Source organism: Mycolicibacter icosiumassiliensis, assembly GCF_900078685.2.
Lineage (GTDB): Bacteria > Actinomycetota > Actinomycetes > Mycobacteriales > Mycobacteriaceae > Mycobacterium > Mycobacterium icosiumassiliensis.
The window spans coordinates 2,850,588-2,896,809 of the sequence record NZ_LT546166.1; the positions used below are offsets into that span (position 1 = coordinate 2,850,588).

43 protein-coding genes and 4 pseudogenes (1 of these 47 running past the window's edge) are annotated in these 46,222 nt (G+C 66.9%); 29 read left to right on the top strand and 18 right to left on the bottom strand.

Annotated elements, in window-relative coordinates; translation table 11 throughout:
* Positions 1-113, top strand: the 3' portion of a protein-coding gene (locus tag BN4346_RS37610) for a carboxylesterase/lipase family protein (protein WP_067973536.1). 1,393 nt of this gene lie to the left of the window's left edge; the window shows 113 of its 1,506 coding nt (coding positions 1,394-1,506); its start codon lies off the left edge, out of view; its stop codon occupies positions 111-113.
* Between the two features lie 15 nt (positions 114-128).
* Here BN4346_RS37610 and BN4346_RS37615 read toward each other — a convergent pair whose 3' ends face one another.
* The gene (locus tag BN4346_RS37615; protein ID WP_067973539.1) at positions 129-659 is read right to left on the bottom strand and encodes an RDD family protein; all 531 of its coding nucleotides are present in this window, start codon (positions 657-659) and stop codon (positions 129-131) included.
* A gap of 92 nt (positions 660-751) precedes the next feature.
* On the opposite strand from BN4346_RS37615, the pseudogene BN4346_RS49070 reads away from it, so the two are divergent.
* The 4 genes and pseudogenes from BN4346_RS49070 to BN4346_RS37630 all read left to right on the top strand — a co-directional run.
* A pseudogene (locus BN4346_RS49070) lies at positions 752-1,072 on the top strand (DUF2784 domain-containing protein); the annotation flags it as partial.
* Between the two features lie 54 nt (positions 1,073-1,126).
* Positions 1,127-1,696: an isochorismatase family protein gene (locus BN4346_RS49075; RefSeq protein ID WP_067973642.1), complete on the top strand. Its 570-nt coding sequence runs from the start codon at positions 1,127-1,129 to the stop codon at positions 1,694-1,696.
* Positions 1,696-2,496, top strand: a complete 801-nt coding sequence (locus tag BN4346_RS37625; protein WP_067973542.1) for a nuclear transport factor 2 family protein — start codon at positions 1,696-1,698, stop codon at positions 2,494-2,496. The genes BN4346_RS49075 and BN4346_RS37625 overlap by 1 nt, the downstream gene beginning before the upstream one ends.
* Before the next feature lie 32 nt (positions 2,497-2,528).
* Positions 2,529-2,846 (top strand): annotated as a pseudogene (locus BN4346_RS37630) (TOBE domain-containing protein); the annotation flags it as partial.
* A gap of 123 nt (positions 2,847-2,969) precedes the next feature.
* Here the strand turns inward: BN4346_RS37630 and BN4346_RS37635 are convergent.
* Positions 2,970-3,320 (bottom strand): DoxX family protein, encoded by a 351-nt coding sequence (locus BN4346_RS37635; protein ID WP_067973546.1) that lies wholly within the window; start codon positions 3,318-3,320, stop codon positions 2,970-2,972.
* Between the two features lie 72 nt (positions 3,321-3,392).
* Here BN4346_RS37635 and BN4346_RS37640 point away from each other — a divergent pair, with 72 nt between their 5' ends.
* Genes BN4346_RS37640 through BN4346_RS37670 form a run of 7 tightly spaced genes read left to right on the top strand, consistent with a single transcriptional unit; the run spans position 3,393 to position 11,146 of the window.
* Positions 3,393-4,292: a sigma-70 family RNA polymerase sigma factor gene (locus BN4346_RS37640; protein ID WP_067973548.1), complete on the top strand. Its 900-nt coding sequence runs from the start codon at positions 3,393-3,395 to the stop codon at positions 4,290-4,292.
* 56 nt (positions 4,293-4,348) lie between these two features.
* Positions 4,349-5,077 (top strand): ATP-binding cassette domain-containing protein, encoded by a 729-nt coding sequence (locus BN4346_RS37645; RefSeq protein ID WP_067973552.1) that lies wholly within the window; start codon positions 4,349-4,351, stop codon positions 5,075-5,077.
* 2 nt (positions 5,078-5,079) lie between these two features.
* Positions 5,080-6,993, top strand: a complete 1,914-nt coding sequence (locus tag BN4346_RS37650) for a YhgE/Pip domain-containing protein (RefSeq protein ID WP_067973555.1) — start codon at positions 5,080-5,082, stop codon at positions 6,991-6,993.
* A 14-nt stretch (positions 6,994-7,007) separates the two neighbouring features.
* Entirely contained in the window at positions 7,008-8,345 is a 1,338-nt protein-coding gene (locus BN4346_RS37655; protein WP_067973644.1) for an ABC transporter substrate-binding protein, read from the top strand.
* The gene (locus BN4346_RS37660; RefSeq protein ID WP_067973558.1) at positions 8,342-9,226 is read left to right on the top strand and encodes a carbohydrate ABC transporter permease; all 885 of its coding nucleotides are present in this window, start codon (positions 8,342-8,344) and stop codon (positions 9,224-9,226) included. Before BN4346_RS37655 ends, BN4346_RS37660 begins: the two co-directional genes overlap by 4 nt.
* The gene (locus BN4346_RS37665) at positions 9,223-10,062 is read left to right on the top strand and encodes a carbohydrate ABC transporter permease (RefSeq protein ID WP_067973561.1); all 840 of its coding nucleotides are present in this window, start codon (positions 9,223-9,225) and stop codon (positions 10,060-10,062) included. Before BN4346_RS37660 ends, BN4346_RS37665 begins: the two co-directional genes overlap by 4 nt.
* A gap of 13 nt (positions 10,063-10,075) precedes the next feature.
* Positions 10,076-11,146, top strand: a complete 1,071-nt coding sequence (locus BN4346_RS37670) for an ABC transporter ATP-binding protein (RefSeq protein ID WP_067973647.1) — start codon at positions 10,076-10,078, stop codon at positions 11,144-11,146.
* A gap of 112 nt (positions 11,147-11,258) precedes the next feature.
* Here the strand turns inward: BN4346_RS37670 and BN4346_RS49080 are convergent.
* Positions 11,259-11,381: pseudogene (locus BN4346_RS49080) on the bottom strand (nitronate monooxygenase); the annotation flags it as partial.
* Between the two features lie 18 nt (positions 11,382-11,399).
* On the bottom strand, positions 11,400-12,527 hold the full coding sequence (locus tag BN4346_RS37680; protein ID WP_067973565.1) for a PrsW family intramembrane metalloprotease: 1,128 nt from the start codon (positions 12,525-12,527) through the stop codon (positions 11,400-11,402).
* Positions 12,528-12,699: 172 nt separating this feature from the next.
* Between BN4346_RS37680 and rpsA the strand changes: the two genes are divergently transcribed.
* Both rpsA and coaE read left to right on the top strand, forming a co-directional pair.
* Positions 12,700-14,139: a 30S ribosomal protein S1 gene (gene rpsA / locus BN4346_RS37685; RefSeq protein WP_067973651.1), complete on the top strand. Its 1,440-nt coding sequence runs from the start codon at positions 12,700-12,702 to the stop codon at positions 14,137-14,139.
* Between the two features lie 30 nt (positions 14,140-14,169).
* The gene (gene coaE, locus BN4346_RS37690; protein ID WP_067973568.1) at positions 14,170-15,351 is read left to right on the top strand and encodes a dephospho-CoA kinase; all 1,182 of its coding nucleotides are present in this window, start codon (positions 14,170-14,172) and stop codon (positions 15,349-15,351) included.
* 17 nt (positions 15,352-15,368) lie between these two features.
* Here coaE and BN4346_RS37695 read toward each other — a convergent pair whose 3' ends face one another.
* Positions 15,369-15,809 carry a hypothetical protein gene (locus tag BN4346_RS37695; protein ID WP_067973571.1) on the bottom strand — a complete coding sequence of 147 codons (441 nt, stop codon included), beginning with the start codon at positions 15,807-15,809 and terminating at the stop codon, positions 15,369-15,371.
* 93 nt (positions 15,810-15,902) lie between these two features.
* Between BN4346_RS37695 and BN4346_RS37700 the strand changes: the two genes are divergently transcribed.
* The 3 genes from BN4346_RS37700 to BN4346_RS37710 all read left to right on the top strand — a co-directional run bounded on the left by BN4346_RS37700 (position 15,903) and on the right by BN4346_RS37710 (position 19,898).
* Positions 15,903-16,541 (top strand): TetR family transcriptional regulator, encoded by a 639-nt coding sequence (locus BN4346_RS37700; protein ID WP_067973573.1) that lies wholly within the window; start codon positions 15,903-15,905, stop codon positions 16,539-16,541.
* Positions 16,542-16,614: 73 nt separating this feature from the next.
* Positions 16,615-17,004 carry an MmpS family transport accessory protein gene (locus BN4346_RS37705; RefSeq protein ID WP_067973576.1) on the top strand — a complete coding sequence of 130 codons (390 nt, stop codon included), beginning with the start codon at positions 16,615-16,617 and terminating at the stop codon, positions 17,002-17,004.
* Entirely contained in the window at positions 17,001-19,898 is a 2,898-nt protein-coding gene (locus BN4346_RS37710) for an MMPL/RND family transporter (RefSeq protein ID WP_078058682.1), read from the top strand. The genes BN4346_RS37705 and BN4346_RS37710 overlap by 4 nt, the downstream gene beginning before the upstream one ends.
* Here the strand turns inward: BN4346_RS37710 and BN4346_RS37715 are convergent.
* Positions 19,870-20,409 carry a DUF402 domain-containing protein gene (locus BN4346_RS37715; protein WP_407695087.1) on the bottom strand — a complete coding sequence of 180 codons (540 nt, stop codon included), beginning with the start codon at positions 20,407-20,409 and terminating at the stop codon, positions 19,870-19,872. The genes BN4346_RS37710 and BN4346_RS37715 overlap by 29 nt on opposite strands.
* A gap of 46 nt (positions 20,410-20,455) precedes the next feature.
* Between BN4346_RS37715 and uvrB the strand changes: the two genes are divergently transcribed.
* Positions 20,456-22,627, top strand: a complete 2,172-nt coding sequence (gene uvrB / locus BN4346_RS37720) for an excinuclease ABC subunit UvrB (protein WP_067973578.1) — start codon at positions 20,456-20,458, stop codon at positions 22,625-22,627.
* An 83-nt stretch (positions 22,628-22,710) separates the two neighbouring features.
* A pseudogene (locus tag BN4346_RS37725) lies at positions 22,711-23,769 on the top strand (MFS transporter); the annotation flags it as partial.
* A gap of 198 nt (positions 23,770-23,967) precedes the next feature.
* Here BN4346_RS37725 and arsB read toward each other — a convergent pair.
* Both arsB and BN4346_RS37735 read right to left on the bottom strand, forming a co-directional pair.
* On the bottom strand, positions 23,968-25,035 hold the full coding sequence (gene arsB / locus BN4346_RS37730; RefSeq protein WP_078058693.1) for an ACR3 family arsenite efflux transporter: 1,068 nt from the start codon (positions 25,033-25,035) through the stop codon (positions 23,968-23,970).
* Positions 25,035-25,430, bottom strand: coding sequence for an ArsI/CadI family heavy metal resistance metalloenzyme (locus BN4346_RS37735; RefSeq protein WP_067973583.1), 396 nt, complete (start codon positions 25,428-25,430; stop codon positions 25,035-25,037). The genes arsB and BN4346_RS37735 overlap by 1 nt, the downstream gene beginning before the upstream one ends.
* A 101-nt stretch (positions 25,431-25,531) precedes the next feature.
* Between BN4346_RS37735 and BN4346_RS37740 the strand changes: the two genes are divergently transcribed.
* Complete coding sequence (locus BN4346_RS37740; RefSeq protein WP_067973658.1) at positions 25,532-25,891, top strand: Rv2640c family ArsR-like transcriptional regulator; 360 nt, start codon at positions 25,532-25,534, stop codon at positions 25,889-25,891.
* Here the strand turns inward: BN4346_RS37740 and BN4346_RS37745 are convergent.
* Positions 25,888-27,522 carry a glycosyltransferase family 39 protein gene (locus tag BN4346_RS37745; RefSeq protein ID WP_235653647.1) on the bottom strand — a complete coding sequence of 545 codons (1,635 nt, stop codon included), beginning with the start codon at positions 27,520-27,522 and terminating at the stop codon, positions 25,888-25,890. The two genes, BN4346_RS37740 and BN4346_RS37745, sit on opposite strands and share 4 nt — an antisense overlap.
* 184 nt (positions 27,523-27,706) lie before the next feature.
* Between BN4346_RS37745 and BN4346_RS37750 the strand changes: the two genes are divergently transcribed.
* Positions 27,707-28,153, top strand: coding sequence for a universal stress protein (locus BN4346_RS37750; protein ID WP_046285560.1), 447 nt, complete (start codon positions 27,707-27,709; stop codon positions 28,151-28,153).
* A gap of 22 nt (positions 28,154-28,175) precedes the next feature.
* Here BN4346_RS37750 and BN4346_RS37755 read toward each other — a convergent pair whose 3' ends face one another.
* Positions 28,176-28,862: an MBL fold metallo-hydrolase gene (locus BN4346_RS37755; protein WP_067973587.1), complete on the bottom strand. Its 687-nt coding sequence runs from the start codon at positions 28,860-28,862 to the stop codon at positions 28,176-28,178.
* Positions 28,863-28,919: 57 nt separating this feature from the next.
* Here BN4346_RS37755 and uvrA point away from each other — a divergent pair, with 57 nt between their 5' ends.
* Complete coding sequence (gene uvrA, locus BN4346_RS37760; RefSeq protein ID WP_067973591.1) at positions 28,920-31,826, top strand: excinuclease ABC subunit UvrA; 2,907 nt, start codon at positions 28,920-28,922, stop codon at positions 31,824-31,826.
* Here the strand turns inward: uvrA and BN4346_RS37765 are convergent.
* Positions 31,823-32,227, bottom strand: a complete 405-nt coding sequence (locus BN4346_RS37765) for a type II toxin-antitoxin system VapC family toxin (RefSeq protein WP_235653648.1) — start codon at positions 32,225-32,227, stop codon at positions 31,823-31,825. The two genes, uvrA and BN4346_RS37765, sit on opposite strands and share 4 nt — an antisense overlap.
* A gap of 69 nt (positions 32,228-32,296) precedes the next feature.
* On the opposite strand from BN4346_RS37765, the gene BN4346_RS37770 reads away from it, so the two are divergent.
* Complete coding sequence (locus BN4346_RS37770) at positions 32,297-33,679, top strand: IS110 family RNA-guided transposase (RefSeq protein ID WP_235653649.1); 1,383 nt, start codon at positions 32,297-32,299, stop codon at positions 33,677-33,679.
* A gap of 222 nt (positions 33,680-33,901) precedes the next feature.
* Here the strand turns inward: BN4346_RS37770 and BN4346_RS37775 are convergent, their stop codons facing one another.
* From BN4346_RS37775 to lysX, 6 genes are read right to left on the bottom strand one after another with little or no spacing between them, the layout of a single operon-like run.
* Positions 33,902-34,144 carry a ribbon-helix-helix protein, CopG family gene (locus BN4346_RS37775; RefSeq protein WP_067973597.1) on the bottom strand — a complete coding sequence of 81 codons (243 nt, stop codon included), beginning with the start codon at positions 34,142-34,144 and terminating at the stop codon, positions 33,902-33,904.
* A gap of 25 nt (positions 34,145-34,169) precedes the next feature.
* The gene (locus BN4346_RS37780; protein ID WP_067973599.1) at positions 34,170-35,342 is read right to left on the bottom strand and encodes a winged helix DNA-binding domain-containing protein; all 1,173 of its coding nucleotides are present in this window, start codon (positions 35,340-35,342) and stop codon (positions 34,170-34,172) included.
* Between the two features lie 3 nt (positions 35,343-35,345).
* Positions 35,346-35,582 (bottom strand): hypothetical protein, encoded by a 237-nt coding sequence (locus BN4346_RS37785; RefSeq protein WP_067973664.1) that lies wholly within the window; start codon positions 35,580-35,582, stop codon positions 35,346-35,348.
* A gap of 10 nt (positions 35,583-35,592) precedes the next feature.
* Positions 35,593-36,009 (bottom strand): DUF6653 family protein, encoded by a 417-nt coding sequence (locus tag BN4346_RS37790; protein ID WP_235653650.1) that lies wholly within the window; start codon positions 36,007-36,009, stop codon positions 35,593-35,595.
* 8 nt (positions 36,010-36,017) lie between these two features.
* Positions 36,018-37,367 carry an alpha/beta hydrolase gene (locus BN4346_RS37795; RefSeq protein WP_078058694.1) on the bottom strand — a complete coding sequence of 450 codons (1,350 nt, stop codon included), beginning with the start codon at positions 37,365-37,367 and terminating at the stop codon, positions 36,018-36,020.
* Positions 37,368-37,426: 59 nt separating this feature from the next.
* Positions 37,427-40,774: a bifunctional lysylphosphatidylglycerol synthetase/lysine--tRNA ligase LysX gene (gene lysX, locus BN4346_RS37800; RefSeq protein WP_067973605.1), complete on the bottom strand. Its 3,348-nt coding sequence runs from the start codon at positions 40,772-40,774 to the stop codon at positions 37,427-37,429.
* A 344-nt stretch (positions 40,775-41,118) separates the two neighbouring features.
* Here lysX and infC point away from each other — a divergent pair, with 344 nt between their 5' ends.
* The 4 genes from infC to BN4346_RS37820 are packed head-to-tail and all read left to right on the top strand — an operon-like array spanning position 41,119 to position 43,231.
* Positions 41,119-41,787 carry a translation initiation factor IF-3 gene (infC, locus tag BN4346_RS37805; RefSeq protein WP_235653751.1) on the top strand — a complete coding sequence of 223 codons (669 nt, stop codon included), beginning with the start codon at positions 41,119-41,121 and terminating at the stop codon, positions 41,785-41,787.
* Between the two features lie 6 nt (positions 41,788-41,793).
* The gene (rpmI, locus tag BN4346_RS37810) at positions 41,794-41,988 is read left to right on the top strand and encodes a 50S ribosomal protein L35 (RefSeq protein ID WP_067973610.1); all 195 of its coding nucleotides are present in this window, start codon (positions 41,794-41,796) and stop codon (positions 41,986-41,988) included.
* Between the two features lie 56 nt (positions 41,989-42,044).
* Positions 42,045-42,434, top strand: coding sequence for a 50S ribosomal protein L20 (gene rplT / locus BN4346_RS37815; RefSeq protein WP_067973613.1), 390 nt, complete (start codon positions 42,045-42,047; stop codon positions 42,432-42,434).
* A gap of 14 nt (positions 42,435-42,448) precedes the next feature.
* Entirely contained in the window at positions 42,449-43,231 is a 783-nt protein-coding gene (locus BN4346_RS37820; protein ID WP_067973617.1) for a TrmH family RNA methyltransferase, read from the top strand.
* On the opposite strand, the gene BN4346_RS37825 is transcribed toward BN4346_RS37820, so the two are convergent.
* A complete protein-coding gene (locus BN4346_RS37825) occupies positions 43,228-44,346 on the bottom strand; it encodes an oxygenase MpaB family protein (protein ID WP_078058686.1) in 1,119 nt (372 codons plus the stop codon). The two genes, BN4346_RS37820 and BN4346_RS37825, sit on opposite strands and share 4 nt — an antisense overlap.
* A 155-nt stretch (positions 44,347-44,501) precedes the next feature.
* Here BN4346_RS37825 and BN4346_RS37830 point away from each other — a divergent pair, with 155 nt between their 5' ends.
* On the top strand, positions 44,502-45,407 hold the full coding sequence (locus tag BN4346_RS37830; RefSeq protein WP_067973622.1) for an adenylate/guanylate cyclase domain-containing protein: 906 nt from the start codon (positions 44,502-44,504) through the stop codon (positions 45,405-45,407).
* A 141-nt stretch (positions 45,408-45,548) separates the two neighbouring features.
* On the top strand, positions 45,549-46,222 hold a 674-nt coding region (locus BN4346_RS48470), incomplete at its 3' end, for a PGRS repeat-containing protein (RefSeq protein WP_407695088.1).

Sequence of the window (46,222 nt, forward strand, 5' to 3'; positions counted from 1 at the left end):
CCTACACCGCCGACGAGCGCGCCGTCATGGTGTTCGACAGCAAGACCCGGCTGGAGTACGACCCGGCCTCCGAGCGACGCAAGGCCTGGCAGGGCTTTTCGCTAGCGCACTGACTTCCGGCGAGGGAATCAGGCCCGGGTCACCCGGGTGCCGCCGGCCAGCTCGTCGTGCTTGCCCTGCTTGGTGGGGCTGCCGCTGATCGTCACGGCGATCACGACGTAGGCCACGAAGGCCAGCAGCGCACCGAGGTAGGGCACCACGGCCAGCAAGGTGAACGAATTACGGATCGCCGACTGCGACGCCGTCGGCTTCGACACTCCGTCCGGCCCGTGCACCGACAGGCCCAATAGCCGCTTGCCCGGGGTGGCCCCCTGGGTCACCTCGAACAGCACGAAGTAGCCGAAGGTCAGCACTCCGGAGAACAGGCCGGTCACCAGGAACGGGTAATCGTCGGAGAACAAGAACACCGACAGGAAGAACGCCACGATGCCGATCAGCACGCCGTCGATGACGCGGGCCCAAAAGCGCCGGCCCAGCCCACCCGGTTGCTGTCCCCATCCGGGCTGCGGCCCCCAGCCCTGCGGCGGCGGATAGCCGCCGGGCTGACCGTATCCGGGGCCATATCCAGGTCCGTTCGGGCCGAAATTGCCGGTTGTCATCAGATTCGCTCCTGACCACGTTGGATGTTCGCCAATGTACCGTGACGATCAGGGGCGGAAGCGGTTTCTGCGGAGGGCGAAACGGCGCACTGATGTACCAGATCGCGGTAGCGCTCATCGTCGCATCGCACCTTGCGTTCGTCGGCTACGTCGTGGTCGGCGGCTTTCTCGCTGTGCGGTGGCCACGCACCCTCTGGCTGCATGGCGCGGCGACATTCTGGGCGGTGCTGATCGTCTCCGACCCAGCGCGTCTGGACTGCCCGCTGACCTGGCTGGAGCGCCGGGCGCGCGCCGCCGCCGGAATGGCCGCGCTGCCGCCGGACGGATTCATCGCCCACTATCTGGCCGGCGTGCTGTACCCGCCCGCTTGGACCACCGCAGTCGAGGCCGGGGTGCTGGTGGCGGTCCTGGGCTCCTGGGCGCTGTGTGGGCGAGAAGCGCTGCGGCGCCGACGATACTGTGGACGCATGCGGGCGCTGGTCATCGTCGATGTGCAGAACGATTTCTGCGATGGGGGAGCGATTCCGGTGACCGGTGCTGTCACCGTCGCACAAGGGATCAGCCGTTACGTGGACAGCCCGACCGCCAAGACCCGCTACGCGCACGTGGTGGCCACTGCGGACTGGCACATCGACCCCGGCGCGCACTTCTCCGAGCATCCGGACTACCAGGATTCCTGGCCTCCGCACTGCGTCGCGGGAAGTCCCGGGGCGCAATTTCATCCGGCACTGAGTACCGAACGGATCGAAGCGGTCTTCAAAAAGGGCGCCTACGGCGCGGGATATAGCGGCTTCGAGGGGGTCGATGACGCGGGCACCTCGCTGGGTGACTGGCTGAATCAACATGACGTGCGCAATGTCGACGTGGTCGGTGTCGCCACCGACCACTGCGTGTGCGCCACCGCTAAAGACGCTGCCTGCAAAGGATTTTCAACTACCGTGCTGTCGCCCCTTACCGCGGGCGTGTCCGCCGAGTCGACGGCCACCGCGCTCGCGGCGATGCGCAGCGCCGGTGTCACTGTGACGGAGGAGATTTGATGACCGACGCCAAGGCCGCGGAGCTCCTGGCCATAGTCGAGCAGTCACCGGCCGCGGCGGCCGCGCACGATCGAGCCGGCTGGGCCGGGCTGTTCAGTGCCGACGGCAGGGTTGAGGACCCGGTGGGTTCGCGCCCGCACGTCGGCCCCGATCAGATCGGCCGGTTCTACGACACGTTCATCGGTCCGCGCGACATCACCTTCCACCGCGATCTGGACATTGTGCACGGGACGACGGTCGTGCGGGATCTGCAGCTCGAGGTCGCGATGGGACCGTCAGTGATCATGCATATTCCGGCGATCGTGCGCTATGACCTGCGCGGGTCGGCCGGTGGCTGGGAGCTGCGGCGCCTGCGTGCCTACTGGGAGCTGCCGGCCATGGTGGGCCAATTCCTCGGCAACGGTGTCGCCTCGCTACCGGCCGGGATCGGGTTGTCCCGATCGCTGCTGCGCAATCAGCGACTGGCCGGTGCTGCCGGATTCGTCGCCGGGTTCCGCAGGCCGGGCAGCAAGGGCAAGAAGCCGGTGCACACATTCCTGGAAGCCATCGCAGCGGGCAACACTGCCACTGCCAGAAACCTGCTATCACCCAGTGCCACGGTCACTTACGGTGATGACATCGCCGTGGACCTCACTGAGCTCGGTGCACAGCTGGACGGCGCGCGCCTGACGAAGATGTTGGCCGCCGGCAACACCGTCGCGGTGTCCACCACCTCGGCGAGTCGGCGCGCTGTCCTCTTCTTCGACGTGGTCGGCCGTGGCGCGCCGATCACGGCAATCCGGTATTTCCCAGGAGCGTGATCGGGCGCGCCCGCGGCGATAAACTCACGTACGTGCCGAGCTTTCGAATTGCCGAAGTCGCCGAGCTCCTCGGGGTCAGCGACGACACCGTTCGCCGATGGATCGACTCGGGTCGGCTGTCGCTGACGACGGGCAGTGGCCCTCGCATGGTCGACGGTGCCGAGCTGGCACGGTTCGCCCAGGATCGCGCTTCCGTCGAACCGGTGTCACGCAATCCGGTGGTTGGCCAGTCGGCACGCAACCGACTGGTCGGGCTGGTCACCAAAGTCACCCGCGACACGGTGATGGCGCAGGTCGAGGTTCAGGCCGGCCCGTTCCGGTTGGTGTCGCTGGTCAGCAGGGAGGCCGCCGACGAACTGCAGCTGCAGCCCGGCAGCCTGGTGGTCGCCTCGGTCAAGGCCACCAACGTCGTCGTCGAACTGCCACGACCGTCGCCATCAGCCACACCGACCCCGCCGCCGAATTCGGATAGGTCAGGCCAGCATCACCAACGATGCGGTCGACAGCACCAGGTAGGCGGCCGGGAATCCGATGTTGGACAGCACCCCGGCCCGCACGTGGGTCACGACCGCCCCGATGAAGTACACGACCAGTCCGGCCGCGGCGGCGACACCGAGCAGCGGGACTCCTGCCAGACCGGCGAGCAGGCCGGCGCCCCCGGCCAATTTCAGCCCACCCAGCAGCGGCAACCAGGACCGCGGCACGCCCACCCGGGCGGAATTTGCCAGGACGAACTGTGCCGGAATGAAGTCGGGAATCGCGATGGCGATGGTGGTGACCGCGGTTACCGCGACGGTCACCAGATAGATCGTCTGTACGCTCATGATGTTGCTCTTCCTGTCGTCGATGGATATGGCTCTGTCCCTGTGACGACTCCCGAACGGGAAAGGTGACCCATGGGCAACACCGACGTTTTGGCCCAACGGTTCGAGAACCACCGCCGGCAGCTGCATTCAGTGGCGTTTCATCTGCTCGGCTCGACGGCAGACGCCGACGATGCCGTCCAATCAGCCTGGCTGAAGGCCAGCGGTGCCGATTTCGCCGCGGTGGACAATCTGCCCGGATGGCTTACCACCATCACCGCACGCGTAGCCATCGACCAGCTGCGGGCACGCGCGCGGCGCAGCGAACAAGCACTGTCGGATTCACCCGAGTTGGACGGCAGCCCGGCCTTGGCCGTACCGGCCGCTGACGAGGAGGTGCTGCGCTCCGAGGCGGTCAGCCGCGCGCTGCTGGTGGTGCTGGACCGGTTGTCGCCGGCACAGCGCGTTGCCTTCGTCCTGCACGACGTGTTCGACGTGCCGTTCGAGCAGGTCGGCGGGGTACTGGATCGCTCGCCGGACGCCGCCAAGAAGCTGGCCAGCCGCGCCCGGGCCCGACTGCAGGCCGGTCCGGCCCAGCAACCGCGACGTCGCGCCGAACATCTCGAGATCGTGAACGCGTTCCTGGCCGCCTCGCGCGGCGGCGACATCCCCACCTTGCTGGAGTTGTTGGCGCCCGACGTCGTGCGACGGGTCGATCCCGTGCTGATACCTGCCGGCGTGCCCACCGAGATCCGCGGCGCGAACGATGTCGCCACCGAGACGCGGCGTTTCACCCGGCGCGCACGGGCCGGTGCGGTGCTGCTCATCGACGGCATCCCGGGCATCGCGATCGCGCCCGCAGGTCGCCTGCTGGCCCTGTTGCGCATCGGAATCGGCGACGACGGGCGCATCCACACCATCGATATCGCGGGCGACGCCGAGCGGTTGCGCACCGCGACGCTGCAACTCCCGGGGACCGTCGAGCCTCGCTGAACCGTGGGGTTCTGCTTTGATGGGTCACGCGAACCGATCTGTGAGGGGGACGTCCGGTGCCAGACGAAACGACGGCCGACGAGGCCAAGCCGCCCGTCGCGGTGACAGCGCGCGGCATCACGATGACCGGGCCGTGGGGGCGCGTCTTCGGACCGCTCGATCTGGACATCCCGGCCGGCGGCACCACCGTGCTGGTCGGCCCGCCCGGATCGGGCCGCACCGCCCTGATGATGAACCTGGCGGGCCGGATGAAGCCGTCGTCGGGCACACTCACCGTGCTCGGGCGCAGCAAGGCCCGCGACATCTTCGACGTCGCTGCCCTGGCCGGAATCGAACAGATCGATGCGATTTACGAGTCGGTGACGGTCGCAGACCTGATCACTGAACAGATCCGCTGGGACGCCCCGTGGTACCAGTTGATTCGCCGCGCCGGTGACGCCGAACGCGACGCGATCTGCGGGCCGGTCTTCGGCGACCTGCCGGTACCCCAACTGCACGACTACGTCGAGCACCTCGACGAAATGACCGGATTGTTGCTGCGTATCGCGCTGGCCAACACCGCACGTCCACCGCTGCTGGTGGTCGGCAGCATCGACGAAATTAAGAACAGCCGCGATCGCGCCATCCTGCTGACGCGGCTGGTTGCGCTGGGGGAGCAGCAGACCGTGATCACGTCGTCTGCCAACCCGATTCCCGACGGGTTCGGACTCGCCGGGCAGATCACCGTCGACCGTTTGGAGCGTGCCGAGCTCGTTCCCGGCCGACACGAGAAGGGGAACCGCTGACCATGCTCGCCGGAATGTCGCTGGGAACCGACCTCAAACGCTACTCGCGGGGCACCATGCCGCGCCTGGCCCTGATCACCATCATCGTGCTGCCGCTGCTATACGGCGCAATGTATCTGTGGGCGTTCTGGAATCCGTTCGCCGCCATCGACAAGATCCCGGTCGCCCTGGTCAACGAGGACACCGGCGCCGTGGTCTCGGGTGAACAGTTACATGCCGGTGACGAGGTCACCCGCGCGCTGGTCGACTCCAAGCAGCTCGATCTGCACCAGGTATCGGAAAGCGAAGCCACTAAAGGGGTTTCCGACGGAACGTACTATTTCTCGATCACCCTGCCGTCCGACTTCAGCACGGCAGTGGTGTCCCCGGCGGGCCCGAACCCGCAGAAAGCGCAGATTCAGTTCCGGTTCAACGACGCGAACAACTACCTGGCCTCGGTGATGGGGCAGAATGCCGCCCGCGAGGTGCTCAACGAGGTGAGCGCCAAGGTCGGCCAACAGGTGATCGGTACCGCGCTGACCCAGGTAACCGATGAGGTCAAGAAGGCGGCGGACGGAGCAAGCCAGCTCTCGGACGGCTCAAAAACGTTGGCCGACAATATGGGTACGGCCCGTGATGGGTCGGCGGCGCTCGCCGACGGAATCCGCCAGCTGTCCCACGGTGTGCAACAGGCCACCGATCCGCTGCTCAAGGTGACCGATGACCTCGCCACCATGGGCTTCGACCCGAATGCCGCCGGCGCGGCCGCCGCCAGCCTCGGCGGGAACCTCAAGACGGTCAGTGACCGGATCGCGTCGCTCAACGTCAACTATCAGCAGGCCGCCGGGATCGTCAACCAGGTGGTAGACGCATTGCGCGGCAACCCCGACCCGGCGGTGCGCGGGCTCGGTGACACCCTCGCCGGCGCCCAGCGCCTGCTCGACGTCGAGGGACTGGACCCGGCCACCGACGAGGGCCTGGCGAAACTGCGCGCCGACACCCAACAGCTGGAGAACGATCTGGCCAACCCGGGCAGCGGGCTGCGCACGTTTATGACCCACGCCCTCGACGGCGGTCTGCGATCCGATGTGGTCGCGCTGCGCGACGGCGCCACCGCACTGGTAGCCGGGGCGAACCAGCTCAGCGACGGCCTGGTCCAACTGACCGACGGCAGCAATCAGCTCAAGGACGGCGCCGCCCAGCTGGCGTCGGGCCTGGGTGAGGCCGACCAGCGGGCCTCGACCATCACCGACCAACAACGTGTCGAGGTGTCGGCAATCCTGGCCAGCCCGGTCGGGGTGGATATGGACTTCACCCATCACGCCGCCACCTTCGGCACCGGGTTTGCGCCGTTCTTTCTGCCGCTGGCATTGTTCATCGGCTCGTTGATCGTGTGGATGTTGTTGACCCCGCTGCAGACTCGCGCCATCGTCAACGGCCTGGGCGCACTGCGAGTGGTCCTCGCGTCGTACTGGCCGGCCTTACTGCTGGGGGTGTGCCAGGTCTTGCTGATGTACACGGTGGTGCACTTCGGGGTGGGGCTTCAGGCGCGACACGCCTTAGGCATGGTCGCGTTCTTGGCGTTGATCGCCGCCTCATTCCTGGCGATGATCCAAGCGTTCAACGCCGTGCTCGGGGTGGCCGTTGGCCGGGTGTTCACCCTGGCGTTCCTGATGTTCCAGCTGGTGTCCTCCGGCGGGGTGTATCCGGTGGAGACGACCGCGAAACCGTTCCAGATATTGCATCCCTACGACCCGATGACCTACGCCGTCAACGGGTTACGCCAGCTGACTGTCGGCGGCGTCGACGAGCGACTGTGGACGTCGGTGGCGGTTCTGGCCGGGATCCTGGTGGTGTCGCTCATTGCCAGCTCCTGGGCTGCGCGGCGAGACCGTCAGTACACCCTCGAACGCCTCTACCCGCCGATCGAAGTCTGACGGTTTCGCAGGTGCTGGCCTCCGGTGCACAATCGCTCACGCGACGAAGCGTGCTGCGCGGCGCCGGAGTGATCGGGGCAGCCGCACTGTTGCCCACGACGTCGGCCTGCGGCAGCGACGACGACGCACTGACCTTCTTCTTCGCGGCCAACCCCGAAGAGGCTGACGCTCGAATGCGGATCGTCAACGCGTTTCAGCGCGAACACCCCGACATTCGGGTACGCACGATTCTGGCCGGCGGCGACCCGACCCAGCAGATGTCGACGTTCTGCGCCGGCGGGAAATGCCCGGATGTGCTGATGGCGTGGGAGTTCAACTACGCCGGGCTTGCCGACCGCGGCGTGCTGGCAGACCTGAACACCCTGCTGGATCGGGATCGGCAGTTCGCGGCGACGTTGCGCACCGATAGCATCCCCGCGCTCTATGAGACGTTCGGCTTCAACGGGGGCCAGTACGCGTTCCCGGAGCAGTGGTCGGGTGCGTTCCTGTTCTACAACACCAGGATCTTCGCCGAGGCCGGTGTGGCGCCACCGCCGGGCCGCTGGGATACGCCCTGGACGTTCGACGAATTCCTCGACACCGCTGCCGCGCTGACCCGACGGTCCGGCAACGGCCGAGTCACCCAGTGGGGCTTCGTCGACACCTGGTCGCCGCCGTATTCCGCCGCACTGTTCGGCATGAATAACGGGGTGCCCTGGGCGGTGCCGCGAGTCAACCCGACCCACCTGAACTTCGACAACGACGACTTTCTCGCCGGCATCCAGTTCTACGCCGACCTGGCCAACGTGCATCGCGTGGCGCCCGCCGCAGCGGACACCCAGTCGATCTCCACGATGGGCCTGTTCACCGCGGGCAACGCGGCGATGGCCCTGGGCGGGCACTGGCGTTACCAGACCTTCGTCCAAGCCGACGAGCTGGATTTCGACGTGGCGGTGCTGCCGACTGGACCGGCTGCCGCGGCCAAGGGCATGGCGGCTCAATCCGCCATCGGCAGCACCGGTCTGGCTATCGCCGCCGACAGTCGCCACCGGGAACAGGCCTGGGAATTCCTCAAATTCGCGGCGGGGCCGGTGGGGCAGTCGCTGATCGGGGAGTCCGGGCTGTTCGTACCGGTGCTGCGCTCGGCGATCGCCGCACCCGGATTCACCCTCGCCCACACCGGGATCCGCAACCTTGCGGTGCTGACCGGCGGTCCGGCGCATTCCGAAGGACTGCCGATCTCCCCGGACTGGCAGAAAGTCCACGCCCTGATGGACCGCGCCATCGGCCCGGTACTGCGCGGCAAACGGCCCGCGGCGACGCTGAAGACCGGGCTGTCACCGCAGATCGACGAAGTGTTGGCCACCGCATGAATCCCACCCGCAGACGAGCACGCGCAGGACGCTGGTTCATCGCCCCGAACCTGGCGGCCGTCGCGGTGTTCATGGCGTTCCCGCTGGCCTTCTCGCTCTACATGAGCTTCCAGCGCTGGGACCTATTCACGGCGCCGACGTTCGTCGGCGCCACGAACTACCACGACCTGTTCACCGGTGATCCGTTGTTCGGCATCGCGGTCCGCAACACGACGGTGTTCACCCTGGGCACCGTGGTACCGACGGTGTTGATCAGCCTGGCGGTCGCCGGATTGTTGAACCGGAAGATCAAGGGCATCGGGCTGTTTCGGGCGATCGCGTTTCTTCCGCTGGCCGTCTCCTCGGTGGTGATCGCGGTGGTGTGGCAGTTCGTGTTCAACACCGACAGCGGACTGCTCAACATCATGCTCAGCTGGTTCGGCGTCGCACCGGTCCCGTGGCTCACCGAACCGCACTGGGCGATGGCCTCGTTGTGTCTGGTCAGTATCTGGAAGAGCGTGCCGTTTGCGACGGTGATCCTGCTGGCTGCCATGCAGGGCGTGCCCGACTCCCTGCACGAGGCGGCGCGCATCGACGGCGCCGGCGAGGTGCGGCGCTTCGTGTCGATCACGGTGCCGATGATCCGCGGCGCCGTGTGGTTCGTGGTGGTGATCTCGGTGATCAACGCGTTCCAGGCATTCGATCTGGTCTATGTGCTCACCGGCAGCAGCGGCGGCCCCGAGACCGGCACTTATGTCTTGGCCATCATGTTGTTTCAGCAGGCCTTTGCGTTCTTGGACTTCGGGTATGCGTCCGCGCTGGCCTGGGTGATGTTTGCCGTGCTGCTGATCCTGACCGTCGTCCAACTGCGTTTGTCGCGCAGGAATGCGGTGGATCAGTGACCGGCCCACCGGCACGGCACCGGATCGCGGGGTTGCTGGGCGTCTACGCGGGGTTGGCAGCCGTCGCCGCCGGCGCGTTGTTCCCGATCTTGTGGGCGCTGTCGGGCTCGTTGAAGCGCCAAGCCGAGATCAGCCAGCCGATATTGTTGCCGGCCCATCCGCAGTGGTCGAACTACGCCGAGGTATTCGCCCGAATGCCGTTCTGGCGGATGCTGTTCAACACCGTGCTCTACGCCGGCTGCGTGACGGCCGGACAGGTGTTCTTCTGTTCGCTGGCCGGTTATGCCTTCGCCCGGCTGCCGTTCACCGGCCGTGACACCGTGTTCGTGCTGTATCTGGCCACCCTGATGGTGCCGTTGACGGTCACGGTGATTCCGCAGTTCATCTTGATGCGGGTGTTCGGCTGGACCGACACCATGTGGGCGATGATCATTCCCGGCTTGTTCGGCAGCGCGTTCGGCACCTATCTGATGCGACAGTTCTTCGCCACCCTGCCCATCGATCTGGAGGAGGCCGCGATCTTGGACGGGTGCTCACCGTGGGCCATCTATTGGCGGATTCTGTTGCCGCACGCCAAACCTGCGGTGATGGTGCTGGCGGTGCTGACCTGGATCAACGTCTGGAATGACTTTCTGTGGCCGCTGCTGATGATTCAGCGCAAGGGCATCGCCACCCTGACCCTCGGATTGGTCTGGATGCAGGGGGAGTACGTCGCCGAGTGGCCGGTGTTAATGGCCGCGTCCATGCTGATGTTGGCCCCGCTGGTGGTCATCTACGCGATCGCCCAACGGGCCTTCGTCAGCGGGATCGCGGCCACGGGCTTCGGTGGACGGTAGTCAGGAGAACGCAGTGGCCTCAGTGACCTTCGACTCGGTGACCCGGCACTATCCGGGCGCCGACCGCCCGGCCCTGGACGCGTTGGACCTGGCGGTCGAAGACGGTGAGTTCATGGTGCTGGTCGGGCCGTCGGGTTGCGGCAAGACGACGACGCTGCGGATGCTGGCCGGCTTGGAACCTGTTGACGCCGGTCAGATCTACATCGGCGATCACGATGTCACCGCAACCGATCCCGGCCATCGCGATATCGCCATGGTGTTTCAGAACTACGCCCTGTATCCGCACATGACCGTGGCGCAGAACATGGGTTTCGCCCTCAAGGTGGCCAAGACGCCTAAGGCCGAGATCCGCGCCAGGGTGGCCGAAGCCGCCCAGCTGCTGGGCTTGGCTGAACTCTTGGGACGCAAGCCCAAAGACCTCTCCGGTGGTGAACGCCAACGAGTCGCGATGGGCCGGGCGATCGTACGCCGCCCGCAGGTCTTTTTGATGGACGAGCCACTGTCGAACCTGGACGCCATGCTTCGGGTGCAGACCCGTAACCAGATCGCCGAACTGCAGCGGCGGTTGGGTATCACCACGGTTTATGTCACCCACGATCAGGTGGAGGCCATGACGATGGGCGATCGGGTGGCGGTATTGCGCGACGGGGTGCTGCAGCAGTGCGCCCCGCCGCGCGAGCTCTACCGCACGCCGGCCAACGTGTTCGTCGCCGGGTTCATCGGGTCTCCGGCGATGAACCTGTTCACGGTTCCCGTCGTTGACGGCGCGGTGTCGCTGGGCGGCTACCCGCTCACCCTGCCGCGCGCGATCGCTTCCAGCGCCGCCGAGCTGGTGATAGGGGTGCGCCCCGAGCATCTGGTGCTCGGCGATGACGGCTTCGAGTTCGGTGTCGGCCTCGTCGAGGAGCTCGGAGCCGACACCTACTTGTATGGCGGGATCGCCCAATCCGGCGGCACAATCCGCCAACCTGTCACCGTTCGTGTTGCCGCCGACAATTCCGTGCAGCGCGGTGACCGAGTTCGGCTGCGCCCAGATCCGGAACATGTGCACTTCTTCCGCGCGGACGGCGCGCGGATCGGCTGACAGCGGTCCTGCGAGTGTCGGCATGCGAGTGTCGGCAGATTCGCGTACAATCGAATGTATGTTCGATACAGTCCTTCCGTCGCTGGAGGGGATCCGCGCGCGTGATGAGGCGACCGAGTCCACCGGCATGGGTGACGGCCGCGGCGAGCCGGCCGCCGGATGCCTGCGCCATGGGCGCCAGCACGATCGGATGGTCGATACCGAAGTAGTCGGTGAGGCGGTTGCGCAGCGACACCGCGAGCCCTCCTGGAGATCAGCGCCGCACCGGCAGCGGCGAGTGATACCCCGCCATCGTGTAGAGCACCGGCGCAGCCGTGCGGGCGGCCACCACGCCGTAGGCGTCCTCCTGTTGTACCGCGAACACCTCGGGGTCACCGAAGCCGCGGTCGATCCGGTCCCGGATGAATGCCAGCTGAACCACTTGGACGGCGAACTTCTTGACCGCCTTGCCGGCGGGCCGGCCACCGATGCGGGTGGCCTCGCGGATCGCCAGCTTGCGGCTGCGGATCGACCCCAGCCAGGTCGCCTCGTTGGCGCTGATCAGGCCGCCGGCCACCATGCCGGGCAGCTTGGACGCGACCAGTTGCTGTTCGTGCCGCCGGCTCAACATGCCCAGCAGCACCATCAGCAGGAACACCGGAACCAACCAGAAGAAGTAGGTCACCAGAAAGAGCTGGCCGCCGCCCATCGCCAGGGAGGCGTTCCATGAGGCGTGCATCGTCACGGCGGCCAGATAGCCCAGCAGGATCACGAAAGCCTTCGACCAGAAGCCGTGACGGCGCAGCGCGAAGAACACCCCGATTCCGGTCATCGTGGTGAACAGCGGGTGGGCAAACGGGCCGAAGATCAGCCGGGCGATGGCCACCGCGGCCATCTTGGCCGGTGAGTCGGCCGGCGCGATGTAGACGATGTCCTCCATCCAGGCGAAACCCACCGCCACAACACCCGCATAGACCATGCAGTCGGTCAGCGAGTTCAGTGCCAGCCGCCGGCGTCCGGTCAGCATGATCAGCAGGAACAGGCCCTTGGCCGCTTCCTCGATGAACGGCGCCTGGATAGCCGCCATGTCGAAGGTCTTCGACACCAGCGGTCGCACGTTGGCGACAGAAGACCCGAAGGTCTCCAGGCCGACCGCCAGCACCACGGCCACCGATGTTCCCCACAAGAACGCCAGTTGCAGCAGCCGGCGCGGTTCGGGCTCCCAGCGGTCCAGCCACCGGTAGCACAACAGCACCACCAGCATCGACATGCTCGCCAGCACCAGTGCGGTCAGGGTTCCGCCCGGGTTGGCAGCGGTGAACAGCAGCAACAGGAACACGGTGAGGATGGCGAGCAGGACGATCACGATGAGCGGCGCTCCGACTCTCCGCCGGTTCCGCATCTGAGGCATAGCGAGGGAGCGTAGCCACCGGTTTGTCCAGCGTGCAACGCGTCGAGTAGCCTCAACAGGTAGTCCTCGTCTAGTCCTAGACCAGATCGCGGGCCACCGCATGCCCAGCATGCGTGACAACACCTGTCCCTACTACGCCACAATGTCCGGAGCAACCCAACACATGCCAAGTCCCACCGTCACCTCGCCGCAAGTAGCCGTCAACGACATCGGCTCGGCCGAGGATTTTCTCGCCGCCATCGACAAAACGATCAAGTACTTCAACGATGGCGACATCGTCGAGGGGACGATCGTCAAGGTTGACCGGGACGAGGTCCTGCTCGACATCGGTTACAAGACCGAAGGGGTCATCCCCTCCCGCGAACTGTCCATCAAGCACGACGTCGACCCCCACGAGGTGGTGTCCGTCGGTGATGAGGTCGAGGCCCTGGTCCTGACCAAAGAGGACAAAGAGGGTCGTCTGATCCTGTCCAAGAAACGCGCCCAGTACGAGCGCGCCTGGGGCACCATCGAAGAGCTCAAGGACAAGGACGAGGCCGTCAAGGGCACCGTCATCGAGGTCGTCAAGGGCGGCCTGATCCTCGACATCGGCCTGCGCGGCTTCCTGCCGGCCTCGCTGGTGGAGATGCGCCGGGTCCGCGACCTGCAGCCCTACATCGGCAAAGAGATCGAAGCCAAGATCATCGAGCTGGACAAGAACCGCAACAACGTGGTGCTGTCGCGTCGTGCCTGGCTGGAGCAGACCCAGTCCGAGGTGCGCAGCGAGTTCCTCAACCAGCTGCAGAAGGGCGCCGTCCGCAAGGGTGTGGTGTCCTCGATCGTCAACTTCGGTGCCTTCGTGGACCTGGGCGGCGTCGACGGCCTGGTGCACGTCTCCGAGCTGTCCTGGAAGCACATCGACCACCCGTCCGAGGTCGTTCAGGTGGGCGACGAGGTCACCGTCGAGGTGCTCGACGTCGACATGGACCGCGAGCGGGTTTCGCTGTCGCTCAAGGCCACTCAGGAAGACCCGTGGCGGCACTTCGCCCGCACCCACGCGATCGGTCAGATCGTTCCGGGCAAGGTCACCAAGCTGGTGCCGTTCGGTGCGTTCGTCCGCGTCGAGGAGGGCATCGAGGGTCTGGTGCACATCTCCGAGCTGGCTGAGCACCACGTCGAGGTCCCGGACCAGGTGGTCGCGGTCGGCGACGACGCCATGGTCAAGGTCATCGACATCGACCTGGACCGCCGCCGGATCTCGCTGAGCCTCAAGCAGGCCAACGAGGACTACACCGAGGAGTTCGACCCCTCGAAGTACGGCATGGCCGACAGCTACGACGAGCAGGGCAACTACATCTTCCCCGAGGGCTTCGACGCCGAGACCAACGAGTGGATCGACGGTTTCGACAAGCAGCGCACCGAGTGGGAGGCCCGCTACGCCGAGGCCGAGCGCCGGCACAAGATGCACACCGCGCAGATGGAGAAGTTCGCCGCTGCCGAGCACGCCGAGCCGCGCTCGGGTGCCAACGGCTCGCACCGTGACGAGGCTCCGGCCGGCGGTTCGCTGGCCAGCGACGAGCAGCTCGCCGCACTGCGGGAGAAGCTCGCCGGTAACAGCGCTTGACTCGCGCCCAAGCGGGTTGAAGGGGCGCAGATGCTGCGTATCGGTCTGACCGGCGGTATCGGCGCCGGTAAGTCGACGGTGTCGGCTACCTTCAGCCGCCACGGTGGCGTCATCGTTGACGGTGACGTCATCGCCCGTGAAGTTGTGGAGCCCGGTACCGAAGGCCTCGCCGAATTGGTCGAGGCCTTCGGGCCGGGCATCCTGCTTCCGGATGGGGCTTTGGACCGTCCGGCGCTGGCCGCGATCGCGTTCAGCGACGACGACAAGCGGGCGACGCTCAACGGGATCGTGCACCCGCTGGTGGCACACCGCCGCTCCGAGTTGATCGCCGAGGCCGGTGACGAAGCGGTGATTGTCGAGGACATCCCGTTGCTGGTCGAGTCGCAGATGGCCCCGCTTTTCCCGCTGGTGGTCGTGGTTCATGCGGACGTAGAGACACGAGTAGCTCGACTCCTCCAATACCGCGGCATGTCGGAGGATGACGCGCGGGCCCGGATCGCCGCGCAGGCCACCGAGCCGCAGCGGCGCGACGTCGCCGACGTCTGGCTGGACAACTCCGGCAACCCGGATGAGCTGGCGGAGCAGGCCCTGGAGCTGTGGCATCAGCGCATCCTGCCGTTCGCGCACAATCTCGCCACCCGCCAGACGGTGCCGTCCCCGACGCAGCTGATGCCCGCCGACCCGACCTGGCCGGATCAGGCGCAGCGCATCCTGGCCCGGCTGCGCACCACGTGCGGGCACCGGGCGACCCGCATTGATCACATCGGGTCCACCGCCGTTGCCGGGCTGGACGCCAAAGACGTCATCGACGTGCAGGTCACGGTCGAATCCCTGGCGGTCGCCGACGAACTCGCCGAGGCCCTGTTGGCCGCCGGCTACCCGCGGCGCGAAGAGATCACCGCCGACACACCGCACACCGACGACCCGGCCTTGTGGCAGAAGCGGTTTCACGCCTCCGCCGACCCGGGACGGGCCACCAACGTCCACATTCGGGTCGCAGGCCGGCCCAATCAGCAGTTCGCCCTGCTGTTCCCGGCCTGGCTGTCCGCGGACCCCGAGGCGCGGGCCGAGTACCTGGCGGTCAAACGCGACGCCGAACGCGCGGGTATCGAGGGCGGCATCGAGGCCTACGCCGCCGTCAAGGAACCCTGGTTCGACACCGCCTACCGGCAGGCCTGGGCATGGGCCGACCGCACCGGGTGGCGTCCCTAAGAAGGCCTAGGAACTGATCAGGCCATGCTGCTGATCAGCGCACCGCACAGCATCGCGCCGGTGTGGGGGTCATTGGTGTTGCCCCAGGTGTTGATGAAGCGCTCGCTTTTGACCGTGGTGACATCGTCGACCTTGATCTCGCAGTGCACCGTCGCGGTGGTCGGGAAGCGCAGCCGGATCACCATGCCGGCCTTGCTGGGGTCGGACATCACGGCGTTGGCCTCGAACGGAGAGCCGAACGCATCGAGGTCCGCGCTGGCCGTCTCGTAGTCGTTGCGCATGAAGGTAACCACGTTGCCGCTGGACCAGGCGTCGACCTTCGCGGTGTAGGTCACGTTGTGCAGCTCGGTGGTGTTGTCGTTGTCATCGGCGGCCGCCGGCGCGGGCATCAGCTGACCGCACCCAAGCACGGCTGCGGTGGTGGCAACGGCGACACCGATTCGCAGGTTGGCGTTCATATCAGCGGAGTTTAGCGCGGGCACCGCAATGGTCCCCAGGCATCGCATGCGTCACAGTTGCCGCAGTCAAGCGACCGGAATCACAAAAATTGCATGGCACGCAAAGTTTGCATTGTGTGCAATGATTTGCGGGTGGATGCGCCGCAGGTCAGCTCGCTGAGGGAACGCCGGCGGCGCGAAACCGAAGCGGCCATCCACCGGGCGGCGGTCGAGTTGATCGCCGAGCAGGGCTACGACGCGGTGACGGTGCCGATGATCAGCGAGCGGGCCGGCGTCTGTGTGCGCACCTTCTTCAACTATTTCCCGAACAAGGAAACGTCGGTGGTGCTGCCGTTCCCGCCGTTCGACCCGGAGCTCAGCGCCGTGGTGCGAAGCGGGCCGGGCTCGGACGGTCTGATGGCCGACGTGGTCGAACTGGTGATCAACCACATCGAGGTCCATACCGAGAACTCGGTCGGCCTCACCACGCTGCTGCCGATGATCTGCGAGATCCCGGAGCTGCTGCGGCTGCACACCGCCGAATTGGCCGAGTTGGAAACGCAGCTAGTCGAGCTGGTCGCCCAGCGACTGCAGCTGCCCGGCGACGATCGGCGCGTCGAAGTCATCGCCAGTGCGGTGATGGCGACGGCGAGCACTGCCATCCAGCGGTGGTCGCGCGGCCCGGAGGCGGGTTCGTTGTCGGACGAGGTCCGGCGCTGCGTGAGCCTGCTGGAACCCCTGCAATACCTGTAGCGCCCCCTCGGGCCTACCGCGAAAGCGAAAGGGAAAGAACATTTTTGACTTCGTGAAGCGCGCCTGGATTCCCATGGTCGTAGTTCTGGTGGCGACGCTGGCAGGATTTGCGGGTTTTCGCATCCACGCGGTGATGGCGCCCAAAGCCGCGTCGACCGCCTTCATCGACGAGTCCAGACCGGTCATCCCCAAAGACGTCATCTACGAGGTGTTCGGGCCCGAGGACACGGCCGGACAGGTGAACTACCTCGACGAGAACTCGCAGCCGCAGCGTGCCGATTTCACGAACTTGCCGTGGTCGTTCACCATCTCCACCAAGCTGACCTCGATCTTCGCCAACGTGGTCGCCCAGGGCGACAGCAGCTCGATCGGCTGCCGCATCATCGTCAACGGCGAGGTGCGCGACGAGCAGACCGTCGACACCCATAACGCTCAGGTCTTCTGTCTGGTGAAGTCGGCATGAGCGACACCGACACCGTCACGCATTCCCGTGTTGCCCGGTTCATTCACCGCGTGCCGCTCCTCGTCGTAGTGGCGTGGCTGGCGCTCACCGTCGTCGTCAACGTCGTGGTGCCGCAGCTCGAAGAAGTCGGCAAAGCGCACTCGGTGTCACTGGCCGCCAAGGACGCCCAGTCCTACCGGGCGATCAAGAAGCAGGGCGCCAACTTCGAGCAGTTCGACTCCGACAGCATGGTGATGGTCCTGCTGGAAGGCGATGAACCACTCGGCGACCAGGCCCGCACCTACTACCACGGCTTGGTGGACAAGCTGCGGGCCGATACCGAGCACGTCGAGTACGTGCAGGACTTCTGGGGCGACCGGATCACCGCCGGTGGCGCCCAGAGCATGGACGACAAAGCCGCCTATGTGCAGCTCAATCTGGTCGGCGACCAGGGCACCACCACCGGCAAGGAATCGGTGCAGTCGGTGCGCGACATCGTCGACGGCAGTGCGCCGCCGCCCGGGCTGCATGTCTATGTGACCGGTCAGGCCGCGCTGACGATGGACATGAACGACGCCGGCGACGAGAGCATGCTCAAGATGACGGCGATCACCTTCGTGGTGATCACGGTCATGCTGCTGCTGATCTACCGGTCGATAACGACGGTGCTGCTGATCTTGTTCACCGTCTTCGTCGAACTGGGTGCGGCGCGCGGGATCGTGGCCGTGCTGGGCCACTTCGAGATCATGGGGCTGTCCACGTTCGCGGTGAGCCTGTTGACCTCGCTGGCGATCGCGGCCGGTACCGACTACGCGATCTTCTTCATCGGCCGCTACCAGGAGGCCAGGGCCGCGGGCCAAGACCGCGTCACGGCGTACTTCACCACCTATCACAGTGTTTCGCACGTGGTGCTGGGTTCGGGGCTGACGATTGCCGGCGCCACGTTCTGCCTGAAGTTCACCCGGCTGCCGTACTTCGCATCCATGGGTGTGCCGTGTGCGGTCGGGATGCTGGTGGTGGTCGCCGCGGCGATGACGATCACCCCCGCGGTTCTGCTGCTGGGCACTCGATTCGGCCTGCTGGAGTCCAAGCGGAAACTCTCGGCCAGGCGTTGGCGCCGGATCGGGACCGCGATCGTGCGGTGGCCCGGGCCGATCTTCGTGGTGACCATGATCGTCGCCCTGATCGGGATCGGCGTGCTGCCGTCGTACACCGTGAACTACAACGACCAGTACTACATCCCCGACAGCCTGCCGTCGATTCAGGGCTATGAGGCGTCGTATCGACATTTCTCCAAGGCCCGGATGAACCCCGACATCGTGCTCGTCGAGACCGATCAGGATCTGCGGACGCCGGGCAACATGCTGGTGCTCGACCGGATCGCGAAGAACATCTTCCGGCTGGACGGAATCGACAAGGTACAGAGCATCACTCGGCCGTTGGGGGCACCGATCGACCACAGCTCGGTTCCGTTTCAGCTGAGCATGCAGTCGGTGCCGATCACCGAGAATCTGGACTACCTCAAGGGCCGGATGGCCGACATGCTGCACATGACCGACCAGCTCGGTTCGATGATCGAGATCATGGAGCGCATGCACGCCCTGATGTCGGAGCAGGCCGGCGTCACGCACGACATGGTGACCGACACCACCGAGATGAAGCAGGTCACCGATGAAATGCGGGACCACATGGCGGATTTCGACGACTTCTGGCGTCCGATGCGCAACTACTTCTACTGGGAGCCGCACTGCTCGGGCGTCCCGATGTGCTGGTCACTGCGATCAATCTTCGACGGACTCGACGGGATCGACAACCTCAGCGACAAGATGACCGCGATGCTGGGCGACCTGGAGCACATGGACACCCTGATGCCGCAGATGGTGGCGCAGCTGCCGCCGATGATCGCCATTTCCAAGGACATCCGCGAAACGATGCTGACGATGTACAGCACGTTCAACGGGATGATCAACCAGATGGCGCGGATGACCGACACCGCGACCGTCATGGGCCAGGCGTTCGACGCGGCGAAGAACGACGACTTCTTCTATCTGCCGCCGGAGGCCTTCGACAACGCCGACTTCCAGAAGGGTCTCAAGCTGATGGTCTCCCCGGACGGTAAGTCCGCGCAGATCATCGTCACCCACGAGGGCGACCCGGCGGGCAACGAGGCGCTCGCCAAGACGGAGCAGGAGCTGACCGCGGCCAAGGCGGCGATCAAGGGCAGCCCGCTGCAAGGGGCCCGGGTCTACATCGGGGGAACCGCGCCGACCTATCACGACATCGGCGAATTCTTGAGATACGACATGATGCTGGCCGTGCTGGCCTCGCTGTGCCTGATCCTGATCATCATGCTGGTGCTGACCCGCAGCCTGGTGGCGGCTGCGGTGATCGTCGGAACGATCGCGGTCTCGCTGGGATCCTCGTTCGGGTTGTCGGTGCTGATCTGGCAGCACATCCTCGGCCTGCAGCTGCACTGGTTCGTGCTGCCGTTCACCGTGATCATCCTGTTGGCGGTGGGGTCGGACTACAACCTGCTACTGGTCTCCCGCTTCAAGGAAGAACTCGGTGCCGGGATGAACACGGCGATCATCCGGGGCGTCGGGGGTTCGGGCAGCGTGGCCACCCAGGCGGGGCTGGTGTTCGCGTTCACCATGGGCGCGATGATCAGCAGTGACCTGATCTCGATCGGTCAGTCCGGGACCGCAATCTGCCTGGGTCTGCTGTTCGACACCTTCATCATCCGGGCGTTCATGACGCCGTCGATCGCGGCGCTGCTGGGCCGCTGGTTCTGGTGGCCGATCAAGGTGCTGCCCACCTCGCCGCTCACCCGCAAGCGGGCGACGCTGACCGACGGCCGGGCCGAACCTGAGGCCGAGGACCCGGCGACTACCGGGATCCCGGTGGCGACCCCCTGAGCCCGTCGCTGACCGGCCAGGACACCGGCATGCCCTGGCCGGCCAGCCACCGGTGCAGGTCGTAGCCGTTGCGGGCCAGCCCATCCACTGCGGTCACCGCGTGCAGCACCGCCCGCTCGGCGTCGTCGCGACTCAGCAGGCCCTCGGCGACGGCGGCCATCAGCTCGTCGACGTCGGCGAGCTCGACGCCGGATGCGGTGCGCACCACCAGATCCAGATAGTGGTCGCGGGAGTGCCAGCGCTCCGGTCCCGCCGTGTACTCGCCGACATCGAGGTAAAAGTCCTGGTCGCGTTCGTAGCCCGGGCTGAAGTGGAAGACGGTCGCGCGCAGACCCAGCGACGGCAGCAGCCAGGACTCCAGGTAGTGGAATTGGGGCCGTCCCGGGGTGGGGCGGGCCAGGTAGAGACCCCACGGGTGCACCGTGTAGACGTCGACGGCCCGCAGCACCCCTTTGGGGTCGGTGTTGGTGTAGCCGCGCAGGTCAAAGGTCTCCTCCTTGGGTGGATGCACCGCTGACCGCCTCTCCCTGTCGGCCCCCCGGCCTACTCTGGTTTCCGTGGCTTTCGCAACCGAACACCCCATCGTCGCGCATTCGGAGTACCGACCCGCCGGAGACGCCGTCGAGGGCATCGTCCGCGCCGGCGGCCGGTTCGACGTCGTCAGCGAATATCAGCCGGCCGGTGACCAGCCGACCGCCATTGCCGACCTAGAACGCCGCATCACCTCCGGGGAGAAGGACGTGGTGCTGCTGGGCGCCACCGGCACCGGCAAATCGGCCACCGCGGCCTGGCTGATCGAACGGCTGCAGCGGCCCACCCTGGTGATGGCGCCGAACAAGACGCTGGCCGCGCAGCTGGCCAACGAGCTGCGAGAGATGCTGCCGCACAACGCCGTCGAGTACTTCGTGTCGTACTACGACTATTACCAGCCGGAAGCCTATATCGCGCAGACCGACACCTACATCGAGAAGGACAGCTCGATCAACGACGACGTGGAGCGGCTGCGCCATTCGGCGACCTCCAGCCTGCTGTCCCGGCGCGACGTGGTGGTGGTCGCCTCGGTGTCCTGCATCTACGGCTTGGGCACCCCGCAGTCCTACCTGGACCGCTCCGTCGAGCTGCAGGTCGGCGCGGAGGTGCCACGCGACGCCCTGCTGCGCCTGCTGGTCGACGTGCAGTACACCCGCAACGACATGGCGTTCACCCGCGGCTCGTTCCGGGTGCGCGGCGACACCGTCGAGATCATCCCGTCCTACGAGGAGTTGGCGGTCCGCATCGAATACTTCGGCGACGAGATCGAGGCGCTGTACTACCTGCATCCACTCACCGGAGACGTGGTGCGCAAGGTCGACTCGCTGCGCATCTTCCCGGCCACCCACTACGTCGCCGGCCCGGAGCGGATGACGCAGGCCATCTCCACCATCGAGGAGGAGCTGGCTGCCCGGCTCGAAGAGCTGGAGAACCACGGCAAACTGCTGGAGGCCCAGCGGCTGCGGATGCGCACCAACTACGACATCGAGATGATGCGTCAGGTCGGCTTCTGCTCGGGCATCGAGAACTATTCGCGCCACATCGACGGTCGCGGCGCCGGCACGGCGCCGGCCACGCTGATCGACTACTTCCCGGAGGACTTCCTGCTCATCATCGACGAGTCGCACGTCACCGTGCCGCAGATCGGTGCCATGTATGAGGGCGACATGTCGCGCAAACGCAACCTGGTGGAGTTCGGGTTCCGGCTCCCGTCGGCCTGCGACAACCGGCCGCTGACCTGGGAGGAGTTCGCCGACCGGATCGGCCAGACGGTCTACATGTCGGCCACCCCGGGACCCTATGAACTCAGCCAGGCCGGCGGCGAGTTCGTCGAGCAGGTGATCCGCCCGACCGGCCTGGTCGATCCCAAAGTCGTGGTCAAGCCGACCAAGGGCCAGATCGACGACCTGATCGCCGAGATCCGGCAGCGCACCGCGGCCGACGAGCGGGTGCTGGTGACCACGCTGACCAAGAAGATGGCCGAAGACCTCACCGATTACCTGCTGGAGATGGGAATCCGGGTGCGCTACCTGCACTCCGAGGTCGACACGCTGCGCCGGGTGGAACTGCTGCGCCAGCTGCGGCTCGGCGACTACGACGTGCTGATCGGCATCAACCTGCTGCGGGAGGGTCTGGACCTGCCGGAGGTGTCACTGGTGTCGATCCTCGACGCCGACAAGGAGGGCTTCCTGCGCTCCACCCGCAGCCTGATCCAGACCATCGGCCGCGCCGCCCGCAACGTCTCCGGCGAAGTGCACATGTACGCCGACAAGATCACCGACTCCATGCGGGAGGCCATCGACGAAACTGAACGCCGCCGGGCCAAGCAGGTGGCCTACAACGAGGCGAACGGCATCGACCCCCAGCCGCTGCGCAAGAAGATCGCCGACATCCTCGACCAGGTGTACCGGGAGGTGGAGGACACCGAATCCATCGAGGTCGCCGGATCGGGGCGCAACGCCTCACGCGGGCGGCGAGCCCAGGGCGAGCCCGGTCGAGCAGTCAGCGCCGGGGTCTTTGAAGGCCGCGACACCAGCAACATGCCGCGGGCCGAACTGGCCGATCTGGTCAAGGACCTCACCGAGCAGATGATGAACGCGGCGCGTGATCTGCAATTCGAGCTGGCGGCCCGGATCCGTGACGAGATCGCCGACCTCAAGAAGGAATTGCGCGGTATGGACGCGGCCGGGATCAAGTGACGCGCCGACCAGCCGGTCCATTTTCGCGTGTGATGGTGATCCGTGATTGACTGCAAGCGGTGGTGGAACTGACTGAAGCGGTGATGCATGACTCCGCTGTTAACGCTGGCAGCTGGCGTGAGCTGCTCGGTAGGCGCTATCTGGGCACCGCGGCCGTGCTGGCCGGTGGTGTGGCGCTCTACGCCACCAATGAGTTCCTGACGATCAGCCTGCTGCCCAACACCATCAAAGACATCGGCGGCGAGCGGTTTTACGCCTGGGTGACCACCCTGTACCTGGTCGGGTCGGTGATCGCCGCGGCTGCGGCCAACGCGGTGCTGGTCCGAGTGGGTTCCCGCTTGGCCTACCTGATGGGTCTGCTGTCGTTCGGCCTGGGCACGGTGCTCTGTGCGCTGGCACCCCAGATGGAAGTCCTGTTGATCGGTCGCACCCTGCAGGGCATCGGCGGCGGCCTGTTGGCCGGCCTGGGGTGGGCGCTGATCAACGCCGTCCTGCCCAGCTGGTTGTGGACCCGGGCGTCGGGGCTGGTGTCGGCCATGTGGGGGGTGGGGACCCTGGTCGGCCCGGCGGCCGGTGGCCTGTTCGCGCAGTTCGGCGTCTGGCGGTGGGCGTTCGGCGTGATGGCGCTGCTGACCGTGGCGATGGGCGTGGCGGTCAGCGTCGTGCTGCCGGCCGGGAGCACCGGGCACCGCGGCGAACCCGTGAAGTTCCCGGTGCGGTCGCTGCTGTTGCTGGGCGGCGCCGCGCTGGCGGTCAGTGTCGCGCAGTTGCCGCGCAGCCTGATCGGTGCGACCGGGCTACTGCTGTTCGGCGGGACCCTGCTGGCCGTGTTTCTGGTCGTGGACCGGCGCTCGTCGGCGGCGGTGCTGCCCTCCAGCGCATTCCACCCGGGCCGGGAGAAGTGGATCTACCTGACGTTGGGTCTGCTGATGGCCACCACCAAGGCCAACCTGTACATCCCGCTGCTCGGGCAGCGGCTGGCCCACCTGCCGCCGGTGATGGCCGGCTTCCTGGGTGCCGCGCTGTCGACCGGTTGGACGTTCAGCGAGATCGCCAGTGCCTCGGTGAGCAAGGTGCGGGTGGTCATCGGTCTGGTGATCAGCGCGCCGCTGGTGATGTCGGCGGGTTTGGCGGTGGTCGCGTTCGCCCGGATGAGCCATTACAACCCGACCGCGGTCGGCGCGATCTGGGCGCTGGCCCTGCTCAGCCCGCGGCCCGCTGGCTGTTCGCGATCTTCGCCGTGCTCGCCGCCCTGGGATTCGGGGTCGCCTATCGGGCCAGCCGGGGTGCTGGCGAGCTCGTCGGCGGCACCGCCTGAGGCGGTAGCGCGCGCCGGGCAATTAGGGGCAGGCATCGCCGCGGTCCGGGGTGAAGCGGGACCGCAGGGCCAGCGATGCATAGACCAGACCCACCAGGACCGGCACTTCGATCAGCGGCCCGACCACCCCGGCCAGGGCTTGCCCGCTGGCGGCGCCCCACGTGGCGATCGCCACCGCGATCGCGAGTTCGAAATTGTTGCCGGCAGCAGTGAACGCCAACGTGGTGGTGCGCGCATAGCCCAGGCCGAGAGCGGCCCCGACGACGTAGCCGCCGCCCCACATGATCGCGAAGTAGACCAGCAGTGGAATCGCGATACGGACCACGTCAAGGGGCTGGTGGGTGATCTGATCGCCTTGCAGCGCAAAGAGGATGACGATCGTGAAGAGCAGCCCGTACAACGCCCAGGGCCCGATCCGCGGCAGGAACCGGCTCTCATACCAGCCGCGGTCCTTGGTGCGTTCGGCTACACGGCGAGTCAGGTAGCCGGCGGCCAGCGGTATGCCCAGGAAGATGGCCACCGACTTGGCGATCTGCCACGGAGAGACCTCGATGCTCGTCTGTGGCAGTCCCAGCCGGCCGGGTAGCACGGACAGGTAGAACCAGCCCAGCACGGCGAACATGACGACTTGGAAGATCGAGTTGAGCGCAACGAGGACGGCGGCGGCTTCGCGGTCGCCGCAGGCCAGGTCGTTCCAGATGATGACCATCGCGATGCAGCGGGCCAAGCCGACCACGATAAGCCCGGTGCGGTATTCGGGCAGATCGGCCAGCAGCAGCCATGCCAGGGCGAACATCATCGCCGGACCGACAACCCAGTTGAGCAGCAGCGAGCTGAGTAGCAGTCGCCGGTCGGAGGTGACGGTGTCGAGCCGGTCGTAGCGGACCTTGGCCAGCACGGGGTACATCATGATCAGCAGCCCGGCGGCGATCGGCAGCGAGATCCCGTCGACCTGCACCGCACTGAGCCCGTCACCCAGGCCGGGGATCATCCGTCCCAGGGTCAGGCCGGCGGCCATGGCCAGGCCGATCCAGACCGGCAGCAGCCGGTCCAGGGCGGACAGTCTTGTAGAGGTTGCTTCGTCGAGCATCAGCAGCACGGGGCCGGGGTTGCGGCGGACTCGGTGTCGGCGATTTTGGTGTAGACCTCCCAGCGTTCGCGGTCCGGGCCGCTGACCCAGACCTTGTCCTGGGTGGCGTAACAGCAGGTGGTGCCGATTTCCTCTTCGGTCAACAGGCCCGCTTCGCTGAGCCGGGCGATCTCTTTATGGACGACCTCGCTCGAGGCCACCTCGACGCCGAGGTGGTTTAGCGTCCCGCCGTGGCCCGGGCTTTCCAGCAATACCAGCTTTAGCGGTGGGTCGGTGATCGCGAAATTGGCGTAGCCGGGCTTGACCTTGGCCGGCTCGGTCGCGAACAGCGTGGAATAGAACGCGATTGCGGCATCGAGGTCGTCGACGTTGAGTGCGAGTTGTATGCGAGACATGGCAACCACCTCCAGTTGTGAGACATATGTCGAACTATCGATTTGGAGTCAGCATGGCGACCTTTTCGATATATGTCAACGAGATGTGTCAGAATGGCGGCATGCCGAAAGCATTGCCGGTGATCGACATGACCGCGCCGGTGTGTTGCGCCCCGGTCGCCGCAGGACCGATGACCGACGCTGATGCATTGCAGATCGCGTTGCGGCTCAAGGCGTTAGCGGATCCGGTTCGGGTCAAGATCGTGTCGTATCTGTTCGGCTCGACCGCCGGCGAGGAGAAGTCCGGCGACCTGGCCACGGTTTTGGGCTTGAGCGAATCCACGGTCAGTCACCATTTGACGCAGCTGCGCAAGGCCGGTCTTGTGGTGTCGGACCGGCGGGGGATGAACATGTTCCACCGGGTGAGTCCGGATGCCTTGCAGGCTTTGTGTGCGGCGCTGGACCCCAACTGCTGTACCTAGGCCGTTCCGCGGGTCGCCTCGATGACCTGGGCGAAGGTGAACTGCCAACGTTCCACAATGTGGAAGCCCAGTGCGTGCAGCATCCGGCCATCGGGTGTGCGGGCGAAGCGGGTGCCCACCGGCAGCGCGACGGCTCTCTGATGGGCCGGCAGGCTGCGGTCGTGATCGGTGATCGCCCAGATCGTCGGGCATCGATCGAACTGGTCTGTCAGTGCCCCCACCCCCAGGTGCCCGTCCCACAGCCGCCCCAGGCTTTGGCGGCGCGGCCCCAGGCCGGGATCGGTCAGCTTCGCGAACGCCTCCGGACGCGCGGCGGTCAGCGCGCGGATCGGGCCGGGTAGCCACCTGGTGGTGTTGTCGATCAGCAGGCAGTCCCCGGGCTGGGCGTGCGCGACGATCACGTCGGCCACGGCGCTGTAGTCCCAGCCCTTCTCCTTGGTGTAGCGATCACGTTGATTGGCAACGTAATTGGGTACCGCGGCGATCGCCAGCACGGCGACGACGCCGATGACGGTGCGGCGCGAAGTGGCGATCGTGGTGACCGCGATCGCCAGCGCGATCGCCATCGCCGGCGCCGTGCTGATCAAATATCGCGGGTAATAAACAGGTTTCACCAGGACCGAGTAGGCCAGGGTGGCCACTGTCGGGACGAGCATCCACTTCACACACAGCACCGCCAGCGCTCGCGTCTCGGCGTCGGCGGACCGGCGGGTGCCGTTCCGGACGGCGACGACGGCACCGGCGAGCACCAGCCATGCCAGGACCGCGAACGGCACACTGTTGTCGAAGTACTGCTGCTGGACAATCTCGACGACGGTGTGCGGGCTCAGCGACTCAATCCAGGCAACCTGCCGGATCTGGCCCTGGCTGAACCACAGAAACGGGGCCAGCGCGGCCAGCGAGATACCGGCTGCGGTCGCCCATCTCCGCCGCGCCGAACCCTCACCGCCCACCTGGCGCAGCGCCACCGCGTGTACCGCCACCATCAGCACGGTGAAGGTGTTCAGCAGCGTCGCCGCCACGACCGCCACGCCGTAGCCCACCCACAGGCGCACCGTGTTGCGCCGGGCCGCGGCCACCCACAACACGGTCAGCCAGACCGCGGCCATCGCCGAGAACGCGTACGGGCGCGCCTCGACGCCGGCCCAGGTCATCCGCGGCAATATCGCGTAAAGCACACCGGCGCACACCGATACCTGGCGGCCGGTGAACCCGCGTGACAACACCACCACACCGGCTGCCCCCGTGCCGACCGCCAGGCTGCTCGGCACCCGCGACCAGAATTCGGTCGCGGGAAAGACCGCGAACCAGCCGTGCATGGCCAGGTAGTACAGCCCGTGCACCGCGTCGATGTGGGTCAGCAATCGCCACAGTTCCGGAAGTGAGCGGTGTGTCGACGCCGAGATGGTGGCTGCCTCGTCGAACCACAGCGACGGCCGGCTCGCACCGATGACGCTGATCAACGTTGCCGCGACGGCGATTACGGCCACATCCGGTGAGCGCCGTGAGCGTGGCGGATGCGGCGGCGGGCCCGCATCGATATGCACCGGGGCCGGGCTCAATACCTGGCTCAACGGCGTGCGCTGTCGGTAGCGGTGACGGTGATGACATTCCACGCTACCGTTCGACACGGCATGTCAGCTACGTCACCAGGTCTCCCCAACGGGGCTTTCTGGCCGGTCAGACGGCCGTGCGCGCCGCGCCGCAAACGACATGTGACGTCAATCGCCCCCATCGGGCCCGTCGACGCGTTAATGTCGCCATGGCTCAATTTGCCAAGGCCAACAGGCGACCAATGCACCGGGAGGGTTACGAATGAGCGGCTACAAGACCGTGGTGGTCGGTACGGACGGCTCGGACTCGTCGCTGCGCGCCGTCGACCGCGCGGCTCATCTGGCGTCCGGTGAAGGCGCGAAGGTCGTCATTGCCACCGCCTACCTGCCGCACGCCGACGACCCCCGCGCCGCCGACGCTCTGAAGGACGAGGGCTACAAGGCTTCGGGCAACGCCCCCATCTACGCCATCCTCAAGGAGGCCAAGGAGCGGGCGATCGCCGCCGGCGCCTACGAGGTCGAGGAGAAGGCCATCGTCGGCGCTCCGGTCGACGCGCTGGTGGAGCTGGCCGAGTCGGTCAAGGCCGACCTGCTGGTGGTCGGCAACGTCGGCCTGAGCACCATCGCGGGGCGGTTGCTCGGCTCGGTGCCGGCCAACGTGTCGCGGCGCTCCAAGATCGACGTGCTGATCGTTCACACCACCGGCTAAACCCGGCTAAACCGGGCGGCGTTCACCAGCCCCGTTCGCGCCACTCCGCCAGGTGCGGGCGCTCCACCCCTAGGACGGTGTCATCGCCGTGTCCGGGGTAGACCACGGTGTCGTCGCCGAACCGGTCGAACACCTTGCGGCTCACATCGCCCAGCAGACGCTCGAAATCCCCGGGCTGCCAAGTCTTTCCGACGCCGCACGGGAACAGGCAGTCGCCGGTGAACAGCTGCGTCACACCGCCGGTGGCCGGTCCGTCCAGGGCCAGCGCCACCGATCCCTCGGTGTGGCCCTGCAGGTGGATCACGTCGAAGCTCAGGTCGCCGACGGTCACGGTGTCGCCGTCGGCCAGGATGCGGTCCGGTTTCACCGGCAGCGGCTCGGCGTCCAGCGCGTGCGCGGCGGTCGGTGCGCCGGTGGCCTCGGCCAGCGCGGTCAGTGCCTGCCAATGGTCGAAATGCTGGTGGCTGGTGACGATCAACGCCACGTCGGGGGCGTACTCGCGCACCAGCGCCACCAGGTTCTCGGCGTCGTTGGCCGCATCGATCAGCAGCGTCTTGCCGGTGTTGGTGCAGGTCACCAGGTAGACGTTGTTGTCCATCGGACCCACCGACGCCTTGATGATGGTGGCCCCGGGCAGGGTGCGCCGCGCCGCGGTTCCGGGTTCGACGTGTCCGGTGTAGTTGTCGTCAACCGCGATCTGGGAGCTCATGTCCGCCACGGTACTGGCCCTGAGCTGGTTGTCGGTAGCGCCACCTAGCATGGACCCGTGGCTGACCGGCTGATCGTCAAGGGTGCGCGTGAACACAATCTGCGCAGTGTGGATCTGGACCTGCCGCGCGACGCGCTGATCGTCTTCACCGGGCTGTCCGGATCGGGCAAATCCTCGCTGGCCTTCGACACCATCTTCGCCGAGGGCCAGCGCCGCTACGTCGAATCCCTGTCGGCCTACGCCCGCCAGTTCCTCGGCCAGATGGACAAGCCCGATGTCGACTTCATCGAGGGCCGGTCGCCGGCGGTGTCCATCGATCAGAAATCCACCAACCGCAACCCGCGCTCGACGGTCGGCACTATCACCGAGGTCTATGACTACCTGCGGCTGCTCTACGCCCGCGCCGGCACCCCGCACTGCCCGGTCTGTGGCGAGCGGATCGCCCGCCAGACCCCGCAGCAGATCGTGGACCAGGTGCTGGCCATGGACGAGGGTCTGCGGTTTCAGGTGCTGGCGCCGGTGGTGCGCACCCGCAAGGGGGAGTTCGCCGATCTCTTCGAGAAGCTGAACACCCAGGGCTACAGCCGGGTGCGGGTGGACGGCGTGGTGCATTCGCTGACCGATCCGCCCAAGCTCAAAAAGCAGGAGAAGCACGACATCGAGGTGGTCGTCGACCGCCTCACCGTCAAGGAGTCGGCCAAGCAGCGGCTCACCGATTCGGTGGAGACCGCGCTGGGCCTGGCCGACGGCATCGTGGTGTTGGAGTTCGTCGACCGCGAAGAACACCATCCACATCGTGAGCAGCGGTTCAGTGAGAAACTGGCCTGCCCCAACGGGCACGCGCTGTCCGTCGACGACCTGGAGCCGCGGTCCTTCTCGTTCAACTCGCCCTACGGGGCCTGCCCGGAGTGCGCCGGCCTGGGCATCCGCAAGGAGGTGGACGCCGAGCTGGTGGTGCCCGATCCGGATCGCACCCTGGCCGAGGGCGCGGTGGTGCCCTGGTCGATGGGTCCGACCAGCGAGTACTTCACCCGGATGATGGCCAGCCTCGGTGAGGCGATGGGCTTCGACGTCGACACCCCGTGGCGCAAACTGCCGGCCAAGGCCCGCAAGGCGATCCTGGAGGGTTCCGACGAGCAGGTGCACGTGCGCTACCGCAACCGCTACGGCCGGACCCGCTCGTACTACACCGATTTCGAAGGTGTGATGGCGTTCCTGCAGCGCAAGATGGAGCAGACCGAGTCCGAGCAGATGAAGGAACGCTACGCCGGGTTCATGCGTGACGTGCCGTGCCCGGAATGCGCCGGCACCCGGCTCAAGCCGGAGATCCTGGCGGTGACGCTGGCCGCGGGTGACTACGGCAGCAAATCCATTGCGCAGGTGTGTGACCTGTCGATCGCGGACTGCTCGGACTTCCTCAACGCGCTGACCCTGGGCCCGCGCGAGCAGGCCATCGCCGGCCAGGTGCTCAAGGAGATCCAGTCCCGGCTGAGCTTCCTGCTCGACGTCGGCCTGGAGTACCTGACGCTGTCCCGGGCGGCCGGAACCCTGTCCGGCGGTGAGGCACAACGCATTCGGCTGGCCACCCAGATCGGCTCGGGCCTGGTGGGGGTGCTCTACGTCCTCGACGAGCCGTCGATCGGGCTGCATCAGCGGGATAACCGGCGGTTGATCGAAACCCTGATCCGGCTGCGCGACCTGGGCAACACCCTGATCGTCGTCGAGCACGACCTGGACACCATCGCCCACGCAGACTGGATTGTCGACATCGGCCCGGCAGCCGGTGAGCACGGCGGGAAGATCGTGCACAGCGGGCCCTACAGCGAACTGCTGGCCAATACTGATTCGATCACCGGGGCTTACCTGTCCGGCGTGAAAACCATTGCAGTGCCCGATGTTCGCCGTCCAGTCGATCCCAAACGCCAGCTCGGGGTGGTCGGCGCGCGTGAGCACAACCTGGCCGGCGTCGACGTGGCTTTTCCGCTCGGCGTGCTCACCGCGGTCACCGGGGTTTCCGGCTCAGGCAAGTCGACGCTGGTCAACGACATCCTGGCAACGGTGTTGGCCAACAAGCTCAACGGCGCCCGACTGGTGCCCGGTCGGCATACCCGGATCACCGGTCTCGACCACTTGGACAAGCTGGTGCGGGTCGACCAGTCGCCGATCGGGCGCACCCCGCGGTCCAACCCCGCCACCTACACCGGGGTGTTCGACAAGATCCGCACCCTGTTCGCCGCCACCACCGAGGCCAAGGTCCGCGGCTACCAACCGGGCCGGTTCTCGTTCAACGTCAAGGGCGGCCGCTGCGAGGCGTGCACCGGCGACGGCACCATCAAGATCGAGATGAACTTCCTGCCGGATGTCTATGTGCCCTGCGAGGTCTGCCACGGTGCCCGCTACAACCGGGAGACCCTGGAGGTGCACTACAAGGGCAAGACGATCGCCGAGGTGCTGGACATGTCCATCGAGGAGGCAGCGGAGTTCTTCGAGCCGATCACCGGCATACACCGCTACCTGCGCACCCTGGTCGACGTCGGGCTCGGCTATGTGCGGCTGGGCCAGCCGGCGCCGACGTTGTCCGGGGGAGAGGCGCAGCGGGTGAAGCTGGCCTCCGAACTGCAGAAGCGCTCCACCGGCCGGACGGTCTACATCCTCGACGAGCCCACCACCGGCCTGCATTTCGAGGACATCGCCAAACTGCTGGGTGTCATCAACGGCCTGGTTGACAAGGGCAACACGGTGATCGTCATCGAGCACAACCTGGACGTGATCAAGACTGCGGACTGGATCATCGACATGGGACCCGAGGGCGGCGCCGGGGGTGGCACGGTGGTGGCCACCGGCACACCGGAGGACGTGCTGGCCGTGCCGGAGAGCTACACCGGCAAGTTCCTCGCCGAAATACTGGGCGCACCGGCCAAACCGGCGAAAGCTGCTAAGCGCCGGCGGAAAGCCAGCGCTTAGCCGTCGTCGGGCAGCAATCGGAATGCCGGAGCACCGCTCAGGGGAACGACAGCCCGGAAGTCGCGACGGTCAAGCGTGAGCACCGCGTCGGTTTCATACTGTTCGGCCAACACGACGGAGACCGCGTCGGTCAGATCGAGTCGCAAGGACGCGTAACGATTTTGGACTGTTCGCGCGGTCCGCAGTGTGGAGGCCGTAACGGCAGCGATGGCGACGCGTCCGGTGCGGTCCTGGGCCAGGAGCCAATCATTGATCGCGAGTGCCGCCTGTCTACTGACGTTCCTGGTGGCGATGTGTTCGATCTCAAGGAGAACCAGGGGGGAGATGACGGTCAGTGGTGCCTCGATCAGGACCCGCCGTGCTGCGGCGTGCCCCGGGTCGTCCACGTTGAAGGCTGCCACCAGCCCCGACGTAGTAAGAGGATTATGGCTGCTACGCGTGTTGGTGAGAATGAAAAAGACGTCCCCCTGATGTCGTTGAAGGGCTTGGTGTCCCAAAACAGTCAGGAGGACGTCGTGGTCCAGGGTAGTGGTTTGTCGCGTGGTGATCGGCGCCGTAATGCGCGGTTGGCCCGATTGCGGGAGTTGGTGCCGGTTGAGAACGCGATCTTGGGGATTGATTTAGCCGACGAGAAGCAGGCGATCGTGCTCACGGATCATGATTCGCAGGTGCTGGCGCGTACCCGGGTGAAGGCCAAGGCCTGGCGGCTGGGCTCTGTGTTGGATTGGGCGCGCAAGGTTTCCCACGAGCACGGTTTCGCCGACGTGACGGTGGGTTGCGAACCGACCGGGCATCGCTGGAGGGTGCTAGATCAGCTCGCTGCGCAACGGGATATGACACTGGTGTGCGTGCAGCCACTGTTGACCGGGCGAGCCCGTGAAGCAGAGGACTATACGAGGGACAAGACCGATGACAAGGATGCGGTGCTGATCGCGCGGCTGGTGGCTCAGTTGCGGTGCTATGCGCCCGAGCGTGCCGATGAGACCTGGGCGCGATTGCGGCACCTCGGAGCACGCCGAGAGCGTCTGATCAGTGAGGCAACGGCGTGCGTGCAGCAGCTGCGGGATCTGCTGGAGTGCGCCTGGCCGGCGGTGCTGGCCACGGCGGTGCGCCAGTTTGATTCGGTCACCTGGTGTGCTGCTCTGGCGGTGGTGCTGCAGCGCTGCAACGGCCGTCCTGAGCGGTTGAAACAGCTAGGCCCAGCTCGGTTCGAGGCCGCAGTGCGTCGGGAACTGCCGTGCTGGGGTGGCAAGCAGCCCCGGCGACAGATCATCGCCGCAGTCTTTGGCGCCCTGACCGATCCGGCTGGTGTGAGCACGCAGCGGCGCGGTGCCCTGGAACGCGCCGGTTGGGTGCTCGAGGACTGGCGCGCCGCCAAGGTCCGTCGCATGCAGGTGCAGACCTGCATGGTGGAGATCCTCGACGAGCTTGAGCTCACTGAGCTGGCCGACAGCATCCCCGGGGTCAGCACGATCGGGGTGGCGGCGATTTTGGCCGAGACCGGTGACCCCACCCGTTTCGATAGCCCTCGTGCACTGGTCAAGCATGCCGGGCTTTGTCCACGCGAGAACAACAGTGGCACCAGCACGGGCCGCTCACGGATCTCCGGGCGTGGCCGGCCTCTGCTGCGGCTGGCCGCCTGGCGTGCAGTATGGGGCGCTCAACGCCACAATCCGGTGATGGCAAGCCGCTACCGGCACCTGACCACCCGAGAGACCAACCCGCTCTCAGATGGCCAGGCCAAGGCAGCGCTGGCCGCCGCCCTCCTGCGCTGGATCCACGTCATCACCACCGAACGTGTGGCGTGGAACGCCGCGCAAGCCGGTGCCCTCACCTTGCCCGCAGCAGCATAACCAACGCTCTACCCCACATGAAATAGGTTGGGGCCAAGCTCCATTCGGCGTAGAGGGACAAGACCTCGAGCGACACCCTGAGCAGGCCCCGCCCGTCCTCACCGAACTCGATTGAACGACGTCGGGAACAAACCCGTTTGACGCACTACGTAGAGACGAGGACAGGGCAGGCCGCCCCAACCGCTTGACAAACCGCACTTACGAAGGTGTCGCCCACGAGGATCATTCGGTAGTGCGCCCAGCAGCCCCAGCAACTACCTGATGGACCTCGTCAGCCGTCACCGGATGTCCGAAGCTCAACGCGGGAATGTCCCAGTCCTCAGACCAGCGACGAGCCCGCAAGGCGGCGAGGTGGAAGGCTTCGCGGAAGTACTCGGACTCGGGTCGTCCGTCCCGCGCGGCCGCTTCTTTGATCACCGCCAGGTCGTCCTCGTCGACCATCACCGTCGTCTTCTTCAGAGCCATATGGTTATGGTACCTGCACCATAACTCAGCGGTTGCCCGCCTTCACCAGCGGTGACGGGAACCGCGGCGGCACCCGCACCCCGTCCAGCCACGCGGTGAGCTCCTGCGCCCGGCGCGTCAACACGTCGCGGGCCTGGCGGCCCGGGTCTTCGAGCAGCTGCAGCTGCACCTCGGCGGCCGCGTTCTGATACCAGCCGCCGACGATCCGGCCGTTCCACCACACCGTGGGCCCGGCGTTGCCGGTGTTGTCGAAGAGTTGGCCGCGGTGCTCGCCGAGATACCAGTCGCGCTGATACCAGCCCATGGTGGTGACGTCGAGGCCCGGTAGCAGCGCACCCCACGGCTCGGGCTCGGGCTCGGGGTCTAGGTCGTCGGCCAGCGCATAGCCGGGCGTGCCGTGCAGGTCGACGTCGACGGCGCCGATCTCGCTCAACGCCTTGCGGACCACCGTCTTGGTGGTGCCGAACCACCACTTGATGTCCTCAGCGGTGGCCGGGCCGAACGCCCGCAGCCAGGTTCGGATCAGCTGGGTCTGCGCCGGTTCGGCCGCCATCGCGGCGGATTTGCCGAGCCAGCTGGTCGTCGTAGTCCATTGCGGCCGCGACGAGGTCCAGCCGCCCTCGTTCGGACCCCGCACGATGTGGCCCTGCGCGCCCAGCACGGTCAACGCGCGTGGCGCCAGAGGGGTCTGGCCGCCGTAGGACTTCCCGGGAGCGGGATTGTAGGTGCCGGCCAGTTCGGGCAGGGCCGCGCGCAGCGCACTACTGCTGGCCGGGCCGTTCTCCTCGAGATGGGCCAGCACCGCGGCGCTGGCTTGGGTCAGCCATCTTTCGCCGTCGTCGGCCACGCCCGCTTTGGCCACATCGGCGATCAGCTTGCGCCGTTCGGTGTCGGCCACCCGGTCGCTGGCCGCGGCCTGGACGGCGGGCAGGTCGGCGGGATCGAACACCCACAGTGTGCGGCGCATCGCCAGATGCTTGACCAACGAACGCTTTTCATACAGGGCGTCGTTGAGGTCGGCCACAGCGAACTCCGGGCGCCGCGCCCACAGTGACAGGTACGGCGTCGCGGGGTCGGTGGCGTGCAGCCCGACCAATGTTGCCGCGATCCGGGGTATCGGCTCGGCAGCGGTGTCGGGGGCAAGAAAGTGTCTGCGCGCCAAACGGTGTCGCCGTTCGGCGATGGTGAAGGTGCGCACCGGTCAGTGTTTACCCTGCATCGACTTGCGGATCTGCTCCAGCCGGTCGGCGGCCGCGCGCTGGCGGTCCTCGAACTGCTGCTCGACGCCGCGGCCTTCGGGTGTCTCCGAATCCAGTTCGTGGGCGCCGATCGAGGTCTCGAAGCGGCGCTCGATCTTCTCGCGCACCGAGTCGAACGTCGGCACGCCGGTGGGGTCGTATCCGCTGTCGGCCGGCGGGTCGCTTGGCTCGTCACCCATGGTCGCCACGTTACCGCCGGCGATCGAAGTAGCGGACCATCAATGCCCAGTAGCCCATGGTGAGCGCCATCGCTGCCGCCGTCGCGATCATTGCCGGCCCGAGTCGGCGCAGCCGGGCGTAGAGCAGTGCCGTCCCGGTCGCCGCGCTGCCGGCCAGATTCACCAGCAGGGCTGCGTCTCGAGGCCGGGTGATGACCCACTGTTCCTCGCCGAGCATCGCGCGCGTCGACCAAGCTGACTGGTTGGCCGGCGCAGGAAAGATCACCGGGTTCAGCGCGAACCACACCGACAACCATGCGGCATCCCGCCATGACCGTCGCCACATCGGGACCAAGATCAGCGGTGTCGTTGCCCAGCGGGTCCAGGCGCTCCAGGGGTTGGCGTGCCGGGCGAAAACCGCGCGGCGGATGCGGGCGATGGTCGGCATCGCGCGGATCACCTGCCCTTCGGATGGACGTGCGAGGGATGGACGTGCGAGGTTGCCGGCCCGGCGGCATCTTGGGAGGCCCCCGGGAACGGAACCGGTTGCACCCCCGGGGTGCTCAGCCGGCCGGCCAGCCACGGCAGCGCGTGGGTGAACACCCTCCCGGCGAACGGCCAGTCATGCTGGCCCGGTTCGGTGATCACGGCGCAGTCGATGCCGTTGGCCTGGCCCAGCGTGCACAGCGACTTCGCGGCGGCCAGCTGACCGCCGGTGTCGGACTTCGTAGCGCTGCCGTTCACCGCGAACCACCCCGCAATCCCGGAATATCGGCCGTGCTTGGCGATCACCGTCGACGGGTCGAACGCTGCCCAGCCGTCGACGCTGCCGCCGAACAGCCGGCTGATGGTCTGGGAGCGGGTTCCCGTGTTGGGACTCAGGTCGCCGGCGATGTCGACAAAGGCGCTGAACTTGTCGGGGTGCATCGTGGTCAGGTCGACCGCGCAGGTGCCGCCCATGGACCAGCCGACCACACCCCAGTGCGACGGTTCGGCGCTGACCCCGAACTGCGAGATCACATATGGCACCACGTCTTCGGTTAGATGGTCGGCGGCGTTACCGCGTGGGCCGTTGACGCATTCGGTGTCATTGTTGAAGGAGCCGCCCGAGTCGACGAACACCAGCACCGGTGCGTTGCCGTGGTGCGCGGCCGCGAAGTCGTCGACGGCCTTGATCGCGCCCCCGGAGCGCAGCCAGTCGGCGGGAGTGTTGAACTCGCCGCCGATCATCATCACGGCCGGCAGCGCCGGAGGCGGACTTTGGGCGAACCACGCCGGAGGCAGGTACACCAGTTCACCGCGATGCTTGAAATGCGAGGCGTCGGCGGGAATCGCCACTTTCAGCACGTGACCGCGCGCGGGCAGGGTGCCCGAGCCGGCTATCGCTTGTACCGCGGCCAGGTCGCTCTGGTCGGGCAGTGGTCCAGACGTCAGGTTGCCCCACGCGCTCTGCACGGTCGGGAAGTAACCGACCCAGGCGTTGAGCGTCAGTCCCGCGCTGATCAGACACAGCGGCACCGCCAACAGGGCGATGCCGCGGCGCCACCAGGCCGCACCTTGCCAGCCCAGCACCAGCAGCGCCGCGGCGGCGCCGGTCAGGGTGATCCACAACCACAGGGTCAGCGGGGGCGGCTGACCGGACAGGCCGTCGTCGGTGACGAACCAGTACGCGTACCCCGCGGCCGCGAGCCCCAAGCCGGCGATCAGCGGCAGCCGCCACAGCCAGCGGCGCGACCGCCAACCCACGGCCAGGACCAGCGACAACACCGCCGCCGCCTGCACCGTGACCGGGATCCAGCCATGCATCAGCGAGGTGTGTTCGCCACTGGCCAGGATCACCCCTCCATGATGGACCGGAATGCCTCTCAACGGGGCTTGGCCAGCGGAAACGGCAGGGTGTCCCGGATGCTGTGGCCGGTGATGAGCATGACGATCCGGTCCACGCCCATGCCCAGCCCGCCGGTCGGGGGCATCGCGTACTCCATGGCCTGCAGGAAGTCTTCGTCGAGTTCCATGGCTTCGGGGTCGCCGCCGGCGGCCAGCAGCGACTGTTGGTGCAGCCGGCGGCGCTGCTCCACCGGATCGGTGAGTTCGCTGTAGGCGGTGCCCAGCTCGACGCCCCACGCCACCAGGTCCCACCGCTCGGCCACTCCCGGCTTGCTGCGGTGCGGTCGGGTCAGCGGCGAGACCGAGGTGGGGAAGTCGGTGTAGAACGTGGGTTGCTCGGTGCGGGCCTCGACCAGGTGCTCGTAGAGTTCGAGCACCACCGCCCCGGCATCCCACTGCCGCAGGTAGTGGACACCGGCGCGGTCGCACAACCGGCGCAGGGTGGCCAGATCGGTGCCGGCGTCGATCTGCTCGCCGAGCGCGTCGGACACCGCGTCGTGCACGCTGCGCACCGGCCACTGCCCGGAGATGTCGACCGCCTCGAGCTTGTCGCCGGCCCCCAGTCGCATCACCACCGGAGCACCGTTGGCCGCCACCGCGGCGTTCTGGATCAGCTCGCGCGCCCCGTCGATCCAAGCCAGGTAGTCGCCGTGGGCCTGGTAGGCCTCCAACAGGGTGAACTCCGGGTTGTGGCTGTAATCGACGCCCTCATTGCGAAATGCTCGGCCCAGCTCGAACACCCGCTCCACCCCGCCCACGCACAGCCGCTTGAGGTAGAGCTCCGGGGCGATCCGCAGATACAGGTCCAGGCCGTAGGCGTTGATGTGGGTAATGAACGGGCGTGCGTTCGCCCCGCCGTGCAGCTGCTGCAGGATCGGAGTCTCGACCTCCAGGAATCCCTTGGCGTACAAGGTGTCCCGGATGGAACGCAGCACATTGCTGCGGGCTGCGATCAGCTCGCGGGCTTCGGTGTTGATCGCCAGGTCCACATAGCGAGTCCGTAACCGAGCCTCCGGGTCGGTCAGGCCTTTCCACTTGTCGGGCAGCGGGCGCAGGCATTTGCCGACCAGCCGCCAGTGCTCCACCAGCAGCGACGGTGTTCCGTTGCGGCTGTGGCCCATTCGGCCGGTCGCCTCGACCAGGTCGCCGAGATCGACGCCCGCACTGAAGTCCGCGGCGCGCGCCTCCCCGTCGGCCTGCGCGAGTACCGAGTTGTCCAGCAGCAACTGCACCTCGCCGGACCAGTCGCGCAGTTGGGCGAAGAGCACGCCGCCGTAGTCGCGCATCCGCAGCACCCGCCCGGCCACCGACACGGTCTCCGTAGCGTCGCTGGCCAGGGCTTGGGCCACACTGTGGCTGGGCGGGGCGCCCACCGGGTAGGCGTCGACGCCGCTGTCCTGCAAGGACTTCAGCTTGGCCATCCGGACTCGGACCTGTTCGGGCAGCCGGGGGAGCGTCTCGGGGGGCTCGGCGAAGGCGTCGGCGGCAGCGCCGTCGACGTCGTCGGGTGCGGTCCCGTCGTTGTGCAGCCGCCCGGAGGCGGCCACGGTCGCCGGCACGGCCGAGTGGTGTCCGGTGTGCTGCTCGTTGCGCCGTGAGAAGGGCAGCACCAGAAAGCCTTCGGCGATCACCGAGGCCACCCCGACTCGGGGGATCAGCCGGGCATCCTCGTAGCAGGCGTAGCGCGGCACCCACTCCGGCCGATACTTCATGTTCGACCGGTACAGCGTCTCCAGCTGCCACCAGCGGGAGAAGAACATCAGCAGCCGGCGCCACAGTCGCAGCACCGGACCGGCGCCCAGCTGCGCGCCCTGTTCGAAGGCGGCCCGGAACATGGCGAAGTTCAACGAGATCCGGCTGACGCCGATGGTGGCGGCCTGCAGTGCCAGTTCGCTGACCATCAGTTCGATGGTGCCGTTGGGCGATTGCGGGGAGCGGCGCATCAGATCCAGCGACACCCCGTTGTGCCCCCACGGCACCAGCGACAGCATCGCCACGACCTCACCGGTGCGCGGATCGCCGCGTACCGCCTCGACCAGCAGACAGTCGGAGTCGGCCGGATCGCCGAGGCGGCCCAGCGCCATGGAGAACCCGCGCTCGGATTCGGTGTCGCGCCAGGCATCCGCGTGTTCGATGACGCGGGCCATCTCGTCGGCGCCGATCTCGCCGTGCCGGCGCATCCGCACCGTCAGGCCCGAGCGGCGGGCGCGGGTCACCGCCTGGCGCACCCCGCGCATATCCGGTCCGGACAGTTTGAACTCCGAGGGGCGCAAGATCGCCTCGTCGCCCAGTTCCAGGGCGCTCAAGCCAGCGTCGCGGAAGGCCTGTGCACCGGCGAAGCTGGCCCCCATCACGCCGGGTGCCCAGCCGTAGTCCTTGCAGACCCGCAGCCAGGTATGGATGGCCTGCGGCCACGCTCTGGGGTCGCCCACCGGATCGCCGCTGGCCAGACAGACCCCCACCTCGACCCGGTAGGTGATGGCGGCGCGCCCGTTGGGGGCGAACACCACCGACTTGTCGCGGCGGGTGGCGAAGTAGCCCAGCGAGTCGTTCTGGCCGTACTGCTCGAGCAGCCCGCGGATCGCCGACTCGTCCTGGCCGGTGAGGGCGTTGTCGGAGCGCTGGGACAGGAATAGCACGATGGCCGCGATGATCAGGGCCAGCGCGCCCAGCAACCCGCAGAGCGCGCGCAGTCCGAGCTCCGGCTTGCCGGGGAAGAAGTCCGGCTCCAACAGCCCGAAGCCGACCACCCGGTTCACCACATAGGGCAGCCGCAGCGGGCGGGTCACCGTCCCGGGGAACAGCTCGATAAGGCCCCAGCACAGCAGGATCGCGACGGTCCAGCCGGCGATCAGCGTCGCGGCCGATTTGAGCAGGGCGCCGCGGCGCACCTTGGCCCAGAACTCGCTGCGGGCCAGCACCAGCACCACGATCGCGCCGACGTGCAGTACCAGGCCCACGACGCCGCTGATGACTTGGAACCGGTCGGAGGTGTCCGACACCAGCCGGCTGGCGTTCCAGCCGCCGGCGACCACCAGGTTGGCGATCAGCAACCACCAGGCGATGCGCTTGCGCGCGCTGAGCGCGGCGGCCAGCAGGGCCAGCACGAACGCCCAGGCCAGGCTGGTGTCGGGGAAATTGAACAGGTATTTGTCGATGAACTCCCGAGGCACCCGGATCGCCCACCGGATCACCGGTGACATGCTCGCCGCCAGCAACAATGTGGCGGCGATACCGACGGCCCAGGCGGCCGCAGCGGGCACCCAGTAGAACCGAGTCGTCGCGCGGCCGCGCGAGCGCGACACAGGCGGCACAGTCAACGTCATAGCCCGCGAGAATAAGCAGGAAACCCGCGAAAAGGACGAAAAGGACGTGAGGAATCGCCGGTGGGATGATCGCCAGGCGGAAGCAGTGCGCAGCAGCTGCTAGACTCCCTAACGCGACCGTCCCGGCGTACGCCAGGACAGCAAGTGGAGTTCCCTCCCACCTCTAGCCGAGGAGCAATCCTTGCGGCTCAGTGGTCCGGTCGCAGGCGGTGTAAACCGTCTGCTCTGTGCGATGCGCAGGCGGCTTGATGCTCTTCAGGCCGTGATCGGTCGGTATGGGCCCTGCTTCGTGCAGGGCTTTTTTGCTGGTGGGTGGGGTCAGCGCCGCTGCGTCCGGACGAGCACTGCGGCGGCCGCGACCGAAGACTACCCAAGGAGGTCCCATCAGCACTGAGATCCGCGTCAACGAGCGCATTCGTGTACCTGAGGTTCGTTTGATCGGCCCGGGCGGGGAACAGGTAGGCATTGTGCGCATCGAAGATGCGCTTCGCGTCGCCGCGGATGCCGATCTTGATCTTGTCGAAGTCGCACCGACCGCCAAACCGCCGGTCTGCAAGATCATGGACTACGGCAAGTACAAGTACGAGGCGGCTCAGAAGGAGCGCGAGTCTCGCAAGAACCAGCAGCAGACCGTCGTCAAGGAACAGAAGCTGCGTCCCAAGATCGACGACCACGACTATGCGACGAAGAAGGGCCACGTGGTCCGCTTCCTCGAAGCCGGGGCCAAGGTCAAGGTGACGATCATGTTCCGCGGCCGTGAGCAGTCCCGGCCCGAGCTCGGCTACCGCCTGCTGCAGCGGCTGGGCGCCGACGTTGCCGAGTACGGCTTCGTCGAGACCTCCGCCAAGCAAGACGGACGCAACATGACGATGGTGCTGGCACCGCACCGCGGCGCGAAAACCCGTGCCAAGGCTGCAGAGGACGCCGGTGGCGGCGCGGTTCACCCCGCACCCGCACCCGCTACCCCCGGCCGAGCCACAGCCCGAGAACTGAAAACCCGACACCAGAACTGAGGAAACATGCCTAAGGCGAAAACCCACAGCGGCGCTTCGAAGCGGTTCCGTCGCACCGGAACCGGCAAGATCGTCCGGCAGAAGGCCAACGCCCGCCACCTGCTCGAGCACAAGCCGAGCACCCGCACCCGTCGGCTGGCCGGCCGCACCGAGGTGGCTGCCAACGACACCAAGCGCGTCAACGCGATGCTGAACGGCTGATTGCCGCTTTCTGGTACCGCAATTCCCCTTACGTCCAACGAGAGTAGGAACATCCCATGGCACGCGTGAAGCGCGCAGTCAACGCGCAGAAGAAGCGCCGTACAGTCCTGAAGGCTTCGAAGGGTTACCGTGGCCAGCGGTCGCGGCTGTACCGCAAGGCCAAAGAGCAGCAGCTGCACTCAATGACCTACGCCTACCGGGACCGTCGCGCACGCAAGGGCGACTTCCGCAAGCTGTGGATCACGCGGATCAACGCGGCGGCTCGCGCCAACGACATCACTTATAACCGGTTGATCCAGGGCCTCAAGGCCGCCGGTGTCGAGGTGGACCGCAAGAACCTCGCCGAGATCGCCGTCAGCGACCCGGCTGCGTTCACCGCGCTGGTCGAGGTCGCTCGGGCCGCGCTGCCTGAGGACGTCAACGCGCCGTCCGGCGAGGCTGCCTGACCCGAACCGAGCCGATGCTGACCGAACGTTCGGCCCGGGTGGTCGCGGCGGTCAAGCTGCATCGGCACGTGGCCAGGAAGCGCGAACAGCGCTTCCTGGCCGAGGGGCGGAATCTGATCGAGGCCGCGATCACTCGCGGCTTGGTCCTCGAGATCTTCGCCACCGAGTCGGCGGCGCAGCGGCACCACGATCTGCTGACTGACGCGCAGGTACCGGTCCAACTGGTCACCGACCGCGCGGCTAAAGCGTTGTCGGACACCGTTACCCCGGCCGGATTGGTTGCGGTGTGCGCGCATACCGAAGCGGATCTGCAGATACTACTGGCCGACGCCCCGCGACTGGTGGCGGTGGCCGTGGGCATCGGCGAGCCCGGTAACGCCGGCACCCTGATCCGCATCGCCGACGCCACCGGCGCCGACTTGGTGGTGCTGACCGGCAACAGCGTCGATCCCTATAACGGCAAATGCCTGCGCTCGTCCGCGGGCAGCATCTTCAACATCCCGGTCGTGGTGGCGGCCGACACCGATGCCGTGCTCACCACATTGCGGGAGGCGGGGCTGCAGGTGCTGGCGACGGCTCTTGATGGCGAACTGAGTCTCGACGACGCCGACTCGGTGCTGACCGCGCCCACGGCGTGGCTGTTCGGTCCGGAGGCCCAGGGATTGCCGGCCGAGGCCGCAGCCGCCGCCGACCACCGGGTGCACATCCCGATGGCAGGCGGCGCTGAGAGCCTCAATGTTGCTGCCGCAGCAGCGATCTGCCTCTACCAGAGCGCGCGAGCCCAGCGCCGGGCTTAGGCGGCCTTGGGCTTGCGGCGCGGCGGCCGCGGGGTCAGACCGCTGCCGGCGGCCAGTGAGAAGGTGCTGTGCATCAGCGCACCGGCGCGCTCGACCAACTTCATGCCCCGGCTGACCGGCGGGACGTAGTGCATCCCGCTGCGGCGCCGGTCTTTTGGCGGTCCGCTGAACCAGGGGGCCTCGATCGGCGCTGTGTCGCTGGGGATTTTGCCCTGCTCGCGCCGGTACCCGGCCAACGCGCGCGGGTGCAGCCGAATCTCGTCGGGTACGAAGCTGAATGCCACGTGGCTGATCTTGCCCAGCAGCCGTAGCAGCACCTCGTCACCTTCTGACCAGCGCAGACCGGCCTTTTCCCGCACCGCCGGCTCGAACAATCCGGCCGCCACCCAGCGTTGGGCGGCCAGGGCCGGCTTGAACATCTGGTGCCACACCGCGTCGGGCATGGGCACGAACCACGGCTTCGGGATGCGGATGTTCAAGATGTCCATGGCAGCCGGTGTCAGCTCCAGCTCGTCCTCGCAAACCCGGTCCCAGTACTCGCAGAACTCTTCCCAGGACTTCGGCACCGGGCGCATGCTCATGCCGTACATCTGGTACCACCGCACGTGCTCGTCGAAGAGCTGGTGCTTCTCGGCCAGGGTGAGCCCGCCGTCGAAGTACTCAGCGAGTTTGATGATCAGCATGAAGAACGTGGCGTGCGCCCAATAGAAGGTGTCGGGGTCCAGCGCGTGATAGCGCCGGCCCTTCTCGTCCACGCCTTTGATGTCGCGGTGGTAGTCGCGGATCGAGGCGCCGGTGTGCTGGGCTCGGACGCCGTCATAGACCACGCCCATGATCGGGTACACCGAGCGCGTGACGCGTTGCATCGGCTCGCTCAAGATGCTGGAGTGCTCCGTCACGCCCGCGCCCAGGCCGGGGTACATGTTCTCGATGGCGCCGATCCACACGCCCATGATGCCGGTGCGCAGGTCGCCGAAGTACTTCCAGGTCAACGAGTCGGCGTTCAACGGCTCCACCGCGGGAGCGGGTTTGGGAGCGGTTTTGGCAACGCTCGGGGCACTTTCTTCGGCGGGCGCAGGCGCCTGCTCAACGGCCGCGGTCGGCGTAACTGTCATCACGTCTCCTGTCTTGGAACCTGAAACAACGATAATTGTGACAACGATCGTTGTCTACATTCGCTGTGGCGCGTCGCGCCGAAATCGCCGAGCGTGTCGTGCACCACTGTCGGGGTCGTTGCCGGTGTCGACGAGCGCCACCTACCCTGAATCTCATGGACCTCGAGCCGGCCCCTCGGCAGGCTGATGGGCTCGGGGAGGCGGTGGAGATGCCCGACCAGCCCAGCCCCGACCACCGCCCATCGTTCTCCCTGGACGAGGCCGCGGCCTGGCTGAACCGCACCACCAACGACGTCCGGATCGTCGACCTGGTCCGGCGGGTGCGACGGGTGCTGCCCGGGGATCCAGAGTTCGGTGATCCGTTGTCCACCGCCGGTGATGGGGGACCGCAGGCCGCCGCGCGGGCCGCCGATCGCCTAATGGGAGATCGCTCGGCGGCCTCCCGCGAAGTCAGCCTGGGTGCCCTACAGGTGTGGCAGGCCCTGACCCAACGGATGTCGCGGGTGCCCGGCAACGCCGAGGCGACGCTGGTCTTCACCGACCTGGTCGGCTTCTCCACGTGGTCCCTGCAGTCCGGCGACGACGCCACCCTGACCCTGCTGCGGCGGGTGTCGCGGGCGATCGAGCCGCCGTTGCTGGACGCCGGTGGCCGCATCGTCAAACGGATGGGCGACGGGCTGATGGCCGTGTTCCGCGACCCGCTGGTCGCCGTTGCCGCGGTCCTAGCGGCGCAAGAGGCCATCCGCCACGTCGAGGTCAACGGGCACACGCCGCGGATGCGGGTCGGCATCCACACCGGCCGGCCGCAGCGGCTGGCCGACGACTGGCTCGGCGTGGACGTCAACATTGCCGCCCGGGTCATGGAGCGCGCCGCCAAGGGCGGGATCGTGGTTTCTGGGCCGACATTGGAACGTATCGATCCGGCCGCCCTCAATGAGCTGGGTGTGGTAGCCAAGCGGGCGCGCCGTCAGGTGCTTGCGGCCAAGACCAGCGGTGTCCCGGCAGATCTGACGATGTACCGCCTCAAGGTAGTTCGCCAGAGCCCTTCGGACGCAGACTGATTGCAGGTCCTTAACTTCCTTGTGGCCGGTCAGGTCGCCTCGCACGAGTGGATGAACCCCGTTCCTTGGAATACCCTGCGGTGAGCAACGTAACTATTTGACCGGTTTACACAGGTCGCCTTAACGCAGAAGCGGGGAATCATGTCAGGTCGGCAGCAGCGTCGGAACAACCACCGAAAGACGAATCGGTTGGTGGGTGCCGGTGGCACGGCGGCGGCGTTCCTGACCTTCGGCATGGCCCCGCTGGCAGCCGCTCCCACGGCGCACGCCGACTGGGATTTCGACTGGCTGGACAACCTGTTCACCCCCGTCTCAGACTCGGGCACCGGCTGGGACAACAACGCCTGGGACATCAGTTCGTGGTTCAACTCGTCGGCTGAACCGGGTAGCGCCGCCGACACCAGTGTGTTCGACGTATCGATGCTGTTCAACACGCTGATCTATCAGCCGCTGCACTCGTCCGTGGAGTCGTTTATCGACAACTCGGCCAACGCCTGGATCATCAACATGGTCAACAGCTGGGCGCCCGAGGGCCAGATCTACATCGGCGACGGTGCTGCCGGAACAGCTGAGCACCCTGACGGTGGCAACGGCGGGCTGTGGTTCGGTGACGGCGGCGCCGGTTACTCCGTGGGCGCTGACAAGGACGCGGCCGCGACCATCGGCGGCGGCGCCGGCGGCAACGCCGGCTGGTTCGGCAACGGCGGCGCCGGTGGTGCGGGCGCGGTGGGCGGTGACGGCGGCGCGGGCGGCCGCGGCGGCGCGTTCATGGGCATCGGCGGCGCGGGTGGCGCGGGCGGGGATGGTGGCAACGG

Bases quoted from the DNA above. Each gene is read 5' to 3' on its own strand.
- BN4346_RS37825 (WP_078058686.1), bottom strand. From the start codon at position 44,346: ATGACAGTTACGCCGACCGCGGCCGTTGAGCAGGCGCCTGCGCCCGCC.
- BN4346_RS37705 (WP_067973576.1), top strand. From the start codon at position 16,615: ATGGTCGTAGTTCTGGTGGCGACGCTGGCAGGATTTGCGGGTTTTCGC.
- BN4346_RS37710 (WP_078058682.1), top strand. From the start codon at position 17,001: ATGAGCGACACCGACACCGTCACGCATTCCCGTGTTGCCCGGTTCATT.
- BN4346_RS37740 (WP_067973658.1), top strand. From the start codon at position 25,532: ATGCCGAAAGCATTGCCGGTGATCGACATGACCGCGCCGGTGTGTTGC.
- BN4346_RS37790 (WP_235653650.1), bottom strand. From the start codon at position 36,009: ATGCCGACCATCGCCCGCATCCGCCGCGCGGTTTTCGCCCGGCACGCC.
- BN4346_RS37695 (WP_067973571.1), bottom strand. From the start codon at position 15,809: ATGAACGCCAACCTGCGAATCGGTGTCGCCGTTGCCACCACCGCAGCC.
- BN4346_RS37735 (WP_067973583.1), bottom strand. From the start codon at position 25,430: ATGTCTCGCATACAACTCGCACTCAACGTCGACGACCTCGATGCCGCA.
- rpsA (WP_067973651.1), top strand. From the start codon at position 12,700: ATGCCAAGTCCCACCGTCACCTCGCCGCAAGTAGCCGTCAACGACATC.
- BN4346_RS37640 (WP_067973548.1), top strand. From the start codon at position 3,393: ATGGGCAACACCGACGTTTTGGCCCAACGGTTCGAGAACCACCGCCGG.
- BN4346_RS37755 (WP_067973587.1), bottom strand. From the start codon at position 28,862: ATGAGCTCCCAGATCGCGGTTGACGACAACTACACCGGACACGTCGAA.
- BN4346_RS37680 (WP_067973565.1), bottom strand. From the start codon at position 12,527: ATGCGGAACCGGCGGAGAGTCGGAGCGCCGCTCATCGTGATCGTCCTG.
- BN4346_RS37750 (WP_046285560.1), top strand. From the start codon at position 27,707: ATGAGCGGCTACAAGACCGTGGTGGTCGGTACGGACGGCTCGGACTCG.
- BN4346_RS49075 (WP_067973642.1), top strand. From the start codon at position 1,127: ATGCGGGCGCTGGTCATCGTCGATGTGCAGAACGATTTCTGCGATGGG.
- BN4346_RS37820 (WP_067973617.1), top strand. From the start codon at position 42,449: ATGCTGACCGAACGTTCGGCCCGGGTGGTCGCGGCGGTCAAGCTGCAT.
- BN4346_RS37700 (WP_067973573.1), top strand. From the start codon at position 15,903: ATGGCACGCAAAGTTTGCATTGTGTGCAATGATTTGCGGGTGGATGCG.
- lysX (WP_067973605.1), bottom strand. From the start codon at position 40,774: ATGACGTTGACTGTGCCGCCTGTGTCGCGCTCGCGCGGCCGCGCGACG.
- BN4346_RS37775 (WP_067973597.1), bottom strand. From the start codon at position 34,144: ATGGCTCTGAAGAAGACGACGGTGATGGTCGACGAGGACGACCTGGCG.
- BN4346_RS37635 (WP_067973546.1), bottom strand. From the start codon at position 3,320: ATGAGCGTACAGACGATCTATCTGGTGACCGTCGCGGTAACCGCGGTC.
- BN4346_RS37625 (WP_067973542.1), top strand. From the start codon at position 1,696: ATGACCGACGCCAAGGCCGCGGAGCTCCTGGCCATAGTCGAGCAGTCA.
- arsB (WP_078058693.1), bottom strand. From the start codon at position 25,035: ATGCTCGACGAAGCAACCTCTACAAGACTGTCCGCCCTGGACCGGCTG.
- BN4346_RS37660 (WP_067973558.1), top strand. From the start codon at position 8,342: ATGAATCCCACCCGCAGACGAGCACGCGCAGGACGCTGGTTCATCGCC.
- BN4346_RS37770 (WP_235653649.1), top strand. From the start codon at position 32,297: ATGTCGTTGAAGGGCTTGGTGTCCCAAAACAGTCAGGAGGACGTCGTG.
- BN4346_RS37615 (WP_067973539.1), bottom strand. From the start codon at position 659: ATGACAACCGGCAATTTCGGCCCGAACGGACCTGGATATGGCCCCGGA.
- BN4346_RS37650 (WP_067973555.1), top strand. From the start codon at position 5,080: ATGCTCGCCGGAATGTCGCTGGGAACCGACCTCAAACGCTACTCGCGG.
- coaE (WP_067973568.1), top strand. From the start codon at position 14,170: ATGCTGCGTATCGGTCTGACCGGCGGTATCGGCGCCGGTAAGTCGACG.
- BN4346_RS37795 (WP_078058694.1), bottom strand. From the start codon at position 37,367: ATGCATGGCTGGATCCCGGTCACGGTGCAGGCGGCGGCGGTGTTGTCG.
- rplT (WP_067973613.1), top strand. From the start codon at position 42,045: ATGGCACGCGTGAAGCGCGCAGTCAACGCGCAGAAGAAGCGCCGTACA.
- BN4346_RS37830 (WP_067973622.1), top strand. From the start codon at position 44,502: ATGGACCTCGAGCCGGCCCCTCGGCAGGCTGATGGGCTCGGGGAGGCG.
- rpmI (WP_067973610.1), top strand. From the start codon at position 41,794: ATGCCTAAGGCGAAAACCCACAGCGGCGCTTCGAAGCGGTTCCGTCGC.
- BN4346_RS37785 (WP_067973664.1), bottom strand. From the start codon at position 35,582: ATGGGTGACGAGCCAAGCGACCCGCCGGCCGACAGCGGATACGACCCC.